The sequence below is a fragment of the Xanthobacter agilis genome (assembly GCF_021730435.1).
Taxonomy (GTDB): Bacteria; Pseudomonadota; Alphaproteobacteria; order Rhizobiales; family Xanthobacteraceae; genus Xanthobacter; species Xanthobacter agilis.
In genome coordinates, this window is sequence record NZ_JABWGX010000008.1 from 1 (window position 1) to 53,707 (window position 53,707).

A 53,707-nucleotide genomic window follows, 5' to 3' on the forward strand; every position below is an offset into this window, starting at 1 on the left:
GCCGGGCGACAACGTGTCCATGGACGTGGCGCTGATCGTTCCGATCGCCATGGAAGAAAAGCTGCGCTTCGCCATCCGCGAGGGTGGCCGCACGGTTGGCGCCGGTGTCGTCGCCTCCATCATCGAGTGAGCTAAACGAAAAGAAACGGGGGCACGTCGCGCGGCGCGATGCGCGCGGTGCGCGTGCCCTTCATTCCCGGAGCCTTTGAGCCATGAACGGCCAGAACATTCGAATTCGCCTGAAGGCGTTCGATCACCGCATCCTCGATGCGTCGACGCGAGAGATCGTCGCCACGGCCAAGCGCACGGGTGCGCAGGTGCGCGGCCCGATTCCGCTGCCGACGCGGATCGAGAAGTTCACCGTCAATCGCTCTCCGCACATCGACAAGAAGTCGCGCGAGCAGTTTGAGATGCGTACTCACAAGCGGTTGCTCGATATCGTCGATCCGACGCCCCAGACGGTGGACGCGCTGATGAAGCTCGACCTCGCCGCCGGCGTTGACGTCGAAATCAAGCTCTGAACGAGAGGCGAGGAGACACGACCATGCGGTCAGGCGTCATCGCCCAGAAGGTCGGCATGACCCGCATCTTCACGGATGCCGGTGAACATGTTCCGGTCACTGTGCTGAAAGTCGAGAGCTGCCAGGTGGTTGCCCACCGTACGCTCGATCAGAACGGTTATGTTGCGGTCCAGCTTGGTGCTGGCCGTCGCAAGCCGAAGAATGTGACCCGCGCTGAGCGTGGTCACTTTGCGGTGGCTCAGGTTGAGCCCAAGCGGAAGATGGCGGAATTCCGGGTTCCGGAAGAAGCGCTGATCCCGGTGGGCGCTGAGATCACTGTGGACCACTTCGTGGTGGGCCAGTACGTGGATGTGACCGGTACCACCATTGGTAAGGGTTACGCCGGCGGCATGAAACGGCATAACTTCGGTGGTCTGCGTGCCACCCACGGCGTGTCGATCTCGCATCGTTCGATCGGTTCGACCGGTGGCCGTCAGGACCCCGGCAAGACCTTTAAGAACAAGAAGATGCCGGGCCACATGGGTGACGTGACCGTCACCACGCAGAATCTGAAGGTCGTGATGACCGACGTCGAGCGCGGCTTGATCGCCGTCGAAGGCGCGGTCCCCGGTCACGCGGGTGGCTGGATCACCGTGCGTGACGCGGTGAAGAAGCGGCTGCCGGAAGATGCCCCGAAGCCGGGTGCGTTCAAGATCGCGACCGCGGCCGAGGCTGCTGCTCCTGCGGCTGAAGCCACCAATGAGGAGGGCGCGTGATGGAACTCACCGTCAAGACGCTCGACGGCGCCGACGCCGGCTCCGTGACGCTGTCGGACGAGATCTTCGGTCTCGAGCCGCGCGCGGACATTCTGCACCGCATGGTGACGTGGCAGCTGGCGCGTCGCCAGGCGGGCACGCACCGCACCAAGGGACGTTCGGAAATCAACCGCACGTCCAAGAAGATGTACAAGCAGAAGGGCACTGGTAATGCCCGTCACGGTGCGGCGTCTGCGCCGCAGTTTCGTGGCGGCGGCCGCGCCTTCGGTCCGGTGGTGCGTTCGCACGCCATCGAGTTGCCGAAGAAGGTCCGTGCCCTCGCGCTGAAGCATGCTCTGTCGTCGAAGCTGAAGGCGGAGCAGATCGTGGTGGTCGACAGTGTGTCGCTCGCCGATCCGAAGACCAAGGCCTTGAAGGACCGTTTCGCGCAGCTCGGCTGGGCGTCGGTGCTCATCGTGGACGGGGCCCAGGTGGAGCAGAACGTGGCGCTGGCCGCCCGTAACCTGCCCTACGTGGATGTGCTCCCGGTCCAGGGCATCAACGTCTACGACATCCTGCGTCGCGACACGCTGGTGCTGACGAAGGCCGCCGTGGATGCGCTGGAGGCGCGCTTCAAATGAGTTCCGCGCGCAATATCGAGCCGCGTCATTACGACGTGATCGTCTCGCCGGTCATCACCGAAAAGGCGACGATCCAGAGCGAGCAGAACAAGGTCGTCTTCAAGGTGGCGAAAACCGCCACCAAGCCGGCGATCAAGGAAGCGGTGGAAAAGCTCTTCGACGTCAAGGTCAAGAGCGTCAACACCCTGGTCCGTAAGGGCAAGGTGAAGGTCTTCCGCGGCCGCAAGGGCGTTCAGAGCGACGTCAAGAAAGCGGTCGTGACCCTCGAAGAGGGCCAGAAGATCGATATCACCACGGGCCTCTGAAGAGCTGAGGGGAACGGGAAAAGACCATGGCGCTGAAGCATTTCAAGCCGGTCACGCCGAGCCTTCGCCAGCTCGTGATCGTGGACCGCTCCGGGCTCTACAAGGGCAAGCCGGTGAAGACCCTGACCGAGGGCAAGAGTTCCTCGGGCGGACGTAACAATAACGGTCGCATCACCGTCCGCTTCCGCGGCGGCGGCCACAAGCAGACTTACCGCTTGGTGGACTTCAAGCGCACCAAGCGCGGCGTGCCGGCGACCGTTGAGCGGCTCGAGTACGACCCGAATCGCACGGCGTTCATCGCCCTCATCAAGTATGAGGACGGCGAGCTGGCTTATATCCTGGCGCCGCAGCGCCTGTCGGTTGGCGATCAGGTGATCGCCGGGCCGCAGGTGGACGTGAAGCCGGGTAATGCCGGGCCTCTCTCTTCGCTTCCGGTTGGCACCATCGTGCACAATGTGGAGCTGAAGCAGGGCAAGGGCGGGCAGATCGCCCGGTCCGCCGGCAGCTACGCGCAGATCGTTGGTCGCGATCAGGGTTATGTGATCGTGCGTCTGAATTCGGGTGAGCAGCGGCTCGTCCACGGCGCGTGCTTCGCGACCGTTGGTGCGGTGTCGAACCCGGATCACATGAACACCTCGATGGGCAAAGCCGGTCGTAACCGGTGGCTCGGGCAGCGACCGCATAACCGCGGTGTCGTCATGAACCCGGTGGATCATCCCCACGGCGGCGGTGAAGGCCGCACCTCGGGTGGCCGTCATCCGGTGACGCCCTGGGGTATTCCTACCAAGGGTAAGAAGACCCGCAACAACAAGGCGACGGACCGGTTCATCGTGTCCAGCCGTCACAAGCGGAAGAAGTGAGGGCCTGACAGATGACTAGGTCGGTTTGGAAAGGCCCGTTCGTCGACGGCTACCTGCTCAAGAAGGCGGATGCCGCTCAGGGTTCGGGTCGCAGGGACGTGATCAAGATTTGGAGCCGGCGCTCCACCATCCTGCCCCAATTCGTGGGCTTAACCTTCGGCGTCTACAACGGGCAGAAGCATGTGCCGGTGTCCGTCTCCGAAGACATGATCGGTCACAAGTTCGGTGAGTTCGCCCCCACGCGGACCTACTACGGACACGCGGCCGACAAGAAGTCGAAGCGGCGGTGATCGGTCATGAGTAAGCAGGCAAAGCCCCGCGCGCTCGCGGACAACGAAGCCAAGGCTGTGGCGCGCAATCTGCGCGTCTCGCCGCAGAAGCTGAACCTTGTCGCGGGCCTGATCCGCGGCAAGAAGGTGGCGACGGCGCTCGCCGATCTCGAGTTCTCTCACAAGCGGATCGCCCGCGACGTGAAGAAGTGCCTTGAGAGCGCGATCGCCAATGCCGAGAACAACCACGAGCTCGACGTGGACGACCTGATCGTCGCCGAAGCGCATGTGGGCAAGGGATTGGTGATGAAGCGGTTCTCGCCGCGAGCGCGTGGTCGCGCCTCGCGCATCGAGAAGCCCTTCTCCCACATCACCATCGTGGTGCGGGAAGTCGAGGAGCGGGCCTGATGGGTCAGAAGGTCAATCCGGTCGGGCTCCGGCTCGGCATCAACCGCACTTGGGACTCGCGCTGGTTCGCCAACAAGGGCGAATACGGCCAGCTCCTGCACGAGGACATCAAGATCCGCGAGATGCTGTTCAAGCAGCTCAAGCAGGCCGCGGTGTCCAAGGTGGTGATCGAGCGTCCGCACAAGAAGTGCCGCGTGACCATCTACTCGGGTCGTCCGGGTGTGGTGATCGGCAAGAAGGGCGCGGACATCGACAAGCTGCGCAAGAAGGTCTCCGAGATGACCAACTCGGAAGTCTTCATCAACATCGTCGAGATCCGGAAGCCGGAGATCGATGCGCGGCTGGTGGCGGAATCCATCGCCCAGCAGCTCGAGCGCCGCGTGGCGTTCCGGCGCGCCATGAAGCGCGCTGTGCAATCCGCGATGCGTCTTGGTGCCGAAGGCATCCGTATCAACTGCTCCGGCCGTCTGGGTGGAGCGGAGATCGCGCGTCTCGAATGGTATCGCGAGGGTCGCGTTCCGCTGCATACGCTGCGTGCGGATGTGGACTATGGAACCGCCACGGCGTTCACCACCTACGGCACCTGCGGTGTCAAGGTGTGGATCTTCAAGGGCGAGATCCTCGAGCATGATCCGATGGCGCAGGATAAGCGTCAGGCCGAGCAGGAAGCCGGTCCGTCCTCGCGTCCCCAGCGGCGTGAGCGTGGTGACCGTGAGCGTGGCGATCGCGGCGACCGCGATCGCGGCTCCCGCGCGTGACGGCTGGCGAGAGAGAAGGCGATTAAGCCATGCTGCAACCCAAGCGCACCAAGTTCCGCAAGCAGTTCAAGGGACGCATTCACGGCGTCGCCAAGGGCGGTACGGAACTGAACTTCGGCGAGTTCGGCCTGAAGGCCGTCGAGCCGGAGCGTGTCACCGCCCGCCAGATCGAGGCGGCCCGTCGTGCCCTCACCCGCCACATGAAGCGTGCGGGTCGGGTGTGGATCCGGGTATTCCCGGATGTGCCCGTGTCTGCTAAGCCCACCGAAGTGCGTATGGGTAAGGGCAAGGGCGCTCCGGAATACTGGGCGGCCAAGATCAAGCCTGGCCGCATCATGTTCGAGATCGATGGCGTGAGTGTTGAGCTCGCCCGCGAGGCTCTGACGCTCGCGGCGGCCAAGCTGCCCATCAAGACGCGCTTCATCCAGCGCATCGCCGAGTAAGGAGAGGCTCATGAAAGCCGAGGACGTTCGGGCCCTCAGCCCCGATCAGCTCGCGGATGAGCTGCTGAAGCTGAAGAAGGAACAGTTCAACCTGCGCTTCCAGAAGGCGACGGGTCAGCTGGAAAACACTGCACGGAGCAAGCAGGTCCGCCGCGATATCGCGCGGGTCAAGACCGTGCAGACTCAGAAGAGCGCCGGCGCGGCGCAGAAGGCGAAGTGAGGAAGCGATGCCGAAGCGCGTGCTCCAGGGCGTCGTGGTGAGCGACAAGACCGACAAGACCGTGGTGGTCCGGGTGGAGCGCCGCTTCACCCATCCGCTGCTCAAGAAGACCGTTCGTCGGTCCAAAAAGTATCATGCCCATGACGAGGCGAATGCCTGGAAGGTGGGGGATACTGTGTGGATCGAGGAGCATCGGCCCCTGTCCAAGCTGAAGAACTGGATCGTGATCCAGGGTGAGAAGCGGGCCGAGGTCTGATACAGAGAACTTTCTCACCCGGGTGATTCGGCCCGGGTGGGGGAAAGCTCCGATGCTGGGTCCGTCGCGCTGTCTTTCGGGGAGCGTGAGAGGAGACCGCATTGCGGCGATCCGTGTTTCGATGAGCGGGCACGGAGAACAAGGGTTAGGCAAAGCCGGGTGACCGGCGGCGCCGGATGACGAGAACAGGTGCGTCATGATCCAGATGCAGACCAATCTCGACGTGGCGGACAATTCCGGTGCGCGTCGCGTCATGTGCATCAAGGTGCTTGGCGGCTCGAAGCGGAAGTATGCCCACGTGGGCGACATCATCGTGGTGTCGATCAAGGAAGCCATTCCGCGCGGCCGTGTGAAGAAGGGCGACGTGATGAAGGCCGTGGTGGTGCGTACCGCCAAGGACATCCGTCGGGTGGACGGCTCCGTGATCCGCTTCGACCGCAATGCGGCGGTGCTGATCAACAACAACAAGGAGCCGGTGGGCACGCGTATCTTCGGACCGGTTCCGCGCGAGCTGCGCTCCAAGAACCACATGAAGATCATCTCGCTGGCGCCGGAGGTGCTGTGATGGCCGCGAAGATCAAGAAAGGCGACAAGGTCGTCGTCCTCGCCGGCCGCGACAAGGGCCGCACCGGCGAGGTCATTCAGGTGATGCCGAAGGAAGAGCGCGCGCTCGTCCGTGGCATTAACATTGTCAAGCGCCATCAGCGCCAGACGGCGAACCAAGAGGGCGGCATCATCCCCAAGGAGGGGCCGATCCACCTGTCGAACATCGCCGTTGCCGATCCGAAGGACGGCAAGCCGGTTCGCGTCGGCTTCCAGGTGCTGGAAGACGGGAGCAAGGTCCGTGTGGCCAAGCGTTCCGGGGAGAAGATCGATGGCTGAGGCTTATACTCCGCGGCTGCGCGGCCACTATGATTCCGTGGTGCGGCCGAAGCTGATCGAGCAGTTTGGCTACAAGAATCCCATGGAAGTGCCGACGATCGAAAAGATCGTCATCAACATGGGTGTTGGTGAAGCCACTGCCGACACCAAGAAGGCCACCACCGCTGCGGCCGATCTGGCGATGATCGCCGGTCAGAAGCCGGTGTTGACCCGCGCCCGCAAGGCGATTTCGAACTTCAAGCTGCGCGAGAACCAGCCGGTTGGCGCGAAGGTCACTCTTCGCAAGGTGCGCATGTACGAGTTCCTGGACCGGCTCGTGAACATGGCTCTGCCGCGTGTGCGAGATTTCCGGGGCCTCAACCCCAAGAGCTTCGATGGCCGCGGCAACTATGCCATGGGCGTCAAGGAGCACATCGTGTTCCCCGAGATCAACTACGACCGCGTCGAGCAGATCTGGGGTATGGACATCATCGTGTGCACGACCGCGAAGACGGATGACGAAGCCCGGGCTCTGCTCAAGGCGTTCAACTTCCCCTTCCGCCAGTGATCGATTAGAAGGGGCGCTTCGATTCGGCGCGCCCCTGTCGTCTCCACCGTGGCGACGATGCAAGAAGTGACTGTTTCGAATGCTTTTCCGGCCGTGAGGGGGCGATGACGCGCCCTCAGACGCGGAGAACAGGAGCAAGAGATGGCGAAGAAGAGCGCGATCGAGACGAACGAGCGCCGTCGCAAGCTGGCCGCGGGCCAGGCGGCGAAGCGCACGCGTCTGAAGGCGATCGTGAATGACAAGACTCTGCCCATCGAGGAGCGCTTTCAGGCGACCTTGAAGCTGGCGCAGATGCCGCGCAACGGCGCGAAGATCCGGATTCGCAATCGATGCGAAGTGACGGGTCGGCCGCGGGCGTTTTATCGGAAGCTCAAGATGAGCCGTATTGCGCTGCGTGAGCTTGGCAACCAGGGGATGGTTCCCGGTCTCGTGAAGTCGAGCTGGTGAGGAGGATCGCATGTCTGTGAATGATCCTATCGGCGATCTGATCACCCGCATTCGCAATGCCCAGATGCGGCGCAAGGAGAAGACCTCCTCACCCGGCTCCCGGCTGCGGGCTTCGGTGCTCGAGGTGCTGCGCGACGAGGGCTACATCCGTGGCTACGTCACCACCGACCAGGGCAATGGTCGCAGCGAGTTCGAAATCGAGCTCAAGTATTTCGACGGCGCCCCGGCGATCCGCGAGATTGCGCGGGTGTCGAAGCCTGGTCGTCGCGTGTATGCGTCGGTGAAGAATCTGCCCCGCGTGGCTAACGGTCTCGGCATTGCGGTTGTCTCCACGCCCCAGGGCGTGATGGCCGACCACGAAGCCCGCGACAAGAACGTTGGCGGCGAAGTGCTCTGCACCGTGTTCTGAGGCGAAGGAGGATAGAATGTCGAAGATCGGCAAGCTTCCCGTCGCCATTCCGGCCGGCGTGACCGCCACGCTGGACGGCCAGACGGTGAAGGTGAAGGGTCCGAAGGGCGCGCTTGAAGTGACCCTGGTGGACGAGATCGTGGCGAAGATCGAGGGTTCCGAGATCCAGCTGGCGATGAACGGCGAGACCAATCGGCACAGGGCCATGTGGGGCATGTCCCGCACGCTGGTGGCGAATTTGGTGGAAGGCGTGACCAAGGGCTTCGAAAAGAAGCTCGAGATCACGGGCGTAGGCTACAAGGCGGCCGTTCAGGGTAAGAACCTGAACCTGTCCTTGGGTTATTCCCACGACGTGATCTTTGCGATTCCGGAAGGAATTCAGATCGTCACGCCGAAGCCCACCGAAGTTCTCGTGTCGGGCATCAACCGTCAGCAGGTCGGGCAGGTCGCTGCCGAGATCCGCGAATTCCGCGGCCCCGAGCCCTATAAGGGCAAGGGCGTCAAGTACGCGGGTGAGTTCATCTTCCGCAAGGAAGGCAAGAAGAAGTAACGGAGGCGAACCATGGCTAAGGATTTGGAGGCGCTGGCGCGCCGCAAGGCCAAGGTGCGCCGCGCCATCCGCGCCGCTGCGAACGGGCGTCCGCGCCTGTCGGTGCACCGCACCTCGCAGCACATTTATGCGCAGATCATCGACGATGCGAATGGCGAAACCCTCGCCGCTGCGTCGAGCCTGGAGAAGGAGCTGCGCTCCTCTCTCAAGACCGGCGCGGACACCGAAGCGGCCAAGACGATCGGCAAGCTGGTGGCCGAGCGGGCGCTGGCGAAGGGCGTGACCACGGTCGTGTTTGATCGTGGTGCATTCATCTTTCACGGGCGCGTCAAGGCGCTCGCTGAGGGCGCCCGCGAAGGCGGCCTTCAGTTCTGACGCGAGGACGTTAATATGGCCCGTGAACGGGAACAGCGCCATGAGCGCGAGGATCGCGACAACACGTTTGTGGACAAGCTGGTCCACATCAATCGTGTCGCGAAGGTGGTGAAGGGTGGTCGTCGTTTCGGCTTCGCAGCTCTGGTCGTCGTTGGCGATCAGAAGGGGCGGGTCGGCTTTGGGCACGGCAAGGCCCGCGAAGTGCCGGAGGCGATCCGCAAGGCCACGGAAAGCGCAAAGCGCGCGCTGATCCGGGTGCCGCTGCGCGAAGGTCGCACGCTGCATCACGACGTGCATGGCCACCATGGGGCCGGCAAGGTGGTGTTGCGGGCGGCTCCGGCCGGTACCGGCATCATCGCCGGTGGCCCCATGCGCGCCGTGTTCGAGACGCTGGGCATGCACGACGTGGTGGCGAAGTCCTTCGGGTCTTCGAACCCGTACAACATGGTCCGCGCAACGTTCGACGCGCTTAAGAACCAGGACAGCCCGCGCTCGGTTGCTGCCCGGCGCGGCCTCAAGGTGTCGCAGCTTCAGTCCCGCCGCCGCGTCGAAGACGCGGAAGCGACGGACTGAGCGGCGCGAACCGAAAACTAGGAGCGCGCCATTATGAGCGAAAAGACCATCACCGTGGAGCAGATCGGCTCGCCGATCCGCCGCCCGTTCGACCAGGAAGCGACCTTGAAAGGTCTCAGGTTGAACAAGCGGCATCGTCGCTCCACTCTCCAGGATACGCCGGCCGTTCGCGGTATGATCGCGAAGGTCGCCCACCTCGTCCGTGTGGTCGAGGGGGAGTGAGGAGCTGAACGATGAAGCTCGATGAGATCCGGGACAACCCGGGTGCCCGCAAGGGCCGGATCCGCGTCGGTCGCGGTATCGGCTCCGGCAAGGGCAAGACTGGCGGTCGCGGTGTCAAGGGTCAGAAGTCCCGGACCGGCGTGGCCGTTAAGGGATTTGAAGGTGGCCAGATGCCGCTGCATCGGCGTCTGCCGAAGCGTGGCTTCCACAACATCTTCCGCCTCGACTACAACGAGGTGTCGATCGGCCGCATTCAGGCGGCGATCGACGAGGGGAAGCTGAACGCGGCGGAGCCGATCACCGTTTCGGTGCTGGTCGCGGCTGGTCTCCTGCGTCGTCTGAAGGACGGTGTTCGGGTGCTTGGCGGCGGTGAGCTGAAGTCGCCCGTGACGCTTGAGGTGGCTTATGCCACGGCGTCGGTGACGGCGGCGGTGGAAGCCGCCGGTGGGAAGTTGATCCTTCTCGCCGCGCCGACGGTGGCCGCCGAAGCGGTCTGAATATGAACGGCCGGGTGGAAGCCCGGCCGTTTTGGTGCGCGGCGCGGCATCTCGTGCAGCCTTTCGCCCTTGGCAGCCCGGCCCCGCGCCGGGTATGTGCATTTTTGGGCGTTGCGCCGGCGCCGCCTTGGCACCGCAAAACCCGCCCATATATCAGGGCTGCCCTCAGGGCGGCGTCCAGCGGAGCAAGGCATGGTCTCGGCGGCGGAACAACTCGCGGCGAACCTCAATTTTGGCGCCCTCGGCAAGGCCGATGAGCTGAAAAAGCGCATCTGGTTCACGCTCGGTGCACTCATCGTCTATCGGCTCGGTACGTATATCCCGATGCCGGGAATCAATCCCGACGCGCTGGCGGACGTGTTCAAGAACGCGCAGCAGGGCATCATCGGGCTGTTCAACATGTTCTCGGGCGGCGCCGTTGAGCGCATGGCCATCTTCGCCCTGAACATCATGCCCTACATCTCGGCCTCCATCATCATCCAGCTCCTGACCAGCGTGTCTCCTACGCTCGAAGCGCTGAAGAAGGAGGGGGAGGCGGGCCGCAAGCAGCTCAATCAGTACACCCGTTATCTCACCGTGGTGCTGGCTCTGTTTCAGGCCTACGGGATTTCCGTGGGCCTTGAAGGGTCGGGCGCAGTGGTGGCGGATCCGGGTTGGTTCTTCCGCATATCCACCGTCATCACCCTGACGGGCGGCACGATGTTCCTGATGTGGCTGGGAGAGCAGATCACCTCGCGGGGCATCGGCAACGGAACCTCGCTCATCATTTTCGGCGGCATCGTCGCGGAATTGCCGGGTGCGTTCGTGCGCACCTTGGAACTTGGGCGCGAGGGCGCGATTTCCACGCTCGCGATTCTCAGCGTGCTGGTCATGGCCGTGGTGGTGATCGCGTTCATCGTGTTCATGGAGCGCGCCCAGCGGCGGTTGCTCATCCAGTACCCCAAGCGCCAGGTGGGGAACCGGATTTATGAGGGGCAGTCCTCGCATCTGCCGTTGAAATTGAACACGTCCGGCGTCATCCCGCCGATTTTCGCGTCTTCGCTGCTGCTCATTCCGACCACCATCGCGAGCTTCACTCAAGGGGCGGGGCCGGAGTGGCTGCAGACCATCACCACCTTCCTGGGGCATGGCCGGCCTCTGTATATGGCGCTTTATGTCGCGCTTATCGTGTTCTTCTGCTTCTTCTACACGGCAATCGTGTTCAATCCGGTGGAGACGGCCGACAATTTGAAGAAGCATGGGGGCTTCATTCCGGGCATCCGTCCGGGCGAGCGCACTGCGGAGTACATCGATTATGTGCTGACGCGCATCACGGTGGTGGGCGCCGCCTACATCGCCGCGGTTTGCCTCTTCCCCGAACTGCTGATTTCCTATGCGGCAGTTCCGTTCTATTTCGGCGGAACGTCGCTCTTGATTGTTGTCAGTGTGACGATGGACACTGTGTCGCAAATTCAAGGCCACCTGCTCGCCCATCAGTACGAAGGACTGGTCAAGAAGGCGAAGCTGCGTGGGGGGAGGAGGAAGTGATGAGGCTTGTTCTGCTCGGCCCGCCCGGTGCGGGGAAGGGGACCCAGGCGCAGCGTCTGGTGAATCGCCACGGGATCGTTCAGCTCTCCACCGGCGATATGCTGCGCGCCGCAGTGGCGGCGGAAACGCCTGTCGGGCTCAAGGCGAAGGCGGTGATGGAAGCCGGCGGGCTAGTGTCTGACGAGATCGTGATCGGCATCATTGCGGATCGCCTGGCGCAGCCAGACGCCAAGAACGGTTTCATTCTCGACGGGTTCCCGCGTACGGTGGCGCAGGCCGAAGAGCTGGACCGCATGTTGACCGAGAAGGGCATCAAGCTCGATGCGGTCATCGAATTGGTGGTGGATCAAGGGAAGCTGGTGGACCGGATCGTCAACCGCGCGGCCGAGCATCGCGCCAAGGGCGAGCCGGTACGCAAGGACGACGATCCGGAGGTCTTCAAAAGCCGGCTTGAAGCCTATAATCGCGACACCGCCGTGGTGGCGCCCTATTACAAGGCGCGGGGGCAGCTCAAGCAGATCGACGGCATGATGGAGATCGATTCGGTCACCGCCGCGATCGACGGGGTTCTGCGTCAGGCCGCTTGAAACTGATGTGGTTGAGAGTTGAAGGCCCCTTCGCCCGCGCGGAGGGGCCTTTTCTTCGGGCGGATAAGCGGACAGGCGGAAGGGGCCGCGCGGGACGATGTCACGCGAGAATTCCGGGGCAAGGTTCGGGGATTTGACTCTTTCGTTAATTCCCGCTATGGCCACTCTCTCGCTTCGGAAGTTGGTGCCATTCGGTCCGCCCGGAAGGGTCGGTCCGCGTGGTGCCTTTGTCCTATTCGTAGCGTATTCGTCTCCGCAGGGGCCGGCCTCCACCGGACGCGGAGCTACCCCTTTCGCTGGCGCGGCATGCGCTGGTGCTACATGGAGAGAGCAGTGGCTCGTATTGCAGGCGTCAACATCCCGACCAACAAGCGCGTGATCATTGCGCTCCAGTATATCCACGGGATCGGCTCCAAGAAGGCCGAGGAGATCGTGGAGAAGGTGGGTATCCCGGCGGAACGCCGCGTGAACCAGCTCACCGACCAGGAAGTGCTTCAGATCCGCGAGGCGATCGACCGCGATTATATCGTCGAAGGCGATCTGCGCCGGGAAGTCGCCATGAACATCAAGCGGCTGATGGACCTCGGCTGCTATCGGGGCCTGCGCCATCGTCGCGGCCTTCCGGTGCGTGGTCAGCGGACCCACACCAACGCGCGGACCCGTAAGGGGCCGGCCAAGGCCATCGCCGGCAAGAAGAAGTGATCGGCCGCAAGGCTGGATGAGGGGGAGGCCGGCGATGCCGGCCTTGTCCTGTTTCCCGGCCCCGGAAGGGGTCATCCCGAGCGCCTGGTGTTACGGGCGCGTCTGAAGGATCTAGAAGAGTATGGCCAAGGAAGCTACACGCGTTCGTCGCCGCGAGCGCAAGAACATCGCGTCGGGCGTCGCCCATGTGAACGCGTCGTTCAACAACACCATGATCACCATCACCGACGCGCAGGGCAACACGATCTCCTGGTCGTCCGCCGGTGCCATGGGCTTCAAGGGCTCGCGCAAGTCCACGCCGTATGCGGCGCAGGTGGCCGCCGAGGACGCGGCCCGCAAGGCCTCGGAGCACGGCATGCGCACTCTTGAGGTGGAAGTGTCGGGTCCCGGTTCGGGACGTGAGTCGGCGCTGCGGGCACTGCAGGCGGCGGGCTTCCTCGTCACCTCGATCCGCGACGTGACCCCCATTCCGCACAACGGTTGCCGTCCGCGCAAGCGTCGCCGCGTCTGATCCGCTCTTGGTTCCGCGGGCAGGTGCCTGCGGTTTGTTTGCCCGGTTTCTCCTCCCCGATCGGGACGGGTCTGCACCTCCGGATGAGGTCTTAAAACCCCGGCAGCCGTGACAGCCCGGCGAGAAAGCAAGGTGATGCAAGTGATTCAGAAGAACTGGCAAGAGCTGATCAAGCCCGAGAAGCTGCAGGTGATTGCCGGCAGCGACCCGAAGCGTCTCGCCACCGTGGTCGCGGAGCCGCTGGAACGCGGCTTCGGCATGACGCTCGGCAATGCGCTGCGTCGCATTCTGCTGTCGTCGCTGCAGGGCGCGGCTGTGACGTCCATCCACATCGACGGGGTGCTGCACGAGTTTTCGTCCATCCCTGGCGTGCGTGAGGATGTCACCGACATCATTCTCAACGTGAAGGATGTCGCCATCAAGATGCAGGGCGATGGCCCCAAGCGCATGGTGGCGAAGAAGACCGGTCCCGGCGTGCTCCATGCCGGCGACATCCAGACCGTGGGCGACATCCAGGTGCTGAACCCGAACCTCGCCATCTGCACCCTCGACGAGGGCGCGGAACTGCGGATCGAGTTCACCGTGGACACGGGCAAGGGCTATGTCGCGGCGGATCGCAACCGGCCGGAAGATGCGCCGATCGGCCTGATCCCGATCGACAGCCTCTACTCGCCGGTGCGCAAGGTCTCCTACAAGGTCGAGAACACCCGCGAGGGCCAGATTCTCGACTATGACAAGCTGACCATGCAGATCGAGACCGATGGCTCGATCTCGCCGGAGGACGCGCTCGCCTATGCGGCTCGCATCCTTCAGGATCAGTTGGAGATCTTCGTCAACTTCGAAGAGCCCAAGCGCGAGAGCGAAGCCACCGCGATCCAGACCCTGCCGTTCTCTCCGGCGCTGCTGAAGAAGGTGGACGAGCTCGAGCTCTCCGTCCGCTCGGCGAACTGCCTGAAGAACGACAATATCGTCTACATCGGCGACCTGATCCAGAAGAGCGAGACGGAGATGCTCCGCACGCCGAATTTCGGCCGCAAGTCGCTCAACGAGATCAAGGAAGTGCTCGCCTCCCTCGGTCTGCACCTGGGCATGGAAGTGCCCGGCTGGCCGCCCGAGAATATCGAAGAGCTCGCGAAGCGCTTCGAGGAACACTACTGAACCCATAAGCGGCTCGAGCCGCGCAACCTTTCGGCTCGCCGCCGTCATCTTTCAGGAGTCCGCCGTCATGCGTCACGGCAAGGTACATCGCAAATTCAACCGCACCGCCGAGCATCGCAAGGCGATGTTCTCGAATCTCGCGGGCGCGCTCATCACCCATGAGCAGATCGTCACCACCCTGCCGAAGGCCAAGGACCTGCGTCCCGTGGTCGAGAAGCTGGTGACGCTTGCCCGGCGCGGCGATCTGCACGCGCGTCGTCAGGCCATCGCGGAGCTGCGCGACCAGGCGATCGTGAAGAAGCTCTTCGACGTGCTCGCGCCGCGGTATGCGGGGCGTCCGGGTGGCTATACCCGCATCATCAAGGCGGGCTTCCGCTACGGCGACAACACGGCGGTGGCCGTGATCGAGTTCGTCGAGCGTGACGAGAGCGCCAAGGGTGCCGCCGATCGGGCCCGCGCCGAGGCGGCCGCCGGGGCAGCCGAAGCGGCGTGAGCCTCTTCGCGCAGGACATTGAAAAAGGGCGGTCCTCGGGCCGCCCTTTTTTTCATTCAGAGGTGGGGTGCGCGAATCCGTTGGGTTCGGCAGAGGCGCGGGTTAGCTGCAGGAAGGGTGAGCGAATGGCGAGACGATTTTCGTGCGGTCTTTTTTCCCGCGCTCTTTTTTCCCGCGCTCTTGTGCTGTCCGCGATGCTGGTCGTCGCGGTCTTGGGCGCAGGGCCTGCGGTCGCCCAGGCGCCGCGGGTTCCCGCCTCGCAGGCCGAGGTGAAGCTCTCGTTTGCCCCGATCGTGGCGCGCACGGCGCCTGCGGTTGTGAATGTCTATGCGCTGAAGACGGCGCAGCAGCGCGTCAACCCGATCTTCGACGATCCCTTCTTCCGCCGCTTCTTCGGCGGTCCCGGCGGCTCACCGGGCCTGGGCGCGCCCGACCGGATGCAGCGCTCGCTGGGGTCCGGGGTCATCGTCGATCCGTCGGGGATCGTGGTGACCAACTACCATGTGATCGAGGGGGCGGACGAAATCCGCGTCGCCCTCAACGATAAGCGGGAATATGAGGCGCAGGTTCTGCTGCGCGATCAGCGCACGGACCTCGCCATCCTGCGGCTCAAGCTGGAGACCAAGGAGACCTTCGCCTCTCTGGAGCTTGGCAATTCGGACGAACTGGCGGTCGGGGATCTGGTGCTCGCCATCGGCGACCCCTTCGGCGTGGGGCAGACGGTGACGCAAGGCATCGTGTCGGCCGTGGCGCGGACCCAGGTCGGGGTTTCGGACTACCAATTCTTCATCCAGACCGATGCCGCCATCAATCCCGGCAATTCCGGAGGCGCATTGGTGGATATGGCGGGCCGGCTGGTGGGCATCAACACAGCCATCTATTCGCGCTCGGGCGGGTCCATCGGCATCGGCTTCGCCATTCCGGTGAACATGGTGCGGGTGGTACTGGATCAGGCGAAGTCGGGCGGCAAGGCGGTGCGGCGGCCGTGGCTCGGCGCCAAGCTGCAGCGGGTCACGCCGGACATCGCCGACAGCCTTGGCCTGCCCCGTCCGGCCGGCGCCCTGGTGCGCGAGGTGACGGCGGGCAGCCCGGCGGCGAGCGCCGGGCTGAAAGTGGGCGACCTTATCCTCGCGGTGGAAGGGCAGGGGATCGAGGATCCCGAATCCCTCAACTACCGGCTGGCGACGCGGCCCATCGGCAGCCGCGCGGCGCTCGGGCTCAACCGGGGCGGGCGTAACGAGAGCGTGGTGGTGGTGCTGGAGAGTGCTCCGGAGACGCCGCCGCGTGAGGCGGTCCAGTTGCGCGCGCGCTCGCCTTTCGGCGGGGCCACGATTGTCAATCTTTCGCCGGCGGTCGCCGAGGAACTGCGGGTGGATGGGGCCGCGAGCGGCGTGGTGATCGCCGAGATTGCGGACGGCACGCCAGCGGCGCAGGCGGGCTTCAAGCCAGGGGATGTGATCGTGGAGGTGAATGGTGAGAAGATCGCCCGCACCCGCGAGCTCGATACCCTGACGCAGGCGCCCATGCGCGCATGGCGCATTGTGGTCATTCGAGGCGGGCGCGCCATCTCGGCGCTGCTGCCGGGCTGAGGCGGCAAGATGAGCGACTTGTTCGAGGCGGCGGGCGTTGGCGGCGGCGCGAGCGAGGGCGGCACCCGCCCGCTCGCGGACCGGCTGCGCCCCACCAGCGTTGCCGAGGTGGTGGGGCAGGACCATCTGGTGGGGCCTGACGGCGTCCTTACCCGCATGCTGGAGGGGCGGTCGCTGGGCTCGCTCATCCTGTGGGGACCGCCGGGCACGGGCAAGACCACGGTGGCGCGGCTTCTGGCGTCGGCGACCGATCTGCACTTCGAGCAGATTTCCGCGATCTTCTCCGGTGTCGCGGACCTGAAGAAGGTGTTCGAGCAGGCGCGGGCGCGGCGGCGGGGCGGCGGGTCCACCTTGCTGTTCGTGGACGAGATTCATCGCTTCAACCGCGCGCAGCAGGACTCGTTCCTGCCGGTGATGGAGGATGGCACCGTCACGCTGGTGGGGGCGACCACGGAAAACCCCTCGTTCGAGCTCAACGCGGCCTTGCTGTCGCGGGCGCGGGTGCTCGTGTTCCGACCTCTGGACGGGGAGGCCGTCGGCCGCCTGCTCACCCGCGCCGAGGAGGTGGAGGGAAAGCCGCTGCCTTTGACGGACGAGGCACGCCTGGCTTTGGTCAACATGGCGGATGGGGATGGCCGGGCCTCCCTCACCCTGGCGGAGGAAGTGTGGCGGGCGGCGCGGCCGGGCGAGGTGTTCGACGTGGCCGGCCTTGCGGAGGTGGTGCAGCGCCGCGCGCCCATCTACGACAAGAGCGAGGACGGGCATTACAACCTCATCTCCGCCCTGCATAAATCAGTGCGCGGCTCGGACCCCGACGCGGCGCTGTATTATCTCGCGCGGATGCTGGATGCGGGGGAAAGCCCGCTGTTCCTGGCGCGGCGCATCGTGCGCATGGCCATCGAGGATGTGGGCAATGCCGATCCGCAGGCCCTGGTGGTGGCCAATGCCGCCAAGGATGCGTTCGATTTCCTGGGCTCGCCGGAGGGGGAACTGGCGCTGGCCCAGGCGATCGTCTATGTGGCCACCGCGCCCAAGTCCAACGCTGTCTATTCCGCCTACAAGGCGGCGATGAGGCTCGCCAAGGAGGCCGGATCGCTGACCCCGCCGAAGCACATTCTAAACGCGCCCACCAAGCTGATGAAGCGCGAGGGCTACGGCTCCGGCTACCGATATGATCACGACGAGCCGGATGCGTTCTCGGGCCAGAACTATTTCCCCGAGGCCCTGGGCCGGCAGAGCCTTTACCACCCGGTGGAACGCGGGTTCGAGCGCGAGATCAAGAAGCGCATGGACTATTGGGCCCGCCTGCGTGCCGAGCGTGGGGAAAGCTAAAGCCCTCTCCCGTCGAAGAGATCGAGGGTCTCGGCAACACGGCGAGACGCGAACATGCCCGAGGTCGCGCGCCGGCTCCACATGGTGCGGCCCCGTGGGTGCAAGGCGCCCCCGCGCCTCGTCGCCGTCATCTGCCGCGCGTCCGATCACGCAATGCGTGTTCATTTGAACGTCATGGAACTGACGTGGCGCCTTCAATGAACCTGACTACGGTGCGCCACAAGTTCGAATGAACAGTGTGACGGGGCCGAATGAACATCACGACGCGGCAGCAGGACATTATCGATCTCGCGCGCCAGGACGGCTTTTTGAGCGTCGAGACGCTGGCGGAGCATTTCAGCGTGACCCCGCAGACCATCCGGCGGGATATCAACATGTTGTGTGACGCCAATCTGCTGCGCCGGCGGCGTGGGGGCGCGGAATATATGGAGGCGCCCCGCCTCAACCTGCCCTACGATTCGCGCCGTATCATCCATCCGCTCGCCAAGCAGGCCATTGGCGCCGCGGTGGCGCGCCTTATTCCCAACGGCGCCTCGGTTTCGTTCGGCATCGGCACCACGCCGGAGTTCGTCGCCCTCGCCATGCAGGGCCACGAGGACCTCACTGTCGTCACCAACAACCTCAACGTCACCATGGCGCTGAGCAGGACGCCCTCGAACCGGATCATCCTGCCGGGCGGGGCTGTACGTCTGCCCGACCGCGACCTGCTCGGTCCCCATGTGGAAGAGATGTACCGCAATTATCGGGTGGATTTCGGCGTCTTCGGGGTCGGCGGCATCGAGCCGGACGGCACCTTCGTGGATTTCGACCGGGCCGAGGTACTCGCCCGCGCGGCCATGCGCGAGAGCTGCCGGGTCTCAATCCTGGTGGCGGACATCAGCAAGTTCGGGCGGCCGGCGCCGGCGCGGGGCGGTCATCTCGCCGACGTGGACATGGTGGTGCTCGACACGGCGCCGCCCCCCGCGTTCGCCGCGCTGTTCGATGGGGACGGCCGCGGCGGGCGCCTGCGCATTGCGTCCGGCACGGGAGCGGGCACATGACGGCGCGCGCCGAGAGCTTCGTCCGCCTGGATCAGGTCACGCGCGCCTTTCCCGGCGGTGGCGGGGTCAGCGACCTTTCCATCACCATTCCACGTGGCAGCTTCACGGTGCTGCTCGGACCCTCGGGGTGCGGCAAGTCCACCACCCTGCGGCTCATCGCCGGGCTGGAGACACCGGACCAGGGGCGGATCGAGATCGATGGCCGCGAGGTGACGGCGCTGGCGCCCTCGGCGCGGGGGCTGTCGGTGGTGTTCCAATCCTATGCGCTGTTTCCGCACCTCTCGGTGGCGGAAAACATCGTGTTCGGGCTCAAGGTGCGCCGGGTGCCGAAGGTGGAGCGTACCCGCAAGCTGAAGGAAGCGCTGGCGTTGACCGGGCTCGAAGGTCTCGATGATCGCAAGCCGGCCGAACTCTCCGGTGGCCAGCGCCAGCGGGTGGCGCTGGCTCGCGCCATCGTTGCCGACCACCCGTTGTGTCTGATGGACGAGCCGCTGTCCAACCTCGACGCCAAGCTGCGCCACGGGGTACGGCAGGAGATCCGCGCCTTGCAGCGCCGGCTCGGGATGACGGTGATCTATGTCACCCACGACCAGACCGAGGCCATGGGCATGGCCGATCACGTCATCCTCATGCGCGCGGGGCGGATCGAGCAGCAGGGCGCGCCGGTCGCGCTCTATGAAGAGCCGGCGACGGCCTTTGCCGCGAGCTTCATCGGCACCCCGCCCATGACCCTGGTGCCGGCGGCGGCCGTTTCGATCCTGGCGCCGGCGGGCTACGTGCAGGAGCGCCTGACGGCCGGCGTGCGTAGTGAGGCCGTGCGGCTGCTGCCGACGGGCGTGGGTCCGCTTCCGGCGACGGTGGTGGCGAGCGAGTTTCTGGGCGCCGAAACCTTCGTTTATCTGCGCCTTGCCGGTGGCGAGACGCTGACCGCGCGCATTCCCGGCCGCGCGGAACCGGTGCCGGGCGCGGCGGTGTCCGTCCGTTGGCCGGAAGAGGCCACCCACTGGTTCGATTGCGAGACCGGCCGGCGGATCGCGATTCCGCACATGGCAGAGGGATCATAGTGCGCCACCGGCTGAACTTTTCCCATTCACCCGTCCGCGTTTGCTCCAAGGCTAGAAGGACACGACCATGAGACGCTTTTTCACCGCCACCGCCCTGGCGGCGGGACTGCTCGCGGCCACCGCCGCCTCGGCCTTCGCGAAGACCGAGCTAACCATGTACTATCCGATTTCCGTCGGCGGGCCGCTGACGAAAGTCATCGATGGGATGATCGAGGGATTCGAGAAGGAGAATCCGGAGATCGACGTGAAGGCCGTCTATGCGGGCAATTATGACGACACCCGCGTGCGCGTTCTTTCGGCTCTGAAGAGCGGCCAGCCGGCGCAGCTTTCGGTGCTGTTCTCCATTGACGCTTATGACCTGATCGAACAGGACCTCATCGTCCCCTTCGATGATGTGGTGAAGTCCGACGCGGAAAAGGCCTGGTTGAACGGCTTCTATCCGGCGCTGATGGCCAATGGTCGCATCGAGGGCAAGACCTGGGGCGTGCCGTTCCAGCGCTCCACCATCGTCATGTATTACAACAAGGACATGTTCAAGGAAGCAGGGCTCGACCCCGAGGTGCCGCCCAAGACCTGGGACGAGATGGTGGCGGTGGGCAAAAAACTCACCAAGGAGGGGCGCTATGGCCTCATGGTGCCGTCCACCGGTTATCCCTATTGGATGTTTCAGTGCTTCGCCATCCAGAACGGCAAGGAACTGATGAGCGCGGATGGCGCTAGCGTCCATTTCGATGATCCTGCGGTCATCGAGGCGCTCGACTTCTGGAAGTCCTTGTCCGTTGAGCAGAAAATCTCCCCCACGGGGCTTGTGGAGTGGGGCACCCTGCGCCAGGCCTTCGTGCAGGGCCAGACCGCGATGATGTGGCACACCACCGGCAACCTCACGGCGGTGAAGAAGGAAGCGAAGTTCGATTTCGGCGTGGCCGAGCTGCCGGCCCACAAGCGCCCCGGTTCGCCCACCGGCGGCGGCAACTTCTACCTGTTCAAGAGCGCTTCCGAGGTCGAGCGCAAGGCGGCGCTGAAGCTCATCCGCTACATGACCGCGCCGGAGCGGGCGGCCGAATGGTCCATTGCCACCGGCTATGTGGGTGTGAGCCCGGCGGCCTATGAGACCGAGCAGCTCAAGGCTTATGGCAAGGCGTTCCCCCAGGCCCTCGTTGCCCGCGACCAGCTCAAGGTTGCCATCGCCGAGTTCTCCACCTGGGATACCGCCCGCGTGCGCGAGGCGCTCAACAACGCCATCCAGGCGGCGTTGACCGGCACCAAGACTCCGGCCGAGGCCCTGAAGGAAGCTCAGGCCACCGCCGACCAACTGCTCAAGCCGTTCAAGCACTGACCGGCGGCCCGTGAACCGGGGGAGGGCGGGCCGGAAGGCGCGTCCTCCGCTCCTGTGAAGAAAAGCGTCATGCCCCGATCCCGCGCCCTTGATCCGATCGCGCAGCGCCAGCGCCGCCTTCATGCCCTTTATGGCTGGATGCTGCTGACGCCGGCGCTCCTCCTTTTGACGTTGTTCGCCTTCCTGCCGGCGGCCGCCACGCTCTGGGGGAGCTTCTTTTCGCGCGGGACGCCGCGCCGGCCGGCGGTGTTCAACGGCCTCGAGAATTACGCCGATCTGTTCGCCGATCCCACCTTCTGGACCGTGATCGGCAACACCCTTCTGTATGCGGCGGTGACGATCCCGGTCTCCATCGCCCTGGCGCTGCTGATGGCGCTGTGGGCTGATGGGCGGATGCCGCTGCGCGGCTTCGTGCGCGGCGCCTATTTCACGCCCACTGTGCTGCCCATGGTGGCGGCGGCGAACCTGTGGCTGTTCTTCTACACGCCGGGTCTCGGGGTGATCGACGCCTTCACCGGCCTCTTCGGTCTGCCGCCGGTGAACTGGCTGGGCCAGCCGCAGACGGCGCTGTGGGCGGTCATCGTCGTGACGGTATGGAAGGAGGCGGGCTTCTTCATGATCTTCTATCTCGCCGCGCTCCAGACCATCCCGCCGGACCTGCGCGAAGCCGCGCGGGTGGAGGGGGCGGGGCGTTTCACCTATCTGCGGCGGGTGTTGCTGCCGCTGCTGATGCCCACGACCGCCTTCATTTTCATCAACGCGCTCATCAATTCAGTGAAGTTGATCGATCAGCTTTTCATCCTCACCAAGGGCGGGCCGAACAACGCCACCAAGCTCGCCCTCTACTGGGTGTGGGAGATGGCCTTTTCCTATTTCGACCGGCCCCATGCCGCCGCCATGACCGTGCTGTTGCTGCTGGTGCTCGGGGTTGTGGCCATCCTCCATTTCACCGTGTTCGACAAGCGGATCCACTACCGATGATCTCTTCGCTGCTGGTTCGGCCGATCCGCTGGAGCACGGCGCTGGACGCCGCCGGGGCTTGGCTGCTCGCGCTGGTGTGGATCGCGCCACTGCTGTTCGCCGTCTGGGCCTCGCTCCGGGCGCCGGGCGAGGCACTGGACTTCTCACTCAGCCGCCCCTTTACACTCGACAATTATCGGGCAGCCTGGGTTGCCGCCCCCTGGCCCACCTACATGCTCAATACCTTGATGCTGGTGACCTTCACTCTGGCCGGGCAGCTGGTGCTGTGCACCCTCGCCGGGTTCGCCTTCGCGCGGTTCCGGTTTCGCGGGCGCGAGGTGCTGTTCGTGCTGGTGCTGCTCCAGCTCTTCATTCTGCCCGAGGTGCTGATCGTGGAGAATTACGCCATGGTTTCGCGCCTGGCCTTGCTCGACACCATCGCAGGCATGGGCCTGCCCTATGTCGCCAGCGCCTTCGGCATCTTTCTGCTGCGGCAGGCGTTCAGATCGGTGCCGGTGGAGCTGGAGGAAGCGGCGCGGGTGGAGGGATGCTCCTGGCTCGGGGTGCTGTGGCGGGTCTATGTGCCGGTGACGCGGCCGGTCTATCTCGCCTATGCGCTGGTTTCGGTGGCGACCCACTGGAACAATTTCCTGTGGCCGCTGATCGTGACCAATTCTCCCGACACCCGGCCGCTGACAGTGGGGCTCTCCCTGTTCGGCGCGCCCGAGAGCGGGGTGAATATCTCCATTATCAGCGCCGCGACACTCATGGTGGTGGCGCCGCTGTTGCTGGCCTTTCTCATTTTCCAGCGGCAGTTCATCCAGTCCTTCCTGCGGGCCGGCATCCGCTGAGAGGACTGACGGGCGGCCCAGCCTCTGCTACAGGCGCTGGAAACCGGCTTCCAGCGGTACCGCCGGGGCGTTCTTCACCTGTTTCAGGGTGAGGGCGGTCTTCACGTTGCGTACGTTCGGCGTGGCGGTGATTTCCAGGACGAAATTCTGGAAGGTGCGCAGGTCCGGCGCCACGCACAGCATCATGAAGTCCACGTCGCCGGAGAGCATCCAGGCGGTGCGCACCAGCGGCCACTGATCGATGCGCTCCTGGAAGGCGGCAAGATCCGTGTCCGCCTGGCTGATGAGGTGCACCATGGCGAAGGCCATCAGGTCGTAACCGAGGCGCTTCTCATCCAGGAGGGCGCGATAGCCCTGGATGATGCCGTCTTCCTCCAGCGCCCGCACCCGGCGCAGGCACGGCGGGGCGGAAATGCCCACCCGGCGCGACAGCTCCACGTTCGTCATGCGCCCGTCGCGCTGGAGCTCGTCGAGGATCTTCCAGTCGACAGCATCAAGGCGAACGGTCAAGGCGCACTCCCGGGGGGCAAAGGCGCCGATGTTCGGCGCACCGGCACCTTAGTGCGCGATTGCGGCAACGCAACGAAATAATCTTTCGCCATGTTGCCCGTGCACAATGGTCACGAAAGGTGACCCTGGGTCCTGGGGCGACGCCTTGTGGCGATGCGGTAGAGCCCCTACATTTGCGCATAGCTTACGCTGTGCTTGGGCATGGCCGCGATCACCGCGCCGCCCACAGCCTTGGCGTCTTCGCCCTGGCGGGCAGAGAGCTTCGAGGACGTTATGAGTGTCCAGCATACCAAGGTCGTCATCATCGGGTCGGGTCCGGCGGGCTTCACCGCCGCCATCTATGCCGCTCGCGCCATGCTCAAGCCGGTGCTGTTCGAAGGCATCCAGCCCGGCGGGCAACTGACCATCACCACCGAGGTGGAGAACTATCCCGGCTTCGCCGAGCCCATCCAGGGTCCCTGGCTGATGGAGCAGATGCGCGCCCAGGCCGAGCATGTGGGCACCACCCTCGTGGCCGACCATGTGGCGAGCCTTGATCTGTCGCAGCGGCCGTTCAAGCTCGTCACCGAGTCGGGCGTGACCTACGCGGCGGATGTGGTGATCCTCGCCACCGGCGCCCAGGCGCGCTGGCTGGGGCTGGACTCGGAACACTCCTATCGCGGGTTCGGCGTCTCCGCCTGCGCCACCTGCGACGGCTTCTTCTATCGCGGCAAGAACGTGGTGGTCGTGGGCGGTGGCAACACCGCCGTGGAGGAAGCGCTGTTCCTCACCAATTTCGCCGCCAAGGTCACGCTCGTGCACCGGCGCGAGGGCTTCCGGGCGGAACGCATCCTGCAGGATCGCCTGTTTGCCAATCCCAAGGTGGATGTGATCTGGAACGTTGAGGTGGCCGAGGTGCTGGGGGCCGACGAGCCGCCCCATGTCACCGGCGTGGCGCTGCGCGACGTGCGCAGCGGCGAGACGCGGCAGATCGCGACGGATGGGGTGTTCGTTGCCATCGGCCACGCCCCGGCGACCGATCTCGTGAAGGACCAGCTCAAGCTGAAGCCCTCCGGCTATGTGTGGACGGCGCCCGATTCCACCGCCACCTCGGTGCCGGGGGTGTTCGCGGCCGGCGATGTCGCGGACGACGTGTTTCGGCAGGCGGTCACCGCCGCCGGGCGCGGCTGCATGGCGGCCCTGGAGGCGGAGCGCTTTTTGGCCCACGCCGTGGCCGAGGCCGCTGAATAACGACCAGGGCGCCGCCATAGGGCGGCGCTTTTTTATGCGGGGAGCGACGGGCTCCGCGGTTCGGCTCCGTCAACCAACGAAAACGCAGGCATCCTGCCACCGCAGGTGCCGCACAATCCGGGGCCCCCATGGACTGGGACAAGCTGAAGGTCTTCCACGTCGCCGCCGAAGCGGGTTCGTTCACCCATGCGGGTGAAACCCTGGGGCTCTCGCAATCGGCCGTGAGCCGCCAGGTGTCGGCGCTGGAGGCCGAGCTGAAGGTGCCCCTGTTCCACCGCCACGCGCGGGGGCTCATTCTCACCGAGCAGGGCGAGTTGCTCTACCGCACCGCCCACGAGGTGTTCCTGAAGCTGGAATCGGCGCGGGCGCAATTGTCCGACAGCCGCGAGAAGCCAAACGGCGAATTGCGGGTCACCACCACCGTGGGCCTTGGCACCCATTGGCTGACGGCGCGGGTGGGCGAGTTCGTCGAGCTGTACCCAGACATCCGCATTCAGCTCATCCTGACCGACGAGGAACTGGATCTGGCCATGCGCGAGGCGGACGTGGCCATTCGCATGCGCCAGCCGGTGCAGCCGGATCTGGTGCAGCGCAAGCTGTTCACCGTGCATTTCCACGCCTATGCCTCGGTCGATTATCTGAAGCGGCATGGCCACCCCCGCACCGTGGATGAACTCGACAAGCATCGCATCCTGCTGCTTGGGGGGCCGATCCCCTCCTATTTCCAGGGTCTGAACTGGCTGGAGCACGCCGGGCGCGACGGCACCCAGCCGCGCATCCCGGCGTTCGAGGTGAACAGCGTGCTGGGGCTGAAGCGCGCGGTGGAGCGGGGCGTGGGCATCGGCACCCTGCCGGACTATCTGACCGACGATGCCACCTCCCTTGTGCAGCTCTTCACCGACCGCGAGACGCCGAAGCTGGAGGCCTATTTCACCTATGCCCAGGAAATGCGCTCCGTGGCGCGCATCCAGGTGTTTCGTGACTTCCTGATCTCGAAGGCACAGCGTTGGAACTATTAAAATTTTTCACTAGCATGACGGTTTCCGCAGGGCTGTGGCCACAAGCTCGGCGTCAAGCGCATGCCTGATATGCGGTCATTTGGCGTTGCAATATGCCTAAGCTGCGTGCACTTTGCTCAAGCGCTGATCGCATCGTGATTGATGCTTCAGCTGTTCCCCTCTGGAAGGTTCGCCGCTCTGCGGCGATACTTGCCGGGTCCGTCACTGGGCCCGGCATTTTTCTTTTGGCGCCCAGCCTGCGCGCGTCCGGTAATATGTTATAGGTCTGCGGCATACCGCTGGCGCCGCGGCTCCGGGCGCCGATCTCGCATGGGGGTGGTTCAATGGCACTGCTGAAGCGTGGATTGGCTGGTGAACCGGTCAGGATCCTGCAATCGAAGCTCGGCCTGGCAGCCGACGGCCAGTTCGGCCCCGCGACGGAACAGGCTCTGAAGGCCTATCAGACCGCCCACGGCCTGGAGGCGGACGGCATTGCCGGGCCGGATACCTTCTTGGCCCTGGATCTGCCGGAACTGATCCTGCTGGCCGTGGGCAGCCGCGGCGAGGCGGTGAAGAAGCTTCAGGCCGCGCTGGGGGTCGCCGCCGACGGCGTGTTCGGGGCGGGCACAGAGACTGCGCTGAAGGCGTTTCAGACGAAGAACGGGCTCGATGTGGACGGCATGGCCGGTCCCGTGACGCTCCAGAAGATATCGGCCTTTGCCGCGATCATTACGCCCGCGGTGGTGGAGAAGGCCTTGTCGGGACCGGAAGTGCCGAGCGCGGATTCCAAGCCGGCCGCCGCCGAACTCGCCAAAGCCCCGCATAAGAGCCTCTGGCAGACCATCACGAGCTTCTTTTCCTGAGGTCGGTTCCGCGCCCCCGCGCGGTTGCGGCTTGCCGCGAGGGTGCGGGGGGCTAAACTGACTTCATCCTCGGATGGGGCATGCGACGCCGTTCCATGAATACCTTTGCGAAACCTGCCGCCGTCGTGCTCGGCCTTGCCGGGCTGGTGGCTCCCGCCGTCGGCGTCGCGGCTCCGGCGGCGCGCCCTGAGGTGTTTGTGGACGTCAAGGATCTGCTGCCGGATGTGGTGCTCGATGTGCGCTATGCCGGCAGCCGCAATTTCGTGGGCGCGCCGGTGGATGGCTATGGCGCGGCGCGCTGTCTTCTCACCCGGCCGGCGGCCGAGGCCCTCGCCGGCGTGGCGCGGGACGCGCAGGCCCGGGGCCTCAAGCTGAAGCTGTTCGACTGCTACCGGCCGGCGCGGGCGGTTGCCCATTTCGCGCGGTGGGCGGCCGACCTGTCCGATACGCGCACCAAGGCCACCTATTATCCCGACCTCGACAAGGGGCAGTTGTTCGCCCTCGGCTACATTGCCGCGCGCTCGGGCCATTCGCGCGGGTCCACCCTCGACCTCACAATGGTAGAGGCCGAGACCGGTGCCGAGCTGGACATGGGCACGCCGTTCGATCTCTTCAGCACCCTGTCGTGGCCCGATTCGGATGCGGTGACGGCGGAGCAGAAAGCCAATCGCCGGCTGCTCGCGCGGCTCATGGCCGAACACCGCTTCAAGCCATTTGCCCAGGAATGGTGGCATTTTACGCTCGCGGACGAGCCATTTCCCGCCACCTACTTCGATTTTCCGATCGAGTGAGGCGGAGCCGCGATGAAAGCGACACAAATTCGCCGTCGCGTCGCCATGAAGGGCTAACGACCGGCGAAATGTCACGGTAATGTGGCAACGCCCCGTTAGGGAAGGGTGAACCTTTCCATTGCCAGGACGTCTGCCCATGCCTGCGCTGCGCGCCTCCGTCAGCCCCTTGGTTCTCGTCCTGCTGTGCTGCGGCCTGTGCGCGTCGGCGCGCGCCGGGTCCTTCACCGTGCCGCCGGCCGCCGGCCCGCAGGAGGTTTCGGGAACCGATACCGGCAGCGTGGCAACCGGCGCGACCCTCGACGGCGGGGCCGATGCCGCCATCACCTGGAGCGCGCCCGCCACCGATGCCGGCATCTCCATCGTCAATGACGGAACCATCACCTCTGGCGGTCGCGCCATCGATTCGGCGTCCGATGTCACCGGCATCCTGTCCCTGGTGAACACCGGCATCGTGGCTTCCACCGACGATGCCTTGCGCATCAAAGGCAGCTTCGCCGCAGGCACCCTGGAGGTGACGAACGAAGGCGTCGTCCGCTCCGCCGAGGGGCAGGCCATCGACCTTGACGCGGCGAGTGACGCCACCGCCTCCGTCTATCTGGTCAATTCCGGCACGGTCGCATCCGGCGGCAGCGATGCGGTGCGCCTGGGTGGCGGCAGCATCCTCATCCTCAATTCGGGGACCATCGAGACCACCGCTGCCGGCAAGCGGGCGATCAAGATGGACACGCCCGGCAATCTGGACAGCCTCGCCGCCCTCACCATCCTCAACGAGGCCGGGGGCATCATCTCTGGCACCGACGACGGCATCAAGATCTCGTCCGAGAGCCTCAGCAGCGCGGCCACGCTCATCTCCATCAGCAACGGCGGCATCATCCGCTCCACCGTGGACGGGCAGGCGATCGACCTTGGCGGCATCGCCACCAAAGACACCATCATCACCATCAACAATGACGAGACTGGCCTCATCACCGCCGCGGACGACGACGCCATCCAGGGCGCCAACGGCATGGAGGTCTACAATTCCGGGACGATCCGCTCGTCTTACGCGGCGGGTACCGCGGACACACAGAACAATTCCGCCATCAAGATCGACGGGGAAGAGGTGGCGGGCGGCATGCGCGCCGTCATCGTCAATGAAGCCACCGGCACCATTTCCGGCGCCTACCACGGCATCAAGGCCTCAGGCTCCGAGGATGTGGTGGAGGTGGTCAATTATGGAATGATCGAGGGGCGCAACGGGTCCGGCGTGAATTCCAACGGCACCGGCGTGGTGCTCAACTACGGCAAGATCACCGGCACGTTTGATCCGGCCGCCAGTTTCGGCGACGGGGACGGGGTGGATTTCGATCGTGCCGGGGCCATCTTCAATTACGGCACCATCGCCGGCCTCGGCTCCAAGGGCACCAAGCCGGGCGAGACTTCGCCCAGCACCAGCGAGGGCATCGCCATTGGCGGCGGCAGCATCGTCAATGGTGATGCGGAGACGCCGACGGCCCTCATTTCCGGCGCCAACAACGGCATTCTGGCCGACGACAGCAATGGCGGGGATGTCTTCAGCGCTCTGTCGGTGATCAATTCCGGCACCATCCGTGGCGAGGACGGCTTCGGCATTCGGATCGTCAACACGGCGGGCACCTTCGGCAACACCATCGTCAATTACGGCACCATCTCCGGCACCACCTTTGCCGTGGCCATGGGCGATGGCGACGACCTGTTCGTCTATGAGGCCGGTTCCAAAGTGGTGGGCGCGGTGAAGGCCGAGGGTGGGCGCGACACCTTCCGCCTGGGCGAGCTGGATGGGGCCTTCGATCTCTCGCTCCTCGGCGACGGTGCCACCTACCAGGGCTTTGAGCGCCTGACGCTCGCTACCGGATCGAGCTGGATCGTCACCGGCAGCAGCGATTTCGCGGGCGCCACCAGGGTTCTGGGCGCGACCCTGCTGCTGGGGGATGCCGCCCTTGCGGGCTCCGCCGTGGCGGTGGCGCGCGATGGCGACAGCGGTCTTTCCGGTTATCTTCTCGGCACGGGGACCATCGGCGCGCTTGCAGTGGGGAACGGCGGCGTGGTCGTGCCCGGCTCCGCAGGGGTGTCCGGGACCCTCTCCGTGGTGGGCGATGTCCGCTTTGGAGCCGGCTCCACCTATCAGGTTCATGTGTCCACCGCCGGCACCGTTGACTTGATCGATGCGGGCGGCGGCGCGAGCATCGACGGTGGCGCGCGGGTGGTGCTGGACACGGCCTCCACCGCCCTGGACTGGGGCACCGCTTATGTGGTCCTCAGCGCGGACGGCGGAGTGAGCGGCAATTTCGGCGCTGTTTCCGGCGGTGCCGATTACCTGTTCCTTACGCCGGTTCTCGGCGCCGATGCGACCGACATCTATCTGACCCTGGAGCGCAACGGCACCGCTTTTTCCCGCTATGCGGTGACGTCCAACCAACGGGCCGTGGCGCTGTCGCTCGATCTTTACGGCAGGGTGGCGACCGCCGGCAGCTCCGCGCTCTATGACACGCTGGTCGAGCAAACCTCCCCTGCCACCATGCGCACCGCCTTCACCCAGCTTGCGGGCGACATCCATGCCAGCATCGGCAGCGCGCTCTTCAATGAAAATGCGCTGGTCAACGACACCCTGCTCGGTCGCGCGCGGCAGGCGGGCTATGCCGGCAGCACCGGGGCGGTGGCGGCTCTGGGCTTCGGGGGGCCAGCGAGCGCCTATGTGGAGCCGGCACCGGTCGCGGCCGGGCCCTTCAAGGCGGTGCCGGCCACGGCGCGGCCGTCCGGCCCGGTGTTGACCGCCTGGGCCCAGGGCTATGGCCAATGGGTGGATTCGAATGCCGGTCCGGTGGACGCCAGCACCCGGCTCGGCGGTGCCCTGGTGGGGCTCGACGCCACCGATGGCAGCCTCGTCTACGGCTTTGCGGTGGGCTATTCGTCCAGCTCCACGTCATCGGGCAACGCCTCGGCCGATGCGGACACGGCCCGGATCGCCGGCTATGCGGGGGCGAGCCTGGAGGCCTGGAAGCTGCGGCTGGGCGCCGACATAGGGTGGAGCACCCTGTCCACATCCCGTGCCGTGGCCCTCACGGGGGAGCAGCCGCAGGCGGACTATGACGGCACGTCCGCCAATCTGTTCGGCGAAGTGGGCTACACGCTGGGCTTCGGCGCAGTGGCGCTGGAGCCGTTCGCCGGGATAGCCTGGAGCTATGCGGACCTCGGCAGCTTCACCGAAACCGGAGCGCCCGTCTCCGGCCTCAGCTCCGGCGGCACGAGCCTGAGCACGCCCTATTCCACCCTTGGCCTGCGCGCGGCCGGCAGCTTCGCGGTGGCGGAGGGCGCACGCCTGACGCCCTATGCCTCCGCCGGCTGGCGCCACGCTTTCGGCGATGTCACGCCGACCGAGAGCCTGACCTTGGTGAGCACCGGCACCGCCTTCACCAGCGAGGGGGTGCCACTGGCCACCGACAGCATGGTGGTGACCGGCGGTTTCGATCTCGGCCTGATGACCGGCATCACCCTCGGCCTCGCCTATGACGGCAGCTTCGGCGACGGCGTCACCTCTAACGCGGGTCGGGGCGTGGTGTCTGTGAAGTTCTAGAGCGGTTGCCGTTCGCGCGGGCGCACGTCATCCGCTCTAGGTTAGAGTATTCACGCATTCTCTTCACGCAAGCCGGAATCCATTTCGCTTGAAAATGCTCGAATGGATGCGGCTTTCGATTAGCCTCTACCGGTGTCGGTCTCTTCCATCTGCACCTGCTTCAGCTTCTTGATGCCAAGCAGATGGAGCGCCGCGTTTTCATAGAAGGTCTCGCTTACGCCTTGCCGAACCTTGCGCAGGAAGTAGTGCTCGAAACCGACTTTGGCCGCATGGACCCAGGCGCCTTGCGCGGACCAATTGACGTTGCGCGGCGGAATCTGGGGCTGCGCGACGAATGCGATGCCACCGTCGCCGAAATCGGCAAGACACACGGCGTTCCAAGTGGCGACGGCGCGGGGCTCGGCCCCGCGCAGCAGAGCGGCGATGTTGGCCGCGGTGGCCGTCACCATGGATTCGATCATGAAGCCGGTCTTGGGCACGCCCACGGGCAAGGGCGTCTTCCCCACCGGCGGAATGGCCACGCCCACACCGACGGCGAAGATGTTGGGGAAGGCTGCATTGCGTTGATGCTTGTCCACCAGGACGAAGCCGCGCGGATTGGTCAGCCCGGCGATGCCGGAAATCGCCGGTACGCCGCGAAAAGCGGGAAGGATCATGGAAAAGGCGAAGGGCAGGTCGTGGGTGGCCTTGAGGCTGCCGTCGTCCGCGACTTCATCCACCCGAATGAGGTCCTTTTCGACCTTGGTGATGCGTGCGTTCGTGATCCACTTGATGTGGTGCTCCCGCAGCGCGCTCTCCAACAGGCCCTTGGTGTCCCCGACCCCGTCCAGACCGAGATGCCCCACATAGGGCTCGGGGGTCACGAAGGTCATGGGCACAAGGTCGCGGGTTCTGGCCTTGCGCAAGGCCGCATCCAGGATGAAGGCGAACTCATAGGCTGGCCCGAAGCACGAGGCCCCCGGCGCCGCACCGATCACCACGGGCCCCGGCGCCTTCACCAGCGCGTCATATGCCACACGGGCCTTGGCCGCGTGATCGGTGAGGCAGACCGAGTGCGTATGCCCCTCCGGCCCGAGGCCGTCCACCTCGTCGAAGGCGAGGTCGGGGCCGGTGGCTACCACGAGGTAGTCATAGTCAAGCACCATCCCGTCGTTGAGTTCGATCCGGTTCTCCTCGGGAAAGAGGCGTCGCGCACCCTGGGGATATAGGGGGATTTTCTTGCTGGCGAATATTTTTGAAAGATCCACGCAGATCTCTTCCGGCCGGCGCCATCCTACCGCGACCCACGGATTGGATGGAACAAAGCTATAGAGACTTCCTTTATTGACAACGATGACTTCATGGCTTGCGCTGATATTCTGTTTCAGCTCATAGGCCATGATGACGCCGCCGAGACCTGCGCCGAGTACGACAATCCGCGCCATTATGTTTCCTCCTCATTGATTGTTGATTTTATTTTTATGGCTTGGTTGCACCGTTCCACCGGGATGCCGAAAGCCGCTTGGCCAAAGGCATTTGGCGAGGCGATCTGGTGCGGCGCCGAGCTTGTCGGACATTAACATTCAAATATATTAAATTCAATAACTGTAATGTATGTGCCGAAGCGATCCATGCCTTGCCCGCCCGCGCGACAGGGAAGGTGTGGGTATGAAATGGGCGGTGTGCGGATATGACGCCAAGATCCCGCGCGAGAGATACATGAACATTTTGATAATATTTTAACGTATGTCAATTAAATACTATTAAAACTAATACATAGTACAGTATTTTGAAATATTATATTTTCGACATGATCGTATTGTGGATCAGATGCAATTTAATTGCCGAGAAGCGCCGCGAAAATACTGGCCACGGTCAGGTCTGCGGTGGTGCCGGGGTTGAGCCCTCGGCCCTTCAGGCTCGCGTCGAACGCCAAGAGCCGGGCCTGCCGATCGGCGGGTGCTGCGCCGACGATCGCCGCGCGCACCTCTTGCGCCTCGCGCCGCACGCCTTCGGCCGCCGGCACGCCGAACTTGCGGACGATGTGGCTGTCCGCAAAGGCGCTCAGCAGGGCGAGATACGCGTTCTCCACGCCGTGCGGGGCACACGGATCGGGGTCGAGGGCGGGCACGGCGATGTCGAACAGGTCCGCGAAGCCGGTCACATATTGCTGGGCGATCCGGTCCCGCGCGGCCGCGAGGGCCATGGCGGCGCGCAGATCGATGGAGGCCGGCGCGCGCACATCCGCCGCATCGGTGCTGCCCAGGCCGCCGGGATTGGCGGCGGCGATGGCACGAAACGCCTCTCCCGCATCGGCAATCGTGAGGCCGTCGAGCACCGATGCCAGCCGGGCGCGCAGCGGCTGCCGATCGGGCATGAACGCCGCCGCGATCAGCGGCGCACAGAGCAGGATAATGCCGAGATTGGTGTTGCAGCCGGCAGCGGCCAGGGAGGCGTCCACGGCGCGGCGAATGCGCTGGCCGACGCCGAGGTCGGGGGTGGCGATGACGGCGGCCGCGGCTTCCGCCGCCTGCTCGAAGTGGTGGACATCCATGCCGTGGCCCGGCGCGAACACATGCACATTGCCGGGCTTCAGGGCGTGAAGCTCGGCCCGGCATGCGGCCAGGAAGCGGGATGAGGCCAGGAAGCGGGCGGCGATGGGGTCCGGCATCAGGCTCGCGTTCAGGCGGCAGGCTCAGCCGTGGTGGCGAAGCCGAATTGGCCGCGCAGTTCCCGGGTCAAGGTCTCAAGCCGCGCGCGGGCGCTCTCCAGGCTCGGCCCGCTGGCGCGCACGGTGCAAACGGGCGCCCCACGGGGAATGGCCGCGCCGGCCGCCGGCCGATCCGCCACATGGGCGGGCAGGGCGTCGGCGGGCACCAGCAGGTCGTCTTCCGCATAGAGCACCTGCGCCGCGTGAACCTCGGTCGGCGAGGGCACGCTCGCCGGCAGGCGCCCGCCGCACGCCGCAAGATGCAGGCCCAGCAGGGGCGGCAGCGGATCCACGTCGAAAATGTCGAGGGTGGCGCCCAGGCGGGGGTTCACTTCCACCAGGAACCAGCCGTCGTCGCTGACGACGAAGTCCATGGACACGAGGCCCACCAGCCCGCAGGCGAGGGCGATGCGGATCGCCCCGTCGCGCATGGCCTCGCCCTGGGCTTCGGGCAGCGCCACCGGCCCCGCCACGCCGCCGTAGCGAAACGGATGGTCCGGATCACCGTCGCGCCACTGGTGCGAGGCGCCGACCACGATCGCCCTGCGTCCGGCGGCGAGCAGGAGCAGGGAATAGGCCTCCCCCTTGACCTCGCGTTGCAGGTAATAGCCGGCCTCGGGGGCCGAGAGATCGCCGGCCGCGCGGCGGCGGATATGGCCGCCGCCAGCGCCGCCGATCTTCTTGGCGATCACGCCTGCGGCGCCAAAGGTGTCCGGCGCGGGCGCCTCGATGGTCACGTCGGGAAAGGGGATGCCGAGATGGGCGCACAGGCCCGCGAGGGCGAGCGGGTCCTTCAGCACGCGCACCGTTTCGGGCGAGTTGCCGAGAATGGGATTGCGCGCTGCGATCCGTGCCATGAGGTCCGGCTCGTCCTCCAGTCCGCCGCCCAGCACCACCGGCAGGCCGGCGGGGGCAAGGCTGGTGAGGGCCTGAATCAGGTCGTCGCCATCGAAGGCGTAGCCGTTGCGCTTGTGCACCCGCACGCACCGCGCGGCATGGGCACAGGTGTCGAGATCGGCGAACAGGTCGAGCGCCAGGGCGGCGAACCCGGCGCGGGCGGCGCTGGCGGCCAGGGGCCGCGCGGAAAGGGCGATGAGTGCGAGATCCATGCTTGGTCGGCCTGCCTGTTCGTGAACCCGCCGCTGGCTTGGGCCCGGATGTGCCCGGGGATGGTTCTTCACATGGTCCAAGACCGGCCGGCATTGCGCCCGGTCGCGAAGTTCGTGGCGAGCGGTCAGATGGGGCGCGCCCCGTGTGCCTGGATTTCGGCGCCGCGATTGTTTCCTGCCACGCAATCGAATGACAGGTTTGTGGACGATGCGAAGCGCTGGCGCAAGGCCTGCACCAGCGCTTCAGCCTGGGCCGGCTGGCCCACGATGGCGAAGCCGGTGGGTCCCCACGAGCTTTGGCCGACTCCGGGCACGCCCTGGCTTTCGACGAAGGCGATGGCTTCCGCCACATCGGGGCTGCAGAAGCGCCCGCCGCCTTGGGCGACGGCATAGTGATCCCCGAGGGCCCGCTGCCACTCGCCGATGGCGCTGCCGAAGGCCATCACATCATCCTCGGCCAGTGCCGGCAGGGCCTTGAGCAGCATCAGGTGGCACAGATGCGCCGCCAGCGCCGCGGGGAACGGCGGCAATTCGGCCATGGCGCGGGTCTCCACATCGCCGCTGAGGCCCTCGCGGCTCGCGTCGAACGCCAGGATCACCCGCCAGCTCGGCGGCAGCGGCAGCCGCGACAGCAGCGGCGGCGGCGCCAACCGCGGACCCGCGGTCGGCTTGCCGCCGTCCAGGATGACACCGCCCTGGGTGAAGGCCTCAAGACCGATGGCGGACCTGAGACCGCGGCCCAGCAGCGTCGCGACCGCGCGCGCATCGAGATCCTGCCCGGACAGCCGCGCCACCGCGACCCCCACGGCAAGACCGAGCTGGGTTCCGGAGCCGAGGCCGCCATGGGGCGGCAATGCCGAATCGATCGTGATCGCGAAGGGGGTCGCAACCCCAAGGGCCGCGCGCACGCAATTGCGCGCCCAGGCGGCGCGCTGGGCATCGGGGCCGGTTGCGCTGTCGCTTTCCGCGCGGGCGACGGTGACGGTGGTGACCGGCCGGTCGAGCGTGATGCCGAGGCTGCCGAAGCGGCGGCCAAGGGCGCCACCCAGGTCGAGAAAGCCCAGATGCAGCCGCGCCGGCGCCCGAATGGTCAGCGCGGCATCACCTGAAGCGCTCACTGGCCCAGGGCGGCGCGCAGAAGCGCCGCGTGCTCGGCCAGGATCTCGGGCTTTTCCATGGCGCTGGCCGGCGGCTTCATGGGCACGCCAAGGTGACGCGGGATGATATGCACATGCAGATGGAACACCACCTGCCCGCCGGCTTCCTCGTTGAATTGTTGGATGGTCACGCCATCCGCCTGGAATGCCGCCTTGCCGGCGATGGCGATCGTCTTGGCGATTTTGTGCACATAGGCGAGGTCCTCGGGGTCGATGTCGAGGATGTTGCGGGCGGGCGTCTTGGGAATCACCAGCGTATGGCCGGGGCAGCGGGGCATGATGTCGAGGAAGGCCAGTGCCCGGTCGTCCTCATAGACCTTGTGCGCCGGCAATTCGCCGCGAAGAATCTTGGCGAAGATGTTGCTGGGATCATATGCCGGCGCATGGGACATATCGGCCTTCCTCCTGTTTCGCGAAGGACATTGCAGGGGCGCGCCGAGGGGTCAAGGGGCACGGCGGGCTTATCGCCCCGGAAGGGGCCATGCCCTTGCGTCCGCGTAAACAGGCGACACGTCCGGCCCCAGCCGGCCCCTGCCGGCTCAGCCGAAGCGTCCGGTGAGGTAATTGTGGGTGCGCGGGTCCTTGGGGCGGGTGAACATGTGGTCGGTGGAGCTGAACTCCACCATCTCGCCCAGATACATGAAGCCGGTGAAGTCGGAGACGCGCGCGGCCTGCTGGAGATTGTGGGTGACGATGACGAGCGTGTAATGGGCACGCAGCTCCAGCATCGTTTCCTCGATCTTGGCGGTGCTGATGGGGTCGAGGGCGGAACAAGGCTCATCCAGCAGGATCACGTCGGGCCGCACCGCAATGGTGCGGGCGATGCACAGGCGCTGCTGCTGCCCGCCCGACAGGCCGAGCCCGCTCGCGTTCAGCTGGTCCTTCACCTCTCCCCAGAGCGCGGCGCGGCGCAGCGCTTCTTCCACCCGCGCGGCCACCTCCGATTCGGGAGGCGCCTCGTTGATCCGCACGCCCATGGCCACATTGTCGAAAATGGACATGGGAAAAGGTGTCGGGCGCTGGAAGACCATTCCGATGCGGGCGCGCAGCGCCGCCGGATCGACGCCGGGGCCGAGGATGCTGGCCCCGTCCATGAGCACATCGCCGGTCACCCGCTGGTCAGGGTAGAGCTCGAACATGCGGTTGAACACCCGCAGCAGCGTGGACTTGCCGCAGCCCGAGGGGCCGATCAGCGCCGTGATCCGGCCGGTGTGAAGGAGTATCGACACGTCGTGCAGGGCGCGGCGGTCGCCATAGTAGAAGTCGAGATGCCGCGCTTCCAGCTTCACGGGAAGCGTGTTCTCCTTCGCCTGAGGGCCTCCGGTTCCCACGCCTTCCTTGCCCACGCCTTCCTTGCCCACGCCTTCCTTGCCCGTACCTCCCGAGCCCGCGCCTTGGGCGTCGGGAGGCAGGACCTCGGAAGCCCCAGTGCGCGGCGCCGCTGCTTCCGGGCCGCGACTCGGGGACTGGGCGGACGCAGGGGCGCTTGCCTGCCGGGGATCGGCACCCGTTGCGCTCGGCATGTGCTTGGACATGGCCGTCACCCTCCGTGTGGCCTCGAAAGAGCCTATCATGGAGGTTGTTCCATCGTGCCATTATGACAATCGGCCCTACGTCGCCATTTGTCTGTGCAGCAGTGCGATCTCAAGGCGGAACGATTTCAGTTCTGGCCTTGGCTTTGGCTCTGAACGGCCCGCGTCGGAACGCGGCCGTCCTGCGCGCAGACGCTTTCGCGGCACTCGAAGCCGGTGCTGCGCATGGGCGCGACGCCGAACGCATCGAGTCCGACCGCGAGCCGCACATAATTTTCCGTGGTGCACAGATTGCGGCCCGGATCGAATGCCACCCAGCCGATTTCGGGCACATAGGCTTCCGCCCAGTGCCGGGCGGTGCCCTCGTCATCCTCGGCGAGGTATCCGGAGATGTGGCGGGCGGGACTCCCGAGATGCCGCGCCGCCGCGGTGAACAGGTGGGCAAGCCCGCCCGGACACGACGCCTTGGCGACGAGGGCGTCGTGGGCCGACATGGGCATGATGGTGGGCGTGGGTTCAATCTCGGCCACGGTCTCGTGCAGGTGCACCATCAAGGCATGGAGGCGGCTCAGGGGATCCGGGGAGGCGTCCTTCACGCTGTCGGCGAAGGTGATCACCGCCTCCGTGGGGTGGGCGAGGGACGTTTCGCGCAGGTAAAGCGCCGGCGGAAACGGCTCCACCGTTCCGCGCACGATCCCGGTGGTGTCGAATGTCTCCACCTCGCCCTCGGCGACCACGGTCACGTGGTCGGTGGGTCCGTCCACGCTGAAGGCGTGGCAGAGATTGCCGAAGGCGTCCTCCAGGGGGTGGAGGCGGCCATCACTGTTGAGGTCAAGGGTCCAGCGCTGAATGAACTGGCCCTCGTGGGGGCGGGGCGTGAGGCGCACCGTGACCGACAAATTGCGGCTGCCGGGCGCGAAGCGCTGGGTGATCTCGTGGCGGATGCGGACACGCATGGGCGGACCCTGAAGATTGCCGAACTGAAAGAACTGGAGCGAATTTTGTTCGCCTGAGCGGAACGTTATTCGCTCTCACCTTTTGCATCTCCGCATCTTCTTTACGCGAAACAGGCTCCGTTTCGCATGGACGATGCCTTGACGCTGAACACATCAGCGAAAAATGCGCGGATCCGCCCCTCAGGTGAGATACTGCTCCTTGATCTCCGCGCCCAGCTTGTTGTTGTCGGAAATGAAGCCCGAGATGAACTCGTGCAGGCCGGTCTGGAAGATGTCCTCGATGTTGCGGTTGGTGAGCCGCGCCAGCATGGACCGGGCCAGCCGCTGGGAGGGGCCCTGCCGCCCGTAGGCGGAGGCGATGTCGTCCAGGTTGCGCGCGAGATTGTCGTAGCAGGCGGCCAGCGAACGCGGCATCTGCCGGTTCAGGATCAGGAGGTCCGCCACCAGCCAGGGCTTGACGCTGTCCCGATACACCCAGTGGAAGGCGGTGAGCGCCGACACCGAGCGCAGGATGGACGCCCATTGGAAATAATCGAGCGGGCCGCCCACATGCTCTTTCTCCGGCAGCAGCACATGATATTTCACGTCGAGGATGCGGGCGGTATTGTCCGAGCGCTCGAGCTGGGCGCCGCAGCGGGAGAACCAATACGCGTCGTTGCGCAGCATGGTGCGGAAGGTGGCGCCATCGAAGCGCAGCGAGGTTTCCTTCACAAACGCCAGGAAACGCGAAAGCTCGTCGCGGGTTAGCGCCCGGTTGGGGAAATTGCGCAGCTCGATCCAGGCGGTGTTGATGACCTCCCACATCTCGGAGGTCAGCGCCGTGCGCACGGAGCGCGCGTTGGTGCGGGCCACCTCGAAGCAATTGCGGATGGAGGAGGGGTTTTCCGCCTCGAACGCGAGGAACGAGACCACCTGTTCCTCCTTGGCCTCCTCCAGGGGTCCGTAGCGTTCGGTGAACAGGTCGGAGACGCCGGCGGTGAGCACCGCCGATCCCCATTCGTTGGTGGAGCCGCCATAGGTCACAGGCGTGTAGGCGAGCCGCTGCGAGACGTCCAGGATGCGCGCGAGGCAGTCGGCGCGTTCGACGTATCGGCTGAGCCAGTAGAGATTGTCAGCGGTGCGGGAGAGCATGGAGAACCCATCCGGAGGAGGAAGAGACGGGGGCGTCGTGGCAGGGCGCCCGCCGGCGATGTGTTCGAAGGTCACTTGCGGCGCTGGGATATCGCGCCGCGACCTCAAGTCATGCGTCGAAAATCTAAATCACGCGTCGAGCACCCATGTGTCCTTGGTGCCGCCGCCCTGGCTCGAATTGACCACGAGGGAGCCCTCCTTCATGGCCACGCGGGTCAGGCCGCCGGGCACGATGCGCACCTTGTCGGAACCGGACAGAATGAAGGGCCGCAGGTCCACATGGCGCGGCGCGATGCCCTGCTCCACCAGCGTCGGGCAGGTGGACAAGGCGAGTGTCGGCTGGGCAATGAAATTGCCGGGATCGGCGATGAGCTTCTCGCGGAATTTCTCGATCTGCGCCTTGTCGGCGGCCGGGCCCACCAGCATGCCGTAGCCGCCGGAGCCGTGCACTTCCTTCACCACCAGCTCGGGCAGGTGCTCCAGCACATATTTCAGGTGGTCCGCCTCGCGGCAGCGCCAGGTGGGCACGTTCGGCAGCAACGGCTCCTCGCCCAGATAGAAGCGAATGATCTCCGGCATGTAGGAATAGACCGCCTTGTCGTCGGCGACGCCGGTTCCTACCGCATTGGTGAGGGTGACGTTGCCGGCCTGATAGGCGCTCATGAGGCCGGGCACGCCCAGCACGCTGTCGGGGCGGAAGGCGAGGGGGTCCAGGAAGTCGTCGTCGAGCCGGCGGTAGATCACATCCACCCGCTTCGGCCCCTCGGTGGTGCGCATGAAGACGATGCCGTCCTTCACGAACAGATCGCGGCCTTCCACCAGGTCCACGCCCAGCTTATCGGCCAGGAAGGAGTGTTCGTAATAAGCGGAATTGTAGATGCCGGGGGTGAGGATCACCACATTGGGCTCATGCCCGCCATGGGGCGAGAGCGAGCGCAGGGTGGCCAGCAGGTCGTCGGCGTAGTTCTCCACCGGCGCGACCTTGTGCATGGAGAACAGCTCGGGGAACAGGCGCAGCATGATCTCCCGGTTCTCCAGCATGTAGGAGACGCCGGACGGCGTGCGCGCGTTGTCTTCAAGCACATAGAAGGTGTCGGGGTCGGTGCGGACGATATCGATGCCGGCGATGTGCACATAAAGATCATGCGGCACGCGCTGGCCGTTCATCTCCGGCCGGAACGCCGGGTTCTTGTAGACGAGGTCTTCGGGAACCACGCCGGCCTTCAGCACTTCCCGCTTCGAATAGACGTCGCGGATATACATGTTGAGGGCCTTCACCCGCTGCTCGAGGCCCTTCGACAGGCGCCCCCACTCATCCTTGGTGAGGATGCGCGGCACGATGTCGAACGGGATCAGGCGCTCCTGGGCGTTCTGCTCCCCATAGACGGCGAAGGTGATTCCGATCCGCCGAAAGATGTATTCCGCTTCCTTGCGGCGGTGGTCGAGCACGTCCTGCGGGACGGTGCTGAGCCACTGCTTCAGCGTCTCGTAGGCCGGTCTCACATGCCCATTGGTGCTGGACATCTCGTCGAACGCTTGCCGCATTGGGACTGTCACTCCACGTCCGCTGGTCTCAGATTCAGAACGCTACAAACATCGTGCCAAAGAAGTGATAAAGGGGAAAGGCTTCCTGGCTGCGACGCTCTCGCTTTATAGGTGGGTGCGATTTAGGCAGATCTGGTGAAGGTGCCGCTGGAAAGGGCAGGTGATGCGTCATGAGTGAGGCAGACGGCGCGCAAATGGTCAGCGCAGGATTGGTCGTCATTGGCGACGAGGTCCTTTCTGGCCGGACCAAGGACAAAAACATCGGCCACATCGCCGAACGGCTGACCGAGATCGGCATCGATCTGCGGGAGGTGCGCATCGTGCCCGATGTGGAGGAGGACATTGTCGCCGCGGTCAACGCGCTGCGTCATCGCTTCACCTATGTCTTCACCACCGGTGGCATCGGCCCCACCCACGACGATATCACGGCCGATTCGATCGCCAAGGCTTTCGGAGTCAGCATAGACATAGATCCGCGCGCCCGCGCCATGCTGCTCGAATATATTGCGGAGAAGGATCTCAACGACGCACGATTGCGCATGGCGCGGATCCCGGCCGGGGCCTCCCTGGTGGTCAATGCGGTGTCCAAGGCGCCGGGATTCCGGATCGGCAATGTGATCGTGATGGCCGGCGTGCCCCGCATCATGCAGGCGATGCTGGAGGCGGTGCTGCCCGAGCTGGACAAAGGCCGCCCGATGCTCTCGCAGACCGTCCTCGCGGACGCCAAGGAGGGAGACATCGCCGCGCCGCTGGCGGAGATCGCTAAGCGTCATCCAGATACCATCATCGGATCCTATCCGTTCCGCGACGAGGATGGGCGCTTCAAGACTCATCTGGTGGTGCGCGCACGGGAGCAGGCTTTGGTCGGCGCCGTGGCGGACGAGGTGCGGGAGATGGTGCAGGGCGTCCAGAAGCTCCTTGGCTCCTGATCGGAGACGCCGGTTCTCGGAGGAGCCTGCTGGCGCCTTTACATGGCAAGATGCGCCCAAAGTCGAGGGCGGCAATTGGCCGCCGCCTCGCTCGCGGAAGCGTGACCTTATGGTGGTATTCCCGCATTGGAATATTTGTAGGGTGTGGCCTCCTGCGAATCCGCATTGGAGCCGAAGATGCGTCTTTCCGTGACCGCCGCTGTCGTGGCCGGGCTTGTCGCCGCCACCGCCGCTTATGCCCAGACCAATGTCCTCCAGCAGCGCCGCGCTGCGATGAAGGAGATTGGGGAGCAGACGGACATCGGCGCCTCGATCCTGAAGGGCAAGGTGCCGTTCAGCACCGAAAAGGCTACGCTGATCTTCCAGACCTACAAGGATAAGATGGTCGGCCTCGAGAAGCTGTTCCCGCCCGGTTCCGACACGGGCGAGACCAAGGCCACCGCAGCGGTGTGGACCGATCGCGCCGGCTTCGACGCGGCGATCGTCAAGTTCAATCAGGCGGTGGCCGACAATGCCGCCAAGGGCGTGGTCGACGAAGCCGGCTTCAAGGTGGCTTTCGCCGCCGTGGCCGAGAATTGCCGCGCCTGCCACCAGACCTTCAAGTCTCGCTGATCGGGGCTGGTTCCCGTCGCAGTCTCGTGACCCCGCCGGGCGTTCCCTTGGGAGCGCCCGGCTTGTTTTTGCGGGCCCGCGCCGTCAGCCAAGTCGGGTGATGGCGAACACGGCTGCCGCCGCGATGGCCGCCAGGACCAGCGCGAGCGGCAAGGGGGCGAGGCGGGGCGCGGGAATGCCAGGGGGCAAGCGCTTCCAGCCGGTGATCATGGGCCGCACCAGATCCTGTCGCAGCAGCACCGCATAGGCGATGATGGCCGCGACGTGCAGCGCCACCGCGATCACGATCAGATCGAACGAAAGGCCGTGCAGCACGGTGATCTGGTCGCTCACCTCGCCGCTCACCAGATCGGCGAGGGGGCCGCCCGTGAACAGGCCGTCATTGGAAAACAGGCCCGATACAGTCTGGAACAGCAGCAGCGCCAGCAGCGCCAGCACCATATAAGCACCGGCGGCGTTATGGCCGGTCTCGGGCTCGCCCTCGCGCTTCATCACATGGCGCAGGTGGGCGATGGCGGCGCCGGGCGCGCGCACGAACGCGGAGAAGCGGGAGGTTTCGCTCCCCGCGAGCCCCCATAGAATGCGGAACCCCACCAGGGTGAGGATGGCGTAGCCGGCATAGAAATGCCAGTCGATCCATCCGTTGCGCGCGGTCACATAGGACGTGACGACCAGCGCCACGAGCGCCCAATGGAACAGCCGCGTGGGCGCATCCCAGACCTTGATCCAGCGCCAGGCGCCGGTTTTGGTGCTGCGGGCGTCGGCTGTGGCCGACGGGCTGGGCGCGGCGTCGCGCAGCAGCGTTTCGGTCATCGATTGCCTCTCATGGCCGTGGGACGCGCCCAGACCTGGGCGCGCACGGGTTCCATCTTTACCGGCGCGGGCGCCGCGAGAGAAGGCGAGCGTGTCAAAACGGGGCGGGCCGGCGCGACTTTTCATGTTCGCGCGGGTGCGAAAGGGATAAAGTGGCGGCATGGTCACGCGCCGTTTCGGGGCGTGCAAGACGCGGGTCGTGCGCGGATTTTGCATCGCGGTGCCGCGTATTTTGATTGTGAGATTGCCATGACCGAGATTGCCGACGATGGCGCCGCCGCGCAGGCGGGCGCACCCACGGATCAGGAGACCCAGGCGCCGGAGCAGTTCCAGGTTCCGCCGGATGCCATCGCCCGTTGGGCGGCTCTGGAAGAAGGAGTGCCCCTGAAGATCACCCTGACGCGCGAGGATCTTGACCATCTGCTGCTCGGCCTGAGAAGCCTTGCCATCGGCCAGAGCGAGCTGGTGACCGCGCTGACCGGGCATATCAATCAGGATGCGCAGGCCAGCGCCCGCGCGCTGTTGACCGCCGACCAGATGTGCGTCGCCGCCTACAATCGCATCAATGCGTTCATCACGGTGCTGATGATGGCTGCGACCCCAAAGGGCGAGAGCCCCGACCAACCCTAGTTGCCGTGCCCGGCCGCCGGCTCGAATGGTGAATTCTTCATCGTGCATAAAATTCGGGCGCAAGGGGTGTCGCCGGAGTCTTGTGCGCGGCAGGGGGGTCTTCTAGGGTCGTTATATAATTTTCATGCAAGACGCTGGCTGCCGCGCCATCGGGTGGGCATTCGGCGGGAAGGGTTATTCCATGGCCTCCCACAAGGGCGATGTGCCTCTACCTGTGCGTTTCGTGCCGGGCACGGCGGTGCGCGTGCGCCCGCCGTGGCAGACGACCGCGAAGGCGGTTGCGCGCTCCAGGGCGGGCATCCGCCTGGTGGCGTCCAATACGCCCGACTGCAAGGATGAGACCAAGGATTGAGGGCGCTTCCGGCGCCGGAGGGTGGACCCCATGACCATCTCGACCACGGCCCCGTCGGCCGTTCCTCACGCAGGCCCCGCGCTCCATCTGCCGGCGGCCAACGCGGCAACGGCGGATTTCGCTGGCGTGGCCTTCGTCGGCGCGCCCCATGCGCCGGCGCGACCGGGCATCTTCATCCTCACGCGGGCCATCGGCGGCTTTGCCTATCCGGCCTATGTGGGTGAAGGCGACGACATGGCCGCGGCCGAAGCCGCCGCGCGGGCCTTGTGGCCGGTGGAGGCCGCGCTGATCGACGGCGTCTTCCACATGGAGCGCGCCAATGCGCGTCTGCGGGCCCATACCCTGCGCGACCTGATCGCCAAATATGATCCGCCGCTGAACACGGTCGGGCGCAAGGGCCCGGCGTCACCTGAGATCGCGGCGATCATTCCCGATCGGGCCGAGGGCTGGCCGGAGGGCGCGCGCGAGCAGCTCGCCACTCAGATCCACGCCACCGAGGCGGACCTCGAACGCTTGGTGAAGGAGTTCTACGCGTCGGCGGGGGCCGATCCGGTGCTGGGGCCGGTCTTCACCCGCGCCATTCCCGATTGGGACGAGCATTACCGCATCGTGCAGAATTTCTGGTCGCGCGCGCTGCTGGGCACCAGCCGCTATACTGGAAATCCCTTCTCCGCCCACATCATGCTCCAGCTCAAGCCAGAACATTTCACGCGCTGGGTGGATCTCTTCAAGGCCACCGCCCGCAAGGTGCTGGAACCGGCGGCGGCGGACCGCGCCATTGCCAAGGTGGAGCACATGAGCACCTGCTTCCAGGCCGGATTGTTCCTGCCGAGCCTCGATGCGCCCGCCAATGCCCCGGTGGTGGGGCATCACGGGATGGCCGGCGCGCCCCCGCGCTGACGGCGCACCACGGAACGGGCTTCAACCTGGACGGCGGCGCCGGCGCGAGAGATCGCCGGCGCTCGGTCGCGTTCCGGGAGGGGAGCAGATTCAGGGGGCGGGTGTCGGGCCTTCTTCGGCCATGGAGACGCGGCGTTCGGCTGCGGCCTCTTCCTCGGGGCTCAGGGTCGCGCGCACCGCATCGAAGAAGCGGTCCGCGAGCGGGCTGTTCCCGGCTTTTGCACGCAGCAGCCAGGCGAATGCGGCGACGCGATCACGCGGCACGCCCGCGCCGAGGTGATGGGCCGCCCCCAGCAGGGCCTGCCCGTCGGGATCTCCGGCTTCCGCGGCCTTGCGCCACCAGTTTGCCGCCTCGCTATCGTCAGGCGCGGTGGGCGCCGCGCTCACGGCGTCGAGGTGGGCCATGAGGCCGAGGCGCGTCATGGCCGAGCCGATCCCCTGGGCGGCCGCGGCCGTGGCCCAGCGCTTTGATTCGGCCGGATCGGACGGCACGCTGGTGCCTTCGAACAGAAGGAAGCTCAGCATCTCCTGAGCGGGAGCATCCCCTGCCTCGGAGGCAAGGCGGTAAAGCTCCAGGGCACGGGTGGTATCCTGTGCACCGCCAAGGCCCTTCAGGCACAGGCGTGCGAGGTTGCGCTGGCCGACCGGATCGCCGGAATCGGCCGACAACTCCAGCCATTCCCGCGCCAGTTCAAGGTTTTGCTCGACCCCCAGGCCGTCGATGAAGCAGGCGCCGATGTTGTTTTGTGCGCGGCCGTGCCCTTCGCGCGCCAGCGGCTCCCAAATGGAAAGGGCAGTATCGTAGTCGCCCTTCTGCGCGGCCACGAGGGCGCTGCGCATTTCCTCCTCGGCGGGCGGCCAGGGTGGTGGCGGCGCGGGGATCTCCAGGGCTGGCACGGGCTCGGCGGCGGAAGCGGTGGTGGTCGCCTCGGCAGGGGGCAGGGCAGGTTCGACGCCCTCAGGGGCGGTGGAACGGTCGGGCATCGGGCGATCCTCGGGGGTCTGGGCTTCGTCGGCGCCCTTGCCTTTCAGGCGGTCGAGCCAGCTCATGGGGTGTCTCCTGCGGCGGCGGAAGCGGCACCGCGACGGGGGACGCAGGGGGAAGGGGCCGGTGCGGCGGCGAGGCCCTTCGGCGCGCGCGCTCCGCCCGGGACACCGTGATGGTATCCCGTTTTCGGCCAACGGGCGGGAACGCGCGTCATGGGGTCCTCTCGCGTTACAAACCGGAGCGGGGCGCGGCCACTCGGGACGGCGACTCCCCGGCGATGGTCAATCTGGCGGCCGGCCGCCTGGGAGAGGTGGCCACCGCACGCATGCGCCGCGCCGCTCGCGGTGGGAGGTTCCGCGAATCAGCCCCAGCGACATCCGTGTCCAATTGTCTCTGTCGCGAATGAAATAATCGTTGTCTTCAAGGGCCAAAATCAACCGGCGGCGAGGCGGCGCCAGTCGATAGACCCGAGATCGTAGGCCTGCTGCTGGCGTGCCACGTCGGCGTCGGCGTCGGAGGCATCGGCGCGCCTCGTCAGGCGGCGTTCCACCCGCTCGACCCGCACCGACAAGGGCGCCTCCAGCCAAAGGCCGTAAAACGGGACCCCGATGGCGTGGGCGAGAGCCTCAGCGTCGGCGCGTTCGTCCGGACGGGCGTGCACGGCGTCCATGATGACGCTCTGCCCGGTGGCGAGGGTCCGGGCGGCGAGCTGGCGCAGGCGCCCATACACCTGCGCGGTCACCTGCGGTGCATAGGCGGCTTCGGGAAGGGGGGCGTTCTCGGGCACCCCGAAGAGGCGCTTGCGTTCGACATCGCTGCGCAGCACCACGGCGCCGGGCGCGCGGCCGATGAAGGGGCCCCAGCGCAGGGCGCGGGTGGTCTTACCCGTTCCCGAGAGGCCCCCGATGGCAACAAGGCCGCGCGCTTGCGAAAAGAGGCCGGTCGGCGGTGTTCCGGCAAAGTCCGTGGTGACCTCGGGCGGCAGCGGTCGGGGCTCGGGCGGCGCCGGCTCCGGGGCGAGAAACAGGCGCGCGGTTTGGAACAGGCGGCGGATGCGGCGCGCGGCGTGCTCCCGCTCCTGGCCCGCAAGATGGGCGAGCCCGGCGGCCTCGACCTTGGCCCGGATGGCGGCGCGAAGGGACAGAAAGAAAGGTAATGCGGCGAGGCCGTCCAGGGCATCGTCCTGCTGCTGCGCCCACAGATAGCGGTTGAGCACGCCATTGGCCGGCGCGAACAGGCCCCGCTGCCACAGGTCCATCACCAGGAAAGCCAGATCGTAGAGCACGTCGCAGATGGCGATGTCGTCGTTGAACTCGATGGCGTCGAACAACACCGGCGCGCCGCGCAGAAGCACGATGTTGGCGAGGTGAAGGTCTCCGTGGCAGCGTCGCACGAAACCTAGATCGGCGCGCGCGCGCAGCAGGGGCGTGAGCCGGTCCAGCTCCCGTTCCGCCATGGAAGCGAGGGCGGAGACTTGGTCCGGCGGAAACAGATCCGGTTGGCCGGCGAACACGACCCGGTTGTCCGCAAGGTAGCTCGCGAGGGAGGGCACCACGTCGTGATCGCGCCGCACCGGCGCCCGGTCGTGGGCGTGTGCCACCGCGGCGGCAAGTGCCGTCAGCAGCGGACGGTCGAGACTCTGGCGCGATGCGACCTGGTCCAGGGTGTCGGCGGGATCGAAGCGATGCATCTTCACCGCATACTCCACCACCTCCCCGGCGCCGCCGAGGGCGTAGCCGTCGCCATCGCGGGTGATGGGGACCACCCCGATATAAAGCTCCGGCGCATTCGCACCGCTGATGGCAATCTCGGCGGCGCAGGCGGCCTTGCGCTTCTCCAGGGTCGAGAAGTCCATGAACGGGAAATAGACGGCGCGCTTCACCTTGTAGGCGAACGGGCCCGCCAGGAACACGGCGGCGCCGTGGGTGTCGATGCGGCGCACCTTTTCACCGGGCGGCAGGTGATGGCTCGCGGGATCGGACAGGAAGCGGAACACCGGGTTCTGGTCCGCGACCACGTGGTCATTCCGGGCGGCTGGCGATACGGGGCTCAAGGCCGCCTCCGGGTGAGAATGGCGCGGGCTCAGCGCTCCTGCGCCTTGGTGTGGAGCAAGGCCAAGGTGAGCGCCTGACTGAACAGGGTCGCGGCGGGGCCGGCGAGATTGCCGCGCACCAGTTGCACAATCCCCCCCGCCATCAGCCCGAGGAATGCGGCGTTGGTGAGGTCCATGCGTCCAGCGCTGGCGGCGGAGATCCTGGCATCGAGACGCCCGACCGCTGCGGCCATCGTGGCGATGGGAACGCGTGTCGCGTGGCACGCCAGCGTCAGGCCGACATGGTCCAGCGCTGCCGAGATCTCCGCCCAGGGGTCGCGATGGGTCAGAATGAGGCTGTTGCCGCGGATCGCCACGGTGACGCCGTCCAGCTCCTCAAGGCGCGCCGCGCATGACCGAAGAACCTCGGCGTCCGTCTGCCCCAGGGGAACAAGGCGCGTGCGCCCTGGCAGGGCGTGGGCGATGCGCATGGGAATGCGGTCGGGCATGATCCCTTAGCTCTCCGCATCCGGCTTCACGGGCGGCTCGACAGCGGCCACTTCGGCAGCAGCCGGAGCCGGTGTCGCCTTCGTGCGCTTCGGCCTGACCCGCTTGGGAGATGCCGGAGCGCTCGCCTTGCTGTCCGCTGCTTTGCTCTTGGTGGCACTCTTCGTGGCGCTCTTGGCCGTCCGGGCGGCCTTCGGGCGGGGGACCGGAGTCGGCGCGCTCTCGAGTGGTGCCTCGCTTTCGGGGGCGGGCGTTGCCGGCGCGGACTTGACCCTGCGGGCGGAAGGCTTGGCGGGGGTGGTGCTGTCGTCCTTGGCTGCGGCGCCGCGGCTGCGCGCGGGCTTCGCCGCCGGGGCAGAGGCCGCGGGAGCAGGTGCGCGCGCGGCGACGCGGCGCGTGCCGCGGGAGCGGCGGGTGGTGCCGCGCAGCACGGCTTCCGTTGCGCGCGCGGGCGGCGGGGCGGGAAGATCCTCGTGCCCCGTGGCGTCCTCGGCCTGCGCGGCCCCATCGCCGGGAGGCGTCTCCTTCCACAGGCCCTTGGCCGTGTACTCGGCGAGGTTTTCGGCGCCGCGCCGGGCGGTGGTCGCCGCGGCAGTGACGGCAGCCGCCACCTTGCCGGCGGCCGCGCGGACGCCGCTGGCGGCTTCCCCCACCAGTTCCTTCACCTCGTCGGAGGTCTTGGTCAGGGCCTCGGTCGCCGCTTCATGGCTGGCCTTGCCGGCCTCCGCCGCGCCCTTCGCAGCCCCTTTGGCGGCGGGCTGAGCCGCCCGCAGCAGGCGCGGGCCGGCGGCGACAGCGCCGGCACCGAGGGCCAGACCCAGTAGAAAACCGCCACGCAGGAGGAAAAAGGGAACCATTCTGAACGACCTTGTGATCCGTGCCCGCATCACCGCCGACGCCGACGGCATCCCAGGAGCGCCCCGACACCACTGCGCGTGCTGCAGAAAGCACGTTCGCGCAAGACACTAGAATGTTTCCCGGCCGGTAGGGAACCCGCAAAACGCTCTAAAGTGACCGCGCTGAAAGGATCGGCGCGGCGGAGCCGGAGCGTTCGGCTCCGCCGCGGGTTCCGCTATGGCGTGATGGCGACCTTCAGCACGCCGTCCCGCTGGTGGGAGAACAGGTCGTAGGCGGCTTCGATATCGTCCAGCTTGAACCGGTGCGTGACGAGGGCGCGGGCATCCACCCGCCCGGAGGCCACCACGTCCATGAGCCGGCGCATGCGCTCCTTGCCGCCGGGACACAGGGAGTTGACGATGCTGGTGTCGCCGAGGCCGGCGTAATAGGCGTCGAGCGGGATCTTCAGGTCGGTCGAATAGACCCCGAGGGACGACAGGGTTCCACCCGGCCGCAGGACGCGCAAGGCGGCCTCGAACGTCTCCTGGCGGCCCAGTGCCTCGATCGAAACGTCCACGCCGCGCCCGTCGGTCAGGCGCAGGATTTCCTCCACCGGGTCCACCTTGGAGAAGTCCACCACCTCGTCGGCGCCCATGGCGCGGGCGACCTCAAGGCGCGCCGGCACCCGGTCCACGGCGATGATCCGGGTGGCGCCCATCAGCCGCGCGCCCGCGGTGGCGCACAGGCCGATGGGCCCCTGCGCAAACACCGCCACCGTGTCGCCGATCTGGATCTTGCCGTGCTCGGCGCCGGAGAAGCCGGTGGACATGATATCCGGGCACATGAGCACCTGCTCGTCGGAGAGCAGTTCCGGCACCGGGGCGAGATTGGCCATGGCGTCGGGCACCAGCAGATATTCGGCCTGGGCGCCATCAATGGTGTTGCCGAAGCGCCAGCCGCCCATGGGCTTGAAGCCGTGCTTCATGCGCGGGCCGTCCTGGGAACCGCAGCCGCACAGGCAGGCGTTGGAATAGCCGGAGGGCGTGATAGCACCGGCGATGACGCGCTGGCCCTCCTCAAACCCTTCCACCGCCGAGCCCAGCTTCTCGATGATGCCCACCGGTTCGTGGCCGATGGTGAGGCCCCTGGCCACCGGATACTCGCCCTTGAGGATGTGCACGTCGGTGCCGCAAATGGTGGTGGTGGTGATGCGGATCAGCGCGTCGAGCGGTCCGACATCGGGGATGGGCTTTTCGTCGAGCACGATGCGGTTGTTCTCGACAAAGATCGCCGCCTTCATCTTCGGCCGCTGGGGGGATGGGCGTTTCGATGCGGCGACCGGCTGCTCAAGGATGTCCGACATGGCCTTCACGCTCCCTTTCGTTGTATTGACCATACGTCCGCTGCCGGACGGTGCATTGACACCGGTCAACGGTGCGGCACCGATTGCGTCTGCCCGGAAACGCGGAAGAAGGTCGCGCGTTCCCGCATGCTCACGCTGGTGAAGCGGAGATCGCGGCGATTTCCTCCACCGCCACCTCGAAGGTGATGCACACCGGATTGGCTCCGGAAAGCCAGCCCTCGGCGCGCACGCCCGAAAGGCCGACGAGGGCGATGTCGAGCTCCGCGGCAAGGACGCCGGCCGCATCGGGCGCGATTCGTCCCTCCCGAACGAACAGTTCGGTGGCCGCGTCGTCCACGGCCGGGGCAGCCTTGAAGCGCGCGCCGATCAGGCTGCCGATGCTGCCGCGCACGCGTCCCGCCGCAAAGCCGTGCCGCTGGCACAGGGCCACCAGCGCCTCGCCGATGTCGATGTTCGGCCGCACCCGCGCGAAGGCGATGCGCCGGCCGGGTTCAGGCGCCCGCAGGGCGTGGGGCGTGAACAGCGTGAACGCGGTTTCGGGATCGAAATCGGCGGTCACGGCGACGTCGGCGGTGCCGTAGGCGCGGGCCGTGATGGGCGCGTCGATGCGCGTGTCGTGGGGCATCACATGGCCACCGCGCCGGTGGCCGTCCGGCTCCCGCCAGAAGGCGTGACAATGGGCGAAGGGGGCGCCCTCCCTGCGGCCGAAAGTGAGGCATCCGGCTTCGATGGGGCAAGACCGCTCCGGGGTGACGGGCGCGCTGTACCAGGCGGCGTGGAGGCCGTCGGTGGCCGCCGCCGGCATGACATAGGTGAAGGGGAAAAAGGCGCCGCCGGACATCTCGACCTGAGCGGCGCTGAAGCCGGCCGCCAGCAGGGGGCCGGTCACGGCGGCATTGAGGGTCAGGCCCGGCTCCAGGATGAAATCGAGGACGGTCAGGCGCCCCACCGCGCTCACCACCCGTTCGTTCGGCGCCGGCCCCGGCTGTTGCAAATATCGCCCCGCCGTCATCCGCGTTCCTCCCGCTTTTGCCCGGTTATACGCGTCCGGGCGGCAGGCGTCGCGGCTCGGCGCGGGTCTCAGGCCGCTCCATCCTCGGGCGGATAGAGGTGGACGCCGCCGCAATTGTCGGTGACGCGGAAGCGGGCGCCCAAGGACGTGTCGCCGGCGTTGGAGGCGTCTTCCAGATGGTCGGGCAGCAGCGGCACCTTGCCGGCGCCGCCGGGAATGTCGAGCACATAAGTGGGTAGCGCGAGGCCGGAGAGCCGCCCCCGCAAGGCTCGCATCAGCGCCTGTCCCTCGCGGATGGAGAGGCGGAAATGGCCGGTGCCCGGCGCAAGGTCCGGATGATGCAGGTAATAGGGCTTCACGCGGCATTCCACGAGCGCGCGGAACAGGGCATCGAGCGTGTCCACATCGTCGTTTACCCCACGCAGCAGCACCGTTTGCGACACCAGCGGCACGCCGGCATCGGCCATGCGGGCGAGGGCGGCGCGGGCGTCCGGGGTCAGCTCGCGGGCGTGGTTGGCGTGCACCGCCACATAAGAGGCAAGGCCCGGCGCCTTCAATGCCTGCACGAAGTCGGGGCTCACCCGGTCCGGGGCGGCAATGGGCACGCGGGTGTGGAAGCGCACGACCTTCACATGGGGAATGGCGGACAGGCGACCCACCACCTCCGCCATGCGGCGCGCGGACAGCATGAAAGGATCGCCGCCGGTGAGAATCACTTCCCAGATCTCGGGATGGTTGGCCAGATAGGCGAAGGCGGCATCCAGCGCCGCCGGCGACAGCATCGCCTCGGCCCCCGGCCCCACCATTTCCCGGCGGAAGCAGAAGCGGCAATAGACGGCGCACACGGCAACGATCTTCAACAGCGCCCGGTCCGGATAGCGATGCACGACGCCCGGCACCGGCGCGTGGGCGTCGTCGCCGATGGGGTCGGCGCGCTCCTCGGGGCGGACATCGAGTTCACACGGGTCGGGCACGAATTGCCGGGCGATCGGGTCGGCGTTATCCGCCGGGTCGATGAGGCTGGCCAGGGGCGCCGTGACCGCGACCGCGTAGCGCCGCGCCACGGCTTCGACATCCGTTGCCGCCGCGACGAGGCCGGCCTCCGCCAGCTCCTGCGGCGTGCGCAGGGTGGCCGGGTGCAGCGGCTGGACGGCGGCGGGGGGCGAGGCGGGGCGGGCAGTTATTCGCGGCATGGTATCTTCTCGGGCGGCCCGCGCTCGACCGGAAAGGGCGCGCGGGAACCGGCCGCGGGGGCTGACAATGGCCGGGCGGCGGGGGCATCTATATAGCCGACACGCGCGCGCGGCCACCTCGGCTCCACCGATCCATGCCCGCCGCCGAAGGAGAGGGGCCATGTTCGCACGGGAAGACGACGTTCTCGACGCGGCCGAACGCTGGCGGCGGGAGGGGCGGGGGGTCGCCCTCGCCACGGTGCTTGAAACCTGGGGCTCGGCGCCGCGCCCGGTGGGCAGTCGGCTGGTGATCGACGACGCCGGCAATTTCCTGGGCTCGGTGTCGGGCGGCTGCGTGGAAGGGGCGGTGGTGACCGAGGCGCTGGATGT

65 protein-coding genes (1 of these 65 cut by a window edge) are annotated in these 53,707 nt (G+C 66.2%); 47 read left to right on the top strand and 18 right to left on the bottom strand.

What is annotated here, in order from left to right; all coding sequences use genetic code 11:
- The 35 genes from HUW53_RS07390 to HUW53_RS07560 form a co-directional block, all read left to right on the top strand.
- On the top strand, positions 1–130 hold a 130-nt coding region (locus HUW53_RS07390; RefSeq protein ID WP_474001518.1), incomplete at its 5' end, for an EF-Tu C-terminal domain-related protein.
- Between the two features lie 82 nt (positions 131–212).
- Positions 213–521, top strand: coding sequence for a 30S ribosomal protein S10 (gene rpsJ, locus HUW53_RS07395; RefSeq protein ID WP_012113701.1), 309 nt, complete (start codon positions 213–215; stop codon positions 519–521).
- A gap of 23 nt (positions 522–544) precedes the next feature.
- Positions 545–1,276 carry a 50S ribosomal protein L3 gene (gene rplC, locus HUW53_RS07400; protein ID WP_237345115.1) on the top strand — a complete coding sequence of 244 codons (732 nt, stop codon included), beginning with the start codon at positions 545–547 and terminating at the stop codon, positions 1,274–1,276.
- Entirely contained in the window at positions 1,276–1,896 is a 621-nt protein-coding gene (gene rplD / locus HUW53_RS07405; RefSeq protein WP_237345116.1) for a 50S ribosomal protein L4, read from the top strand. Before rplC ends, rplD begins: the two co-directional genes overlap by 1 nt.
- Positions 1,893–2,201 (top strand): 50S ribosomal protein L23, encoded by a 309-nt coding sequence (locus tag HUW53_RS07410; protein WP_237345117.1) that lies wholly within the window; start codon positions 1,893–1,895, stop codon positions 2,199–2,201. The genes rplD and HUW53_RS07410 overlap by 4 nt, the downstream gene beginning before the upstream one ends.
- Before the next feature lie 26 nt (positions 2,202–2,227).
- Positions 2,228–3,061, top strand: a complete 834-nt coding sequence (gene rplB / locus HUW53_RS07415) for a 50S ribosomal protein L2 (protein ID WP_237345118.1) — start codon at positions 2,228–2,230, stop codon at positions 3,059–3,061.
- 11 nt (positions 3,062–3,072) lie between these two features.
- Positions 3,073–3,351, top strand: a complete 279-nt coding sequence (gene rpsS / locus HUW53_RS07420; protein ID WP_237345119.1) for a 30S ribosomal protein S19 — start codon at positions 3,073–3,075, stop codon at positions 3,349–3,351.
- Positions 3,352–3,357: 6 nt separating this feature from the next.
- The gene (rplV, locus tag HUW53_RS07425) at positions 3,358–3,738 is read left to right on the top strand and encodes a 50S ribosomal protein L22 (RefSeq protein ID WP_234050014.1); all 381 of its coding nucleotides are present in this window, start codon (positions 3,358–3,360) and stop codon (positions 3,736–3,738) included.
- Positions 3,738–4,496, top strand: coding sequence for a 30S ribosomal protein S3 (gene rpsC / locus HUW53_RS07430; protein ID WP_237345120.1), 759 nt, complete (start codon positions 3,738–3,740; stop codon positions 4,494–4,496). The genes rplV and rpsC overlap by 1 nt, the downstream gene beginning before the upstream one ends.
- Before the next feature lie 29 nt (positions 4,497–4,525).
- The gene (rplP, locus tag HUW53_RS07435; protein WP_237345121.1) at positions 4,526–4,939 is read left to right on the top strand and encodes a 50S ribosomal protein L16; all 414 of its coding nucleotides are present in this window, start codon (positions 4,526–4,528) and stop codon (positions 4,937–4,939) included.
- A gap of 10 nt (positions 4,940–4,949) precedes the next feature.
- Complete coding sequence (rpmC, locus tag HUW53_RS07440; RefSeq protein WP_237345122.1) at positions 4,950–5,159, top strand: 50S ribosomal protein L29; 210 nt, start codon at positions 4,950–4,952, stop codon at positions 5,157–5,159.
- A 7-nt stretch (positions 5,160–5,166) separates the two neighbouring features.
- Complete coding sequence (gene rpsQ, locus HUW53_RS07445; protein ID WP_234050018.1) at positions 5,167–5,415, top strand: 30S ribosomal protein S17; 249 nt, start codon at positions 5,167–5,169, stop codon at positions 5,413–5,415.
- Between the two features lie 196 nt (positions 5,416–5,611).
- On the top strand, positions 5,612–5,980 hold the full coding sequence (gene rplN / locus HUW53_RS07450) for a 50S ribosomal protein L14 (protein WP_237345123.1): 369 nt from the start codon (positions 5,612–5,614) through the stop codon (positions 5,978–5,980).
- Positions 5,980–6,297: a 50S ribosomal protein L24 gene (gene rplX, locus HUW53_RS07455; protein WP_237345124.1), complete on the top strand. Its 318-nt coding sequence runs from the start codon at positions 5,980–5,982 to the stop codon at positions 6,295–6,297. Before rplN ends, rplX begins: the two co-directional genes overlap by 1 nt.
- On the top strand, positions 6,290–6,844 hold the full coding sequence (rplE, locus tag HUW53_RS07460) for a 50S ribosomal protein L5 (protein WP_237345125.1): 555 nt from the start codon (positions 6,290–6,292) through the stop codon (positions 6,842–6,844). The genes rplX and rplE overlap by 8 nt, the downstream gene beginning before the upstream one ends.
- 141 nt (positions 6,845–6,985) lie before the next feature.
- The gene (gene rpsN, locus HUW53_RS07465; protein WP_237345126.1) at positions 6,986–7,291 is read left to right on the top strand and encodes a 30S ribosomal protein S14; all 306 of its coding nucleotides are present in this window, start codon (positions 6,986–6,988) and stop codon (positions 7,289–7,291) included.
- 10 nt (positions 7,292–7,301) lie between these two features.
- Positions 7,302–7,700 (top strand): 30S ribosomal protein S8, encoded by a 399-nt coding sequence (gene rpsH, locus HUW53_RS07470; RefSeq protein ID WP_237345127.1) that lies wholly within the window; start codon positions 7,302–7,304, stop codon positions 7,698–7,700.
- 16 nt (positions 7,701–7,716) lie between these two features.
- Positions 7,717–8,250: a 50S ribosomal protein L6 gene (rplF, locus tag HUW53_RS07475; protein WP_237345128.1), complete on the top strand. Its 534-nt coding sequence runs from the start codon at positions 7,717–7,719 to the stop codon at positions 8,248–8,250.
- 12 nt (positions 8,251–8,262) lie between these two features.
- Positions 8,263–8,625 carry a 50S ribosomal protein L18 gene (gene rplR, locus HUW53_RS07480; RefSeq protein ID WP_237345129.1) on the top strand — a complete coding sequence of 121 codons (363 nt, stop codon included), beginning with the start codon at positions 8,263–8,265 and terminating at the stop codon, positions 8,623–8,625.
- A 15-nt stretch (positions 8,626–8,640) separates the two neighbouring features.
- Positions 8,641–9,198 carry a 30S ribosomal protein S5 gene (rpsE, locus tag HUW53_RS07485; protein ID WP_237345130.1) on the top strand — a complete coding sequence of 186 codons (558 nt, stop codon included), beginning with the start codon at positions 8,641–8,643 and terminating at the stop codon, positions 9,196–9,198.
- A gap of 33 nt (positions 9,199–9,231) precedes the next feature.
- Positions 9,232–9,420 (top strand): 50S ribosomal protein L30, encoded by a 189-nt coding sequence (gene rpmD / locus HUW53_RS07490; protein WP_237345131.1) that lies wholly within the window; start codon positions 9,232–9,234, stop codon positions 9,418–9,420.
- Between the two features lie 11 nt (positions 9,421–9,431).
- Complete coding sequence (gene rplO, locus HUW53_RS07495) at positions 9,432–9,917, top strand: 50S ribosomal protein L15 (RefSeq protein ID WP_237345132.1); 486 nt, start codon at positions 9,432–9,434, stop codon at positions 9,915–9,917.
- 192 nt (positions 9,918–10,109) lie between these two features.
- On the top strand, positions 10,110–11,444 hold the full coding sequence (gene secY, locus HUW53_RS07500; protein WP_237345133.1) for a preprotein translocase subunit SecY: 1,335 nt from the start codon (positions 10,110–10,112) through the stop codon (positions 11,442–11,444).
- The gene (locus tag HUW53_RS07505; RefSeq protein ID WP_237345134.1) at positions 11,444–12,031 is read left to right on the top strand and encodes an adenylate kinase; all 588 of its coding nucleotides are present in this window, start codon (positions 11,444–11,446) and stop codon (positions 12,029–12,031) included. Before secY ends, HUW53_RS07505 begins: the two co-directional genes overlap by 1 nt.
- A 333-nt stretch (positions 12,032–12,364) precedes the next feature.
- Complete coding sequence (rpsM, locus tag HUW53_RS07510) at positions 12,365–12,733, top strand: 30S ribosomal protein S13 (protein WP_237345135.1); 369 nt, start codon at positions 12,365–12,367, stop codon at positions 12,731–12,733.
- A gap of 121 nt (positions 12,734–12,854) precedes the next feature.
- On the top strand, positions 12,855–13,244 hold the full coding sequence (rpsK, locus tag HUW53_RS07515) for a 30S ribosomal protein S11 (RefSeq protein WP_237345136.1): 390 nt from the start codon (positions 12,855–12,857) through the stop codon (positions 13,242–13,244).
- Positions 13,245–13,379: 135 nt separating this feature from the next.
- Positions 13,380–14,402 (top strand): DNA-directed RNA polymerase subunit alpha, encoded by a 1,023-nt coding sequence (locus HUW53_RS07520; RefSeq protein WP_237345278.1) that lies wholly within the window; start codon positions 13,380–13,382, stop codon positions 14,400–14,402.
- A gap of 67 nt (positions 14,403–14,469) precedes the next feature.
- Positions 14,470–14,895 carry a 50S ribosomal protein L17 gene (gene rplQ / locus HUW53_RS07525; RefSeq protein WP_237345137.1) on the top strand — a complete coding sequence of 142 codons (426 nt, stop codon included), beginning with the start codon at positions 14,470–14,472 and terminating at the stop codon, positions 14,893–14,895.
- Between the two features lie 194 nt (positions 14,896–15,089).
- Complete coding sequence (locus HUW53_RS07530) at positions 15,090–16,484, top strand: Do family serine endopeptidase (protein ID WP_237345138.1); 1,395 nt, start codon at positions 15,090–15,092, stop codon at positions 16,482–16,484.
- Between the two features lie 9 nt (positions 16,485–16,493).
- Positions 16,494–17,816, top strand: coding sequence for a replication-associated recombination protein A (locus HUW53_RS07535; protein WP_237345139.1), 1,323 nt, complete (start codon positions 16,494–16,496; stop codon positions 17,814–17,816).
- Between the two features lie 251 nt (positions 17,817–18,067).
- Complete coding sequence (locus HUW53_RS07540; protein ID WP_237345140.1) at positions 18,068–18,856, top strand: DeoR/GlpR family DNA-binding transcription regulator; 789 nt, start codon at positions 18,068–18,070, stop codon at positions 18,854–18,856.
- Positions 18,853–19,920, top strand: coding sequence for an ABC transporter ATP-binding protein (locus HUW53_RS07545; RefSeq protein ID WP_237345141.1), 1,068 nt, complete (start codon positions 18,853–18,855; stop codon positions 19,918–19,920). Before HUW53_RS07540 ends, HUW53_RS07545 begins: the two co-directional genes overlap by 4 nt.
- A 67-nt stretch (positions 19,921–19,987) precedes the next feature.
- Positions 19,988–21,256, top strand: coding sequence for an ABC transporter substrate-binding protein (locus HUW53_RS07550; protein ID WP_237345142.1), 1,269 nt, complete (start codon positions 19,988–19,990; stop codon positions 21,254–21,256).
- 69 nt (positions 21,257–21,325) lie between these two features.
- Entirely contained in the window at positions 21,326–22,237 is a 912-nt protein-coding gene (locus tag HUW53_RS07555; RefSeq protein ID WP_237345143.1) for a carbohydrate ABC transporter permease, read from the top strand.
- The gene (locus tag HUW53_RS07560; RefSeq protein ID WP_237345144.1) at positions 22,234–23,067 is read left to right on the top strand and encodes a carbohydrate ABC transporter permease; all 834 of its coding nucleotides are present in this window, start codon (positions 22,234–22,236) and stop codon (positions 23,065–23,067) included. Before HUW53_RS07555 ends, HUW53_RS07560 begins: the two co-directional genes overlap by 4 nt.
- Positions 23,068–23,094: 27 nt before the next feature.
- On the opposite strand, the gene HUW53_RS07565 is transcribed toward HUW53_RS07560, so the two are convergent.
- Positions 23,095–23,577 (bottom strand): Lrp/AsnC family transcriptional regulator, encoded by a 483-nt coding sequence (locus tag HUW53_RS07565; RefSeq protein ID WP_237345145.1) that lies wholly within the window; start codon positions 23,575–23,577, stop codon positions 23,095–23,097.
- Between the two features lie 273 nt (positions 23,578–23,850).
- Between HUW53_RS07565 and trxB the strand changes: the two genes are divergently transcribed.
- The 5 genes from trxB to HUW53_RS07590 all read left to right on the top strand — a co-directional run bounded on the left by trxB (position 23,851) and on the right by HUW53_RS07590 (position 31,051).
- Positions 23,851–24,807, top strand: coding sequence for a thioredoxin-disulfide reductase (gene trxB / locus HUW53_RS07570; RefSeq protein WP_237345146.1), 957 nt, complete (start codon positions 23,851–23,853; stop codon positions 24,805–24,807).
- 128 nt (positions 24,808–24,935) lie between these two features.
- A complete protein-coding gene (locus HUW53_RS07575) occupies positions 24,936–25,826 on the top strand; it encodes a LysR family transcriptional regulator (RefSeq protein ID WP_237345147.1) in 891 nt (296 codons plus the stop codon).
- 323 nt (positions 25,827–26,149) lie between these two features.
- Positions 26,150–26,668, top strand: coding sequence for a peptidoglycan-binding domain-containing protein (locus tag HUW53_RS07580; RefSeq protein ID WP_237345148.1), 519 nt, complete (start codon positions 26,150–26,152; stop codon positions 26,666–26,668).
- Positions 26,669–26,748: 80 nt separating this feature from the next.
- Positions 26,749–27,459 carry a M15 family metallopeptidase gene (locus HUW53_RS07585; RefSeq protein ID WP_237345149.1) on the top strand — a complete coding sequence of 237 codons (711 nt, stop codon included), beginning with the start codon at positions 26,749–26,751 and terminating at the stop codon, positions 27,457–27,459.
- Between the two features lie 136 nt (positions 27,460–27,595).
- Positions 27,596–31,051, top strand: coding sequence for an autotransporter domain-containing protein (locus tag HUW53_RS07590; protein ID WP_237345150.1), 3,456 nt, complete (start codon positions 27,596–27,598; stop codon positions 31,049–31,051).
- A gap of 119 nt (positions 31,052–31,170) precedes the next feature.
- Here the strand turns inward: HUW53_RS07590 and HUW53_RS07595 are convergent, their stop codons facing one another.
- Entirely contained in the window at positions 31,171–32,475 is a 1,305-nt protein-coding gene (locus tag HUW53_RS07595) for an NAD(P)/FAD-dependent oxidoreductase (RefSeq protein WP_237345151.1), read from the bottom strand.
- Here HUW53_RS07595 and HUW53_RS07600 point away from each other — a divergent pair.
- Positions 32,392–32,610: a hypothetical protein gene (locus HUW53_RS07600; RefSeq protein WP_237345286.1), complete on the top strand. Its 219-nt coding sequence runs from the start codon at positions 32,392–32,394 to the stop codon at positions 32,608–32,610. The genes HUW53_RS07595 and HUW53_RS07600 overlap by 84 nt on opposite strands.
- Before the next feature lie 257 nt (positions 32,611–32,867).
- Here the strand turns inward: HUW53_RS07600 and HUW53_RS07605 are convergent, their stop codons facing one another.
- The 8 genes from HUW53_RS07605 to HUW53_RS07640 form a co-directional block, all read right to left on the bottom strand.
- Positions 32,868–33,701, bottom strand: a complete 834-nt coding sequence (locus HUW53_RS07605; protein WP_237345152.1) for a triphosphoribosyl-dephospho-CoA synthase — start codon at positions 33,699–33,701, stop codon at positions 32,868–32,870.
- A gap of 11 nt (positions 33,702–33,712) precedes the next feature.
- On the bottom strand, positions 33,713–34,849 hold the full coding sequence (locus tag HUW53_RS07610) for an ATP-grasp domain-containing protein (protein WP_237345153.1): 1,137 nt from the start codon (positions 34,847–34,849) through the stop codon (positions 33,713–33,715).
- A 125-nt stretch (positions 34,850–34,974) separates the two neighbouring features.
- Positions 34,975–35,967 carry a beta-ribofuranosylaminobenzene 5'-phosphate synthase family protein gene (locus tag HUW53_RS07615; protein WP_237345154.1) on the bottom strand — a complete coding sequence of 331 codons (993 nt, stop codon included), beginning with the start codon at positions 35,965–35,967 and terminating at the stop codon, positions 34,975–34,977.
- Complete coding sequence (locus tag HUW53_RS07620) at positions 35,964–36,398, bottom strand: HIT family protein (protein WP_237345155.1); 435 nt, start codon at positions 36,396–36,398, stop codon at positions 35,964–35,966. The genes HUW53_RS07615 and HUW53_RS07620 overlap by 4 nt, the downstream gene beginning before the upstream one ends.
- 147 nt (positions 36,399–36,545) lie before the next feature.
- Positions 36,546–37,337 (bottom strand): phosphate ABC transporter ATP-binding protein PstB, encoded by a 792-nt coding sequence (gene pstB, locus HUW53_RS07625; RefSeq protein ID WP_307499941.1) that lies wholly within the window; start codon positions 37,335–37,337, stop codon positions 36,546–36,548.
- A gap of 329 nt (positions 37,338–37,666) precedes the next feature.
- Positions 37,667–38,494, bottom strand: a complete 828-nt coding sequence (locus HUW53_RS07630; RefSeq protein ID WP_237345156.1) for a transglutaminase-like domain-containing protein — start codon at positions 38,492–38,494, stop codon at positions 37,667–37,669.
- A gap of 180 nt (positions 38,495–38,674) precedes the next feature.
- Entirely contained in the window at positions 38,675–39,625 is a 951-nt protein-coding gene (locus HUW53_RS07635) for an alpha-E domain-containing protein (RefSeq protein WP_237345157.1), read from the bottom strand.
- A 129-nt stretch (positions 39,626–39,754) separates the two neighbouring features.
- Entirely contained in the window at positions 39,755–41,170 is a 1,416-nt protein-coding gene (locus HUW53_RS07640) for a circularly permuted type 2 ATP-grasp protein (RefSeq protein WP_237345158.1), read from the bottom strand.
- A 170-nt stretch (positions 41,171–41,340) separates the two neighbouring features.
- On the opposite strand from HUW53_RS07640, the gene HUW53_RS07645 reads away from it, so the two are divergent.
- Together HUW53_RS07645 and HUW53_RS07650 are read left to right on the top strand one after the other, a co-directional pair.
- A complete protein-coding gene (locus tag HUW53_RS07645) occupies positions 41,341–42,099 on the top strand; it encodes a competence/damage-inducible protein A (protein WP_237345159.1) in 759 nt (252 codons plus the stop codon).
- A 177-nt stretch (positions 42,100–42,276) separates the two neighbouring features.
- Positions 42,277–42,711, top strand: coding sequence for a c-type cytochrome (locus HUW53_RS07650; protein WP_237345160.1), 435 nt, complete (start codon positions 42,277–42,279; stop codon positions 42,709–42,711).
- 84 nt (positions 42,712–42,795) lie between these two features.
- Here the strand turns inward: HUW53_RS07650 and HUW53_RS07655 are convergent, their stop codons facing one another.
- Positions 42,796–43,524, bottom strand: coding sequence for a cytochrome b/b6 domain-containing protein (locus HUW53_RS07655; protein WP_237345161.1), 729 nt, complete (start codon positions 43,522–43,524; stop codon positions 42,796–42,798).
- A gap of 249 nt (positions 43,525–43,773) precedes the next feature.
- On the opposite strand from HUW53_RS07655, the gene HUW53_RS07660 reads away from it, so the two are divergent.
- The 3 genes from HUW53_RS07660 to HUW53_RS07670 all read left to right on the top strand — a co-directional run bounded on the left by HUW53_RS07660 (position 43,774) and on the right by HUW53_RS07670 (position 45,406).
- On the top strand, positions 43,774–44,154 hold the full coding sequence (locus tag HUW53_RS07660; protein ID WP_237345162.1) for a hypothetical protein: 381 nt from the start codon (positions 43,774–43,776) through the stop codon (positions 44,152–44,154).
- 181 nt (positions 44,155–44,335) lie between these two features.
- A complete protein-coding gene (locus tag HUW53_RS07665) occupies positions 44,336–44,506 on the top strand; it encodes a hypothetical protein (RefSeq protein WP_237345163.1) in 171 nt (56 codons plus the stop codon).
- A 30-nt stretch (positions 44,507–44,536) separates the two neighbouring features.
- Positions 44,537–45,406, top strand: coding sequence for a group III truncated hemoglobin (locus HUW53_RS07670; RefSeq protein WP_237345164.1), 870 nt, complete (start codon positions 44,537–44,539; stop codon positions 45,404–45,406).
- Between the two features lie 90 nt (positions 45,407–45,496).
- Here the strand turns inward: HUW53_RS07670 and HUW53_RS07675 are convergent, their stop codons facing one another.
- The 7 genes from HUW53_RS07675 to HUW53_RS07705 all read right to left on the bottom strand — a co-directional run bounded on the left by HUW53_RS07675 (position 45,497) and on the right by HUW53_RS07705 (position 53,338).
- Positions 45,497–46,246 carry a tetratricopeptide repeat protein gene (locus HUW53_RS07675; protein WP_370877786.1) on the bottom strand — a complete coding sequence of 250 codons (750 nt, stop codon included), beginning with the start codon at positions 46,244–46,246 and terminating at the stop codon, positions 45,497–45,499.
- Between the two features lie 581 nt (positions 46,247–46,827).
- On the bottom strand, positions 46,828–48,447 hold the full coding sequence (locus HUW53_RS07680; protein WP_237345166.1) for a bifunctional aminoglycoside phosphotransferase/ATP-binding protein: 1,620 nt from the start codon (positions 48,445–48,447) through the stop codon (positions 46,828–46,830).
- A gap of 29 nt (positions 48,448–48,476) precedes the next feature.
- Entirely contained in the window at positions 48,477–48,935 is a 459-nt protein-coding gene (locus tag HUW53_RS07685) for a hypothetical protein (protein ID WP_237345167.1), read from the bottom strand.
- A 6-nt stretch (positions 48,936–48,941) separates the two neighbouring features.
- Positions 48,942–49,790, bottom strand: a complete 849-nt coding sequence (locus HUW53_RS07690) for a hypothetical protein (RefSeq protein WP_237345168.1) — start codon at positions 49,788–49,790, stop codon at positions 48,942–48,944.
- A gap of 215 nt (positions 49,791–50,005) precedes the next feature.
- Positions 50,006–51,070, bottom strand: coding sequence for an NAD(P)-dependent alcohol dehydrogenase (locus HUW53_RS07695; RefSeq protein WP_370877787.1), 1,065 nt, complete (start codon positions 51,068–51,070; stop codon positions 50,006–50,008).
- A 193-nt stretch (positions 51,071–51,263) separates the two neighbouring features.
- Positions 51,264–52,145, bottom strand: coding sequence for a PPC domain-containing DNA-binding protein (locus HUW53_RS07700; protein WP_237345170.1), 882 nt, complete (start codon positions 52,143–52,145; stop codon positions 51,264–51,266).
- A 68-nt stretch (positions 52,146–52,213) separates the two neighbouring features.
- Positions 52,214–53,338, bottom strand: a complete 1,125-nt coding sequence (locus HUW53_RS07705; RefSeq protein WP_237345171.1) for a lysine-2,3-aminomutase-like protein — start codon at positions 53,336–53,338, stop codon at positions 52,214–52,216.
- Positions 53,339–53,498: 160 nt separating this feature from the next.
- On the opposite strand from HUW53_RS07705, the gene HUW53_RS07710 reads away from it, so the two are divergent.
- On the top strand, positions 53,499–53,707 hold the 5' portion of the coding sequence (locus HUW53_RS07710; protein WP_237345172.1) for an XdhC family protein. Its footprint extends 115 nt past the window's final position; 209 of the gene's 324 nt are visible here — the first part of the coding sequence; its start codon is at positions 53,499–53,501; its stop codon lies off the right edge, out of view.

Coding starts and splice junctions, on each gene's coding strand:
- rpsJ (WP_012113701.1), top strand. CDS start 213: ATGAACGGCCAGAACATTCGAATTCGCCTGAAGGCGTTCGATCACCGC.
- rplC (WP_237345115.1), top strand. CDS start 545: ATGCGGTCAGGCGTCATCGCCCAGAAGGTCGGCATGACCCGCATCTTC.
- rplD (WP_237345116.1), top strand. CDS start 1,276: ATGGAACTCACCGTCAAGACGCTCGACGGCGCCGACGCCGGCTCCGTG.
- HUW53_RS07410 (WP_237345117.1), top strand. CDS start 1,893: ATGAGTTCCGCGCGCAATATCGAGCCGCGTCATTACGACGTGATCGTC.
- rplB (WP_237345118.1), top strand. CDS start 2,228: ATGGCGCTGAAGCATTTCAAGCCGGTCACGCCGAGCCTTCGCCAGCTC.
- rpsS (WP_237345119.1), top strand. CDS start 3,073: ATGACTAGGTCGGTTTGGAAAGGCCCGTTCGTCGACGGCTACCTGCTC.
- rplV (WP_234050014.1), top strand. CDS start 3,358: ATGAGTAAGCAGGCAAAGCCCCGCGCGCTCGCGGACAACGAAGCCAAG.
- rpsC (WP_237345120.1), top strand. CDS start 3,738: ATGGGTCAGAAGGTCAATCCGGTCGGGCTCCGGCTCGGCATCAACCGC.
- rplP (WP_237345121.1), top strand. CDS start 4,526: ATGCTGCAACCCAAGCGCACCAAGTTCCGCAAGCAGTTCAAGGGACGC.
- rpmC (WP_237345122.1), top strand. CDS start 4,950: ATGAAAGCCGAGGACGTTCGGGCCCTCAGCCCCGATCAGCTCGCGGAT.
- rpsQ (WP_234050018.1), top strand. CDS start 5,167: ATGCCGAAGCGCGTGCTCCAGGGCGTCGTGGTGAGCGACAAGACCGAC.
- rplN (WP_237345123.1), top strand. CDS start 5,612: ATGATCCAGATGCAGACCAATCTCGACGTGGCGGACAATTCCGGTGCG.
- rplX (WP_237345124.1), top strand. CDS start 5,980: ATGGCCGCGAAGATCAAGAAAGGCGACAAGGTCGTCGTCCTCGCCGGC.
- rplE (WP_237345125.1), top strand. CDS start 6,290: ATGGCTGAGGCTTATACTCCGCGGCTGCGCGGCCACTATGATTCCGTG.
- rpsN (WP_237345126.1), top strand. CDS start 6,986: ATGGCGAAGAAGAGCGCGATCGAGACGAACGAGCGCCGTCGCAAGCTG.
- rpsH (WP_237345127.1), top strand. CDS start 7,302: ATGTCTGTGAATGATCCTATCGGCGATCTGATCACCCGCATTCGCAAT.
- rplF (WP_237345128.1), top strand. CDS start 7,717: ATGTCGAAGATCGGCAAGCTTCCCGTCGCCATTCCGGCCGGCGTGACC.
- rplR (WP_237345129.1), top strand. CDS start 8,263: ATGGCTAAGGATTTGGAGGCGCTGGCGCGCCGCAAGGCCAAGGTGCGC.
- rpsE (WP_237345130.1), top strand. CDS start 8,641: ATGGCCCGTGAACGGGAACAGCGCCATGAGCGCGAGGATCGCGACAAC.
- rpmD (WP_237345131.1), top strand. CDS start 9,232: ATGAGCGAAAAGACCATCACCGTGGAGCAGATCGGCTCGCCGATCCGC.
- rplO (WP_237345132.1), top strand. CDS start 9,432: ATGAAGCTCGATGAGATCCGGGACAACCCGGGTGCCCGCAAGGGCCGG.
- secY (WP_237345133.1), top strand. CDS start 10,110: ATGGTCTCGGCGGCGGAACAACTCGCGGCGAACCTCAATTTTGGCGCC.
- HUW53_RS07505 (WP_237345134.1), top strand. CDS start 11,444: ATGAGGCTTGTTCTGCTCGGCCCGCCCGGTGCGGGGAAGGGGACCCAG.
- rpsK (WP_237345136.1), top strand. CDS start 12,855: ATGGCCAAGGAAGCTACACGCGTTCGTCGCCGCGAGCGCAAGAACATC.
- HUW53_RS07520 (WP_237345278.1), top strand. CDS start 13,380: ATGCAAGTGATTCAGAAGAACTGGCAAGAGCTGATCAAGCCCGAGAAG.
- rplQ (WP_237345137.1), top strand. CDS start 14,470: ATGCGTCACGGCAAGGTACATCGCAAATTCAACCGCACCGCCGAGCAT.
- HUW53_RS07530 (WP_237345138.1), top strand. CDS start 15,090: ATGCTGGTCGTCGCGGTCTTGGGCGCAGGGCCTGCGGTCGCCCAGGCG.
- HUW53_RS07535 (WP_237345139.1), top strand. CDS start 16,494: ATGAGCGACTTGTTCGAGGCGGCGGGCGTTGGCGGCGGCGCGAGCGAG.
- HUW53_RS07540 (WP_237345140.1), top strand. CDS start 18,068: ATGAACATCACGACGCGGCAGCAGGACATTATCGATCTCGCGCGCCAG.
- HUW53_RS07545 (WP_237345141.1), top strand. CDS start 18,853: ATGACGGCGCGCGCCGAGAGCTTCGTCCGCCTGGATCAGGTCACGCGC.
- HUW53_RS07550 (WP_237345142.1), top strand. CDS start 19,988: ATGAGACGCTTTTTCACCGCCACCGCCCTGGCGGCGGGACTGCTCGCG.
- HUW53_RS07555 (WP_237345143.1), top strand. CDS start 21,326: ATGCCCCGATCCCGCGCCCTTGATCCGATCGCGCAGCGCCAGCGCCGC.
- HUW53_RS07560 (WP_237345144.1), top strand. CDS start 22,234: ATGATCTCTTCGCTGCTGGTTCGGCCGATCCGCTGGAGCACGGCGCTG.
- trxB (WP_237345146.1), top strand. CDS start 23,851: ATGAGTGTCCAGCATACCAAGGTCGTCATCATCGGGTCGGGTCCGGCG.
- HUW53_RS07575 (WP_237345147.1), top strand. CDS start 24,936: ATGGACTGGGACAAGCTGAAGGTCTTCCACGTCGCCGCCGAAGCGGGT.
- HUW53_RS07580 (WP_237345148.1), top strand. CDS start 26,150: ATGGCACTGCTGAAGCGTGGATTGGCTGGTGAACCGGTCAGGATCCTG.
- HUW53_RS07585 (WP_237345149.1), top strand. CDS start 26,749: ATGCGACGCCGTTCCATGAATACCTTTGCGAAACCTGCCGCCGTCGTG.
- HUW53_RS07590 (WP_237345150.1), top strand. CDS start 27,596: ATGCCTGCGCTGCGCGCCTCCGTCAGCCCCTTGGTTCTCGTCCTGCTG.
- HUW53_RS07600 (WP_237345286.1), top strand. CDS start 32,392: ATGGCTTGCGCTGATATTCTGTTTCAGCTCATAGGCCATGATGACGCC.
- HUW53_RS07595 (WP_237345151.1), bottom strand. CDS start 32,475: ATGGCGCGGATTGTCGTACTCGGCGCAGGTCTCGGCGGCGTCATCATG.
- HUW53_RS07605 (WP_237345152.1), bottom strand. CDS start 33,701: ATGCCGGACCCCATCGCCGCCCGCTTCCTGGCCTCATCCCGCTTCCTG.
- HUW53_RS07610 (WP_237345153.1), bottom strand. CDS start 34,849: ATGGATCTCGCACTCATCGCCCTTTCCGCGCGGCCCCTGGCCGCCAGC.
- HUW53_RS07620 (WP_237345155.1), bottom strand. CDS start 36,398: ATGTCCCATGCGCCGGCATATGATCCCAGCAACATCTTCGCCAAGATT.
- HUW53_RS07630 (WP_237345156.1), bottom strand. CDS start 38,494: ATGCGTGTCCGCATCCGCCACGAGATCACCCAGCGCTTCGCGCCCGGC.
- HUW53_RS07635 (WP_237345157.1), bottom strand. CDS start 39,625: ATGCTCTCCCGCACCGCTGACAATCTCTACTGGCTCAGCCGATACGTC.
- HUW53_RS07640 (WP_237345158.1), bottom strand. CDS start 41,170: ATGCGGCAAGCGTTCGACGAGATGTCCAGCACCAATGGGCATGTGAGA.
- HUW53_RS07645 (WP_237345159.1), top strand. CDS start 41,341: ATGAGTGAGGCAGACGGCGCGCAAATGGTCAGCGCAGGATTGGTCGTC.
- HUW53_RS07650 (WP_237345160.1), top strand. CDS start 42,277: ATGCGTCTTTCCGTGACCGCCGCTGTCGTGGCCGGGCTTGTCGCCGCC.
- HUW53_RS07655 (WP_237345161.1), bottom strand. CDS start 43,524: ATGACCGAAACGCTGCTGCGCGACGCCGCGCCCAGCCCGTCGGCCACA.
- HUW53_RS07660 (WP_237345162.1), top strand. CDS start 43,774: ATGACCGAGATTGCCGACGATGGCGCCGCCGCGCAGGCGGGCGCACCC.
- HUW53_RS07665 (WP_237345163.1), top strand. CDS start 44,336: ATGGCCTCCCACAAGGGCGATGTGCCTCTACCTGTGCGTTTCGTGCCG.
- HUW53_RS07670 (WP_237345164.1), top strand. CDS start 44,537: ATGACCATCTCGACCACGGCCCCGTCGGCCGTTCCTCACGCAGGCCCC.
- HUW53_RS07675 (WP_370877786.1), bottom strand. CDS start 46,246: ATGCGCAGCGCCCTCGTGGCCGCGCAGAAGGGCGACTACGATACTGCC.
- HUW53_RS07685 (WP_237345167.1), bottom strand. CDS start 48,935: ATGCCCGACCGCATTCCCATGCGCATCGCCCACGCCCTGCCAGGGCGC.
- HUW53_RS07690 (WP_237345168.1), bottom strand. CDS start 49,790: ATGGTTCCCTTTTTCCTCCTGCGTGGCGGTTTTCTACTGGGTCTGGCC.
- HUW53_RS07695 (WP_370877787.1), bottom strand. CDS start 51,070: ATGAAGGCGGCGATCTTTGTCGAGAACAACCGCATCGTGCTCGACGAA.
- HUW53_RS07700 (WP_237345170.1), bottom strand. CDS start 52,145: ATGACGGCGGGGCGATATTTGCAACAGCCGGGGCCGGCGCCGAACGAA.
- HUW53_RS07705 (WP_237345171.1), bottom strand. CDS start 53,338: ATGCCGCGAATAACTGCCCGCCCCGCCTCGCCCCCCGCCGCCGTCCAG.